At 73.0% G+C, this 56537-nt stretch carries 55 protein-coding genes and 2 tRNA genes (2 of these 57 cut by a window edge); 36 read left to right on the top strand and 21 right to left on the bottom strand.

The features are described from left to right. On the bottom strand, positions 1–1245 hold the 5' portion of the coding sequence (locus tag WBQ80_RS03760) for a zinc-dependent metalloprotease (protein ID WP_336571305.1). It extends 183 nt beyond the left edge of the window; the window shows 1245 of its 1428 coding nt (coding positions 1–1245); its start codon is at positions 1243–1245; its stop codon lies off the left edge, out of view. A 217-nt stretch (positions 1246–1462) separates the two neighbouring features. Between WBQ80_RS03760 and WBQ80_RS03755 the strand changes: the two genes are divergently transcribed. From WBQ80_RS03755 to WBQ80_RS03740, 4 genes are all read left to right on the top strand, one after another. Continuing rightward, a complete protein-coding gene (locus WBQ80_RS03755) occupies positions 1463–2599 on the top strand; it encodes a YlbL family protein (RefSeq protein WP_336571257.1) in 1137 nt (378 codons plus the stop codon). Between the two features lie 188 nt (positions 2600–2787). Next, positions 2788–5700 (top strand): UPF0182 family membrane protein, encoded by a 2913-nt coding sequence (locus WBQ80_RS03750; RefSeq protein ID WP_336571256.1) that lies wholly within the window; start codon positions 2788–2790, stop codon positions 5698–5700. Further along, on the top strand, positions 5697–6572 hold the full coding sequence (locus WBQ80_RS03745; protein ID WP_336571254.1) for a class I SAM-dependent methyltransferase: 876 nt from the start codon (positions 5697–5699) through the stop codon (positions 6570–6572). Before WBQ80_RS03750 ends, WBQ80_RS03745 begins: the two co-directional genes overlap by 4 nt. Positions 6573–6684: 112 nt before the next feature. Further along, positions 6685–6761: transfer RNA gene (locus tag WBQ80_RS03740), tRNA-Met, on the top strand. Between the two features lie 206 nt (positions 6762–6967). Here the strand turns inward: WBQ80_RS03740 and WBQ80_RS03735 are convergent. The 5 genes from WBQ80_RS03735 to WBQ80_RS03715 form a co-directional block, all read right to left on the bottom strand. Next, positions 6968–7246, bottom strand: a complete 279-nt coding sequence (locus WBQ80_RS03735) for a hypothetical protein (protein WP_337282462.1) — start codon at positions 7244–7246, stop codon at positions 6968–6970. Between the two features lie 90 nt (positions 7247–7336). Further along, positions 7337–9484: a hypothetical protein gene (locus WBQ80_RS03730; RefSeq protein WP_336571252.1), complete on the bottom strand. Its 2148-nt coding sequence runs from the start codon at positions 9482–9484 to the stop codon at positions 7337–7339. A gap of 166 nt (positions 9485–9650) precedes the next feature. Beyond that, complete coding sequence (locus WBQ80_RS03725; protein WP_336571251.1) at positions 9651–11516, bottom strand: glycoside hydrolase family 15 protein; 1866 nt, start codon at positions 11514–11516, stop codon at positions 9651–9653. A 6-nt stretch (positions 11517–11522) separates the two neighbouring features. Beyond that, complete coding sequence (locus WBQ80_RS03720) at positions 11523–12020, bottom strand: hypothetical protein (protein WP_336571250.1); 498 nt, start codon at positions 12018–12020, stop codon at positions 11523–11525. 21 nt (positions 12021–12041) lie between these two features. After that, on the bottom strand, positions 12042–12773 hold the full coding sequence (locus WBQ80_RS03715; protein ID WP_336571249.1) for a helix-turn-helix transcriptional regulator: 732 nt from the start codon (positions 12771–12773) through the stop codon (positions 12042–12044). 83 nt (positions 12774–12856) lie between these two features. Between WBQ80_RS03715 and WBQ80_RS03710 the strand changes: the two genes are divergently transcribed. Both WBQ80_RS03710 and WBQ80_RS03705 read left to right on the top strand, forming a co-directional pair. Beyond that, positions 12857–13489, top strand: a complete 633-nt coding sequence (locus WBQ80_RS03710) for a cyclodeaminase/cyclohydrolase family protein (RefSeq protein WP_336571248.1) — start codon at positions 12857–12859, stop codon at positions 13487–13489. A 52-nt stretch (positions 13490–13541) separates the two neighbouring features. Then, a complete protein-coding gene (locus WBQ80_RS03705) occupies positions 13542–14375 on the top strand; it encodes a carbon-nitrogen hydrolase family protein (protein WP_336571247.1) in 834 nt (277 codons plus the stop codon). Here the strand turns inward: WBQ80_RS03705 and WBQ80_RS03700 are convergent. After that, complete coding sequence (locus tag WBQ80_RS03700) at positions 14338–15576, bottom strand: aminotransferase class I/II-fold pyridoxal phosphate-dependent enzyme (protein WP_336571245.1); 1239 nt, start codon at positions 15574–15576, stop codon at positions 14338–14340. The two genes, WBQ80_RS03705 and WBQ80_RS03700, sit on opposite strands and share 38 nt — an antisense overlap. A 145-nt stretch (positions 15577–15721) precedes the next feature. Between WBQ80_RS03700 and WBQ80_RS03695 the strand changes: the two genes are divergently transcribed. From WBQ80_RS03695 to WBQ80_RS03675, 5 genes are all read left to right on the top strand, one after another. Beyond that, positions 15722–17395 (top strand): S1C family serine protease, encoded by a 1674-nt coding sequence (locus WBQ80_RS03695; RefSeq protein ID WP_336571243.1) that lies wholly within the window; start codon positions 15722–15724, stop codon positions 17393–17395. A gap of 122 nt (positions 17396–17517) precedes the next feature. After that, positions 17518–18573: a glycosyltransferase family 2 protein gene (locus tag WBQ80_RS03690; RefSeq protein ID WP_336571242.1), complete on the top strand. Its 1056-nt coding sequence runs from the start codon at positions 17518–17520 to the stop codon at positions 18571–18573. Between the two features lie 2 nt (positions 18574–18575). Beyond that, complete coding sequence (locus WBQ80_RS03685) at positions 18576–19388, top strand: CDP-alcohol phosphatidyltransferase family protein (protein ID WP_336571241.1); 813 nt, start codon at positions 18576–18578, stop codon at positions 19386–19388. Next, positions 19375–20277, top strand: a complete 903-nt coding sequence (locus WBQ80_RS03680) for a glycosyltransferase family 2 protein (protein ID WP_336571240.1) — start codon at positions 19375–19377, stop codon at positions 20275–20277. The genes WBQ80_RS03685 and WBQ80_RS03680 overlap by 14 nt, the downstream gene beginning before the upstream one ends. 29 nt (positions 20278–20306) lie before the next feature. Then, complete coding sequence (locus WBQ80_RS03675; protein ID WP_336571239.1) at positions 20307–21611, top strand: hypothetical protein; 1305 nt, start codon at positions 20307–20309, stop codon at positions 21609–21611. Between the two features lie 37 nt (positions 21612–21648). Here the strand turns inward: WBQ80_RS03675 and WBQ80_RS03670 are convergent, their stop codons facing one another. From WBQ80_RS03670 to WBQ80_RS03650, 5 genes are all read right to left on the bottom strand, one after another. Further along, positions 21649–22575 carry a hypothetical protein gene (locus WBQ80_RS03670; protein ID WP_336571238.1) on the bottom strand — a complete coding sequence of 309 codons (927 nt, stop codon included), beginning with the start codon at positions 22573–22575 and terminating at the stop codon, positions 21649–21651. Positions 22576–22640: 65 nt separating this feature from the next. Further along, entirely contained in the window at positions 22641–23381 is a 741-nt protein-coding gene (locus tag WBQ80_RS03665) for an ABC transporter ATP-binding protein (RefSeq protein WP_336571237.1), read from the bottom strand. Beyond that, positions 23381–24178 (bottom strand): ABC transporter permease, encoded by a 798-nt coding sequence (locus WBQ80_RS03660; protein ID WP_336571235.1) that lies wholly within the window; start codon positions 24176–24178, stop codon positions 23381–23383. Before WBQ80_RS03660 ends, WBQ80_RS03665 begins: the two co-directional genes overlap by 1 nt. A gap of 115 nt (positions 24179–24293) precedes the next feature. After that, positions 24294–24986 (bottom strand): phosphocholine cytidylyltransferase family protein, encoded by a 693-nt coding sequence (locus WBQ80_RS03655; RefSeq protein ID WP_336571234.1) that lies wholly within the window; start codon positions 24984–24986, stop codon positions 24294–24296. A gap of 104 nt (positions 24987–25090) precedes the next feature. Beyond that, positions 25091–25909 (bottom strand): hypothetical protein, encoded by an 819-nt coding sequence (locus WBQ80_RS03650; RefSeq protein WP_337282461.1) that lies wholly within the window; start codon positions 25907–25909, stop codon positions 25091–25093. A 391-nt stretch (positions 25910–26300) separates the two neighbouring features. Here WBQ80_RS03650 and WBQ80_RS03645 point away from each other — a divergent pair, with 391 nt between their 5' ends. From WBQ80_RS03645 to WBQ80_RS03635, 3 genes are read left to right on the top strand one after another with little or no spacing between them, the layout of a single operon-like run. After that, positions 26301–27362 (top strand): ABC transporter ATP-binding protein, encoded by a 1062-nt coding sequence (locus WBQ80_RS03645; RefSeq protein WP_336571304.1) that lies wholly within the window; start codon positions 26301–26303, stop codon positions 27360–27362. Further along, a complete protein-coding gene (locus WBQ80_RS03640) occupies positions 27338–28912 on the top strand; it encodes a hypothetical protein (RefSeq protein WP_336571230.1) in 1575 nt (524 codons plus the stop codon). Before WBQ80_RS03645 ends, WBQ80_RS03640 begins: the two co-directional genes overlap by 25 nt. A 21-nt stretch (positions 28913–28933) precedes the next feature. Next, on the top strand, positions 28934–29221 hold the full coding sequence (locus WBQ80_RS03635) for a DUF3039 domain-containing protein (protein WP_336571229.1): 288 nt from the start codon (positions 28934–28936) through the stop codon (positions 29219–29221). A gap of 37 nt (positions 29222–29258) precedes the next feature. Here the strand turns inward: WBQ80_RS03635 and WBQ80_RS03630 are convergent, their stop codons facing one another. Beyond that, positions 29259–30581, bottom strand: a complete 1323-nt coding sequence (locus tag WBQ80_RS03630) for a nicotinate phosphoribosyltransferase (RefSeq protein WP_336571228.1) — start codon at positions 30579–30581, stop codon at positions 29259–29261. Between the two features lie 108 nt (positions 30582–30689). Between WBQ80_RS03630 and murI the strand changes: the two genes are divergently transcribed. The 4 genes from murI to WBQ80_RS03610 all read left to right on the top strand — a co-directional run bounded on the left by murI (position 30690) and on the right by WBQ80_RS03610 (position 34086). Continuing rightward, on the top strand, positions 30690–31565 hold the full coding sequence (gene murI / locus WBQ80_RS03625; RefSeq protein WP_336571227.1) for a glutamate racemase: 876 nt from the start codon (positions 30690–30692) through the stop codon (positions 31563–31565). Continuing rightward, on the top strand, positions 31562–32356 hold the full coding sequence (gene rph, locus WBQ80_RS03620) for a ribonuclease PH (protein WP_336571226.1): 795 nt from the start codon (positions 31562–31564) through the stop codon (positions 32354–32356). Before murI ends, rph begins: the two co-directional genes overlap by 4 nt. Positions 32357–32370: 14 nt before the next feature. Further along, the gene (gene rdgB, locus WBQ80_RS03615; RefSeq protein WP_336571225.1) at positions 32371–33000 is read left to right on the top strand and encodes an RdgB/HAM1 family non-canonical purine NTP pyrophosphatase; all 630 of its coding nucleotides are present in this window, start codon (positions 32371–32373) and stop codon (positions 32998–33000) included. A gap of 156 nt (positions 33001–33156) precedes the next feature. Beyond that, positions 33157–34086 carry a cation diffusion facilitator family transporter gene (locus WBQ80_RS03610; RefSeq protein ID WP_336571224.1) on the top strand — a complete coding sequence of 310 codons (930 nt, stop codon included), beginning with the start codon at positions 33157–33159 and terminating at the stop codon, positions 34084–34086. A 14-nt stretch (positions 34087–34100) separates the two neighbouring features. Here the strand turns inward: WBQ80_RS03610 and WBQ80_RS03605 are convergent, their stop codons facing one another. Beyond that, on the bottom strand, positions 34101–34913 hold the full coding sequence (locus WBQ80_RS03605) for a DedA family protein (RefSeq protein ID WP_442892677.1): 813 nt from the start codon (positions 34911–34913) through the stop codon (positions 34101–34103). 243 nt (positions 34914–35156) lie between these two features. Here WBQ80_RS03605 and WBQ80_RS03600 point away from each other — a divergent pair, with 243 nt between their 5' ends. Together WBQ80_RS03600 and WBQ80_RS03595 are read left to right on the top strand one after the other, a co-directional pair. Then, positions 35157–35987, top strand: coding sequence for a M23 family metallopeptidase (locus WBQ80_RS03600; protein WP_336571222.1), 831 nt, complete (start codon positions 35157–35159; stop codon positions 35985–35987). A gap of 164 nt (positions 35988–36151) precedes the next feature. Then, on the top strand, positions 36152–36946 hold the full coding sequence (locus WBQ80_RS03595; protein ID WP_336571221.1) for a ZIP family metal transporter: 795 nt from the start codon (positions 36152–36154) through the stop codon (positions 36944–36946). 12 nt (positions 36947–36958) lie between these two features. On the opposite strand, the gene WBQ80_RS03590 is transcribed toward WBQ80_RS03595, so the two are convergent. From WBQ80_RS03590 to WBQ80_RS03580, 3 genes are all read right to left on the bottom strand, one after another. Next, positions 36959–37201, bottom strand: coding sequence for a DUF1653 domain-containing protein (locus WBQ80_RS03590; RefSeq protein ID WP_336571220.1), 243 nt, complete (start codon positions 37199–37201; stop codon positions 36959–36961). A 32-nt stretch (positions 37202–37233) separates the two neighbouring features. Next, the gene (locus WBQ80_RS03585; RefSeq protein ID WP_336571219.1) at positions 37234–37938 is read right to left on the bottom strand and encodes an RraA family protein; all 705 of its coding nucleotides are present in this window, start codon (positions 37936–37938) and stop codon (positions 37234–37236) included. A gap of 100 nt (positions 37939–38038) precedes the next feature. Continuing rightward, positions 38039–39697, bottom strand: coding sequence for a thiamine pyrophosphate-binding protein (locus WBQ80_RS03580; RefSeq protein WP_336571218.1), 1659 nt, complete (start codon positions 39695–39697; stop codon positions 38039–38041). A 199-nt stretch (positions 39698–39896) separates the two neighbouring features. Between WBQ80_RS03580 and merB the strand changes: the two genes are divergently transcribed. Then, positions 39897–40562, top strand: a complete 666-nt coding sequence (merB, locus tag WBQ80_RS03575; protein ID WP_336571216.1) for an organomercurial lyase — start codon at positions 39897–39899, stop codon at positions 40560–40562. A 50-nt stretch (positions 40563–40612) separates the two neighbouring features. Further along, positions 40613–40966 carry a hypothetical protein gene (locus tag WBQ80_RS03570; RefSeq protein ID WP_336571215.1) on the top strand — a complete coding sequence of 118 codons (354 nt, stop codon included), beginning with the start codon at positions 40613–40615 and terminating at the stop codon, positions 40964–40966. A gap of 46 nt (positions 40967–41012) precedes the next feature. Here the strand turns inward: WBQ80_RS03570 and WBQ80_RS03565 are convergent. After that, positions 41013–41094: transfer RNA gene (locus WBQ80_RS03565), tRNA-Leu, on the bottom strand. A gap of 46 nt (positions 41095–41140) precedes the next feature. On the opposite strand from WBQ80_RS03565, the gene WBQ80_RS03560 reads away from it, so the two are divergent. The 3 genes from WBQ80_RS03560 to WBQ80_RS03550 all read left to right on the top strand — a co-directional run bounded on the left by WBQ80_RS03560 (position 41141) and on the right by WBQ80_RS03550 (position 45485). Further along, the gene (locus tag WBQ80_RS03560) at positions 41141–41452 is read left to right on the top strand and encodes a hypothetical protein (RefSeq protein WP_336571214.1); all 312 of its coding nucleotides are present in this window, start codon (positions 41141–41143) and stop codon (positions 41450–41452) included. 99 nt (positions 41453–41551) lie between these two features. Beyond that, positions 41552–43819, top strand: coding sequence for a hybrid sensor histidine kinase/response regulator (locus tag WBQ80_RS03555; RefSeq protein ID WP_336571213.1), 2268 nt, complete (start codon positions 41552–41554; stop codon positions 43817–43819). 4 nt (positions 43820–43823) lie between these two features. Beyond that, complete coding sequence (locus tag WBQ80_RS03550) at positions 43824–45485, top strand: FAD-dependent oxidoreductase (protein WP_337282460.1); 1662 nt, start codon at positions 43824–43826, stop codon at positions 45483–45485. A 40-nt stretch (positions 45486–45525) separates the two neighbouring features. Here WBQ80_RS03550 and WBQ80_RS03545 read toward each other — a convergent pair whose 3' ends face one another. After that, positions 45526–46194 (bottom strand): hypothetical protein, encoded by a 669-nt coding sequence (locus WBQ80_RS03545; protein ID WP_336571211.1) that lies wholly within the window; start codon positions 46192–46194, stop codon positions 45526–45528. A 158-nt stretch (positions 46195–46352) separates the two neighbouring features. On the opposite strand from WBQ80_RS03545, the gene WBQ80_RS03540 reads away from it, so the two are divergent. Together WBQ80_RS03540 and WBQ80_RS03535 are read left to right on the top strand one after the other, a co-directional pair. Then, the gene (locus tag WBQ80_RS03540; RefSeq protein ID WP_336571209.1) at positions 46353–47306 is read left to right on the top strand and encodes a transposase; all 954 of its coding nucleotides are present in this window, start codon (positions 46353–46355) and stop codon (positions 47304–47306) included. A gap of 108 nt (positions 47307–47414) precedes the next feature. Beyond that, complete coding sequence (locus WBQ80_RS03535; protein ID WP_336571207.1) at positions 47415–47675, top strand: hypothetical protein; 261 nt, start codon at positions 47415–47417, stop codon at positions 47673–47675. A gap of 268 nt (positions 47676–47943) precedes the next feature. On the opposite strand, the gene WBQ80_RS03530 is transcribed toward WBQ80_RS03535, so the two are convergent. Further along, a complete protein-coding gene (locus WBQ80_RS03530) occupies positions 47944–49737 on the bottom strand; it encodes a serine/threonine-protein kinase (RefSeq protein WP_336571205.1) in 1794 nt (597 codons plus the stop codon). Between the two features lie 128 nt (positions 49738–49865). On the opposite strand from WBQ80_RS03530, the gene WBQ80_RS03525 reads away from it, so the two are divergent. The 9 genes from WBQ80_RS03525 (at position 49866) to WBQ80_RS03485 (ending at position 55589) form a co-directional block, all read left to right on the top strand. Then, positions 49866–50459, top strand: coding sequence for a hypothetical protein (locus WBQ80_RS03525; RefSeq protein WP_336571204.1), 594 nt, complete (start codon positions 49866–49868; stop codon positions 50457–50459). A 66-nt stretch (positions 50460–50525) separates the two neighbouring features. Continuing rightward, the gene (locus WBQ80_RS03520) at positions 50526–51770 is read left to right on the top strand and encodes a CpaF family protein (protein WP_442892676.1); all 1245 of its coding nucleotides are present in this window, start codon (positions 50526–50528) and stop codon (positions 51768–51770) included. Next, a complete protein-coding gene (locus WBQ80_RS03515; protein ID WP_336571202.1) occupies positions 51767–52627 on the top strand; it encodes a type II secretion system F family protein in 861 nt (286 codons plus the stop codon). The genes WBQ80_RS03520 and WBQ80_RS03515 overlap by 4 nt, the downstream gene beginning before the upstream one ends. Continuing rightward, positions 52615–53562 (top strand): type II secretion system F family protein, encoded by a 948-nt coding sequence (locus WBQ80_RS03510; protein WP_336571201.1) that lies wholly within the window; start codon positions 52615–52617, stop codon positions 53560–53562. The genes WBQ80_RS03515 and WBQ80_RS03510 overlap by 13 nt, the downstream gene beginning before the upstream one ends. Positions 53563–53607: 45 nt before the next feature. Next, entirely contained in the window at positions 53608–53775 is a 168-nt protein-coding gene (locus WBQ80_RS03505; RefSeq protein WP_336571200.1) for a hypothetical protein, read from the top strand. Positions 53776–53852: 77 nt separating this feature from the next. Further along, the gene (locus WBQ80_RS03500; protein WP_442892675.1) at positions 53853–54182 is read left to right on the top strand and encodes a TadE/TadG family type IV pilus assembly protein; all 330 of its coding nucleotides are present in this window, start codon (positions 53853–53855) and stop codon (positions 54180–54182) included. Next, a complete protein-coding gene (locus tag WBQ80_RS03495) occupies positions 54157–54675 on the top strand; it encodes a hypothetical protein (RefSeq protein WP_336571199.1) in 519 nt (172 codons plus the stop codon). The genes WBQ80_RS03500 and WBQ80_RS03495 overlap by 26 nt, the downstream gene beginning before the upstream one ends. Continuing rightward, positions 54672–55139, top strand: coding sequence for a pilus assembly protein TadG-related protein (locus tag WBQ80_RS03490; protein WP_336571198.1), 468 nt, complete (start codon positions 54672–54674; stop codon positions 55137–55139). Before WBQ80_RS03495 ends, WBQ80_RS03490 begins: the two co-directional genes overlap by 4 nt. 168 nt (positions 55140–55307) lie before the next feature. Then, positions 55308–55589: a hypothetical protein gene (locus WBQ80_RS03485; protein ID WP_336571197.1), complete on the top strand. Its 282-nt coding sequence runs from the start codon at positions 55308–55310 to the stop codon at positions 55587–55589. A 28-nt stretch (positions 55590–55617) separates the two neighbouring features. On the opposite strand, the gene WBQ80_RS03480 is transcribed toward WBQ80_RS03485, so the two are convergent. Continuing rightward, positions 55618–56537 carry the 3' portion of an MFS transporter gene (locus tag WBQ80_RS03480; RefSeq protein WP_336571196.1) on the bottom strand. It continues 391 nt past the right edge of the window, so only the last 920 of its 1311 coding nucleotides appear in the window; its start codon lies off the right edge, out of view; it ends in the stop codon at positions 55618–55620.

Below are 56537 nucleotides of genomic sequence, written 5' to 3'. Positions count from 1 at the left end.
ATCGAACTCCGCGTCCGCCTCGCCGGCGGCGTGCCCGCCCGCCGCGAGGCGAGCGGCCAGGGGCGCCGGATCGTCGAGGTCGGCGGCCGTTGGCAGCAGGTCGGGATGCGACCACAGCGCGTCGCGCTCGGCCACGCCGACGGCCTCCGTCACGGCGCGCCACATCGCGGCGGCGTCGCGGAGGCGGCGCGGGCGGAGCTCGAGGCCGACGAGCGTCGCGAGGGCCGACTCGGCCGGGCCACCCGTGGCGCGACGGCGCCGGATCGTCTCGGCCACGGCGTCCGACTTGGGCAGGCGCTCCGTGGCATCCGCCGTCACGACGTCGACCCAGCCCTCGACGAGGGCGAGCACGGTCTCGAGGCGGCCGAGCGCGGCCTCCTGCTCGGGGGACTTCGCACGCAGCAGCGCGCCGTTCGCGACGGCGTCGCGCAGCTCGTCGGTGTTCGACGGGTCGAAGCCCTCGGCGAGCTCCTCGAGTCGCTCGACGTCGACGTCGATGCCGCGGGCGAATGCGGTGATCGCCGTGATGAGGTGGAGGCGGAGCCATCGCGCGTGCCGGAAGAGGCGGGCATGGGCGAGCTCGCGCACGGCGAGGTACAGCTCGACCTGGTCGGCCCGAATGTCGAGGCCGGCGCCGAACTCCGCGATGTTCTGGGGAAGGAGCGCTGCGCGGTCCTCGAGCAACGGGACGCCGACATCGCCGCCGGACACGACCTCGGTCGAGAGCTGGCCCACGACCTGGCCGAGCTGCATCGCGAACATGGCGCCGCCGATGCCGCGCATCATGCGACTCGCGCCCTGCACCATGGCGCGCATCTCCTCGGGGGCCTGCTCGCTCATCACGCGCGTCAGCGAGTCGGCGATGCTCAGCGCGACCGGTTCGGCGAGCTGCGACCAGATCGGGAGGGTCGCCGCAGCCCAGGCGCGGCGCGTCAGCAGCTCGGGCCGGGTCGGGAGCGCCGAGACGTCGACGACCTCGTCGAGCCAGAGCGCGGCCACCTGCACGGCGCGGTCGAGCCGCTCGGTCTCGTCCGCGTCGACCTGGCGCTGCCCGGAGGATGCGCGCTGCTCGGCCTGCCGGAGCGCGAGCGACCAGTCGATGCCCTCGTCCTCCGAGCGCTGCATCGCCTGCTGGAGCTGGCTGAAGATCGCCGCGAGGCTCGCCGGATCGCTCGGGAGGCCGGCCGCGTTGGCGAGCTTCGACGGATCGATGCCGCCCGACCCGGACAGCAGCTCGCGCAGCATGTCGCGGAACTCGTCTTCCGGGTTCCGGTCGGGCTGGTCGTCGCGTTCGGCCACGGAGGCCACCTCCCTCGATCGGCTTTCCACGCTACCGCCGCGCTCGGTCTTCCTCCCCGGGAATTGGCCTAGGCTGACCTTCCGGGTGTCCGCCCGTCGCGAACAGCGCCGCACCAGCCGGCGCGGGGCGGTTCCGCGGTGCCCTGGGAAGGATGAACCGGGCATGGTGCTGTACGGACCCGAGGCGGATGCCGCGCCCACGGGGGGCCGCGACGCGCCCGTCGCGCCCGCCCGCCGCAGTCGCCGGGAGCGCATCGGCTGGGGCGCCGTCGCCGTGGCCGCCCTGCTCGGGCTCGTCGTCGCGCTGCTCCCGTCGCCGTACGTGATCCAGCAGCCCGGACCGGTGTTCGACACGCTCGGCACCACCCAGTCCGACGGCGAGGAGATCCCGCTGATCTCCATTCCCGACGAGGAGACGTTCCCGACCGAGGGATCGCTCGACCTCCTCACGGTCTCCGCGGTCGGTCGGCCCGGCAACACCCCGGGGTGGCTCGACGTCGCCGTCGCGTGGTTCGACACCCGGCGCGCCGTCGTGCCCGTCGAGGCGGTCTTCCCGCCCGGGATCAGCGAGGAGGACCGCGACTCGCAGAACGAGGCGCAGATGGTCGACTCGCAGCAGGACGCCATCGCGGCCGCCCTCGTCGAGCTCGGCTACGAGTTCCCGCGCGAGGTCGTCGTGCAGGGGGTCGGCGACGGCCTGCCCGCCGACGGCGTGATCGAGGCGGGGGATGTCATCACCGCGGTCGACGGGCAGCCCGTCCTGTCGGTCGGCGAGCTGCGCGACGCGCTCGCCGAGCACGGCACCGACTCGCCGGCGGTGCTCGAGGTCGTGCGCGACGACGAGACCGTGGAGGTCGAGGTCACGCCCGTCGAGCGGAACGGGCAGGTCGTGATCGGCGTAGGCGTGCGCATGCGCTACGAGTTCCCGATCGACGTCGAGATCCGCCTCGACGACGTCGGAGGTCCCAGCGCGGGCATGATGTTCGCCCTCGGGATCATCGACAAGCTCACGCCCGGCGCGATGACCGGCGGCGAGAACGTCGCCGGCACCGGCACCATCGACTCCGACGGCGAGGTCGGCGGCATCGGCGGCATCCGCCAGAAGCTGTGGGGCGCCGTCGACAGCGGGGCCGAGTGGTTCCTCGCGCCCGAGGCCAACTGCGGCGAGGTGGTCGGCCACATCCCCGACGGGCTCGAGGTCTTCGCCGTCGAGACGCTCGACGATGCGCGCGAGATCGTGGAGGCCGCCGGCGAGGGCGGCGACACCTCGTCATTCGCGCGGTGCGAGGCGACCGGCTGACCCTCGCCTCCGCCGCAGGGGGTTCGCGCGTCCGGCGGGCGCAACGGTATCGGTTCGTTACCGGGACCGCTCGGCACTGCGTCCGCCACCAGCCCTTTCCAAGACTGCCGACCATAGGATGGGAACCCGTCCCGTCCCGACCCGAATGAGGCCGAGAAGTGTCCACAGCACAGCCGCAGGAACCGAGGATGCCGCGCCGTCGCGCTCCGATCGCGATCACGATCGGCATCGTGGGCGCGCTCGTCGTCGCCTTCTTCGTCTTCGCCGGCATCTACGCCGACATCCTGTGGTACCAGCAGCTCGACTTCGTCGAGGTGCTCCTCACCGAGTGGGTCGCGCGCGTCGTGCTGTTCCTCATCGGCTTCGCCGCGATGGCGGTGCCGGTGTGGATCTCGATCCAGGTGGCCTACCGCACGCGGCCGGTCTACGCGAAGCTCAACTCGCAGCTCGACCGCTACCAGGAGGTGTTCGAGCCGCTGCGCCGGCTCGCCATGTTCGGCGTGCCGATCGTGCTCGGCATCTTCGCCGGCGTCTCGACCGCGAGTCGCTGGGATTCGGTGCTCACCTGGCTGAACCGGACCCCGTTCGGCACGATCGACCCGCAGTTCGGGCTCGACGTGGGGTTCTACGTCTTCGAGCTCCCCTTCTACCGCTCGGTCGTCGGCTTCGCCTCGGCGGTCGTGCTCCTGTCGGGCCTGCTCGTCATCGCGACGAACTACCTCTACGGCGCCATCCGGATCAGCGGCCGCGAGGTCGTCATCTCGAAGGCCGCGCGGATCCAGATCGCGATCACCGCCGGCCTCTACCTGCTGCTGCAGGCCGTCAGCATCTGGCTCGACCAGTACGCCACCGTGACCGAGGTCGGCTCCCTCATCACGGGTGCCTCGTACACCGACGTGAACGCCACCATCCCGGGCCGGCAGATCCTCGCGGTCATCGCCGCGGCGGTCGCCATCCTGTTCCTGATCACGGCGTTCCTCGGCCGGTGGCGGCTTCCCCTGGTCGGCGCCGTGCTGCTCGTGGTGTCGAGCCTGCTCATCGGTTCGCTCTACCCGTGGGTCGTGCAGCGCTTCCAGGTCGACCCCAGCGCCCGTTCGCTCGAGGCCGAGTACATCCAGCGGAACATCGACCTCACCCGCGACGCGTTCGGCGTGTCCGACATCGAGGAGATCCCGTACGAGGCGAAGACCGACGCCGAGCCGGGCGCCCTGCGCGAGGACGCCGAGACGACCGCGAGCATCCGCCTCATGGACCCGGCGATCATCAGCCCGGCGTTCCGCCAGCTCGAGCAGTTCCGCCAGTACTACCAGTTCCCCGAGTCCCTCGACGTCGACCGGTACGAGATCGACGGGCAGATGCAGGACACGATCGTCGCCATCCGCGACCTCAACCTCGAGGGCCTCGGCGATGCTCAGACGTGGTTCAACACGCACCTCGTCTACACGCACGGCTACGGCCTCGTGGCGGCGGCGGGCAACCAGCGCTCGAGCGACGGCCAGCCGGTGTTCCTGCAGTCCGGCATCCCCTCGACGGGAACCCTGCCGGAGTTCGAGCCGCGCGTGTACTTCGGCGAGAGCTCGCCCGAGTACTCGATCGTCGGCGCGCCCGAGGGTTCGCGCGAGATCGAGCTCGACTTCCCGGCCGGCGGCGACGGCGAGCCGCAGCAGACGACGTTCGACGGCGACGGCGGGCCGAAGCTCGACAACGTCTTCACCAAGCTCGTCTACGCGCTGAAGTTCCAGTCCGAGCAGATCTTCCTCTCCGACCAGGTGAACGACGAGTCGCAGATCCTCTACGACCGCAACCCGATCGAGCGCGTGCAGAAGGTGGCGCCGTACCTCACGCTCGACACCGACGCCTACCCGACCGTCGTCGACGGACGGATCGTCTGGATCGTCGACGGGTACACGCTCTCCGACCAGTACCCCTACTCGAACAAGGTGAGCTACAGCGAGGCGATCTCCGACAGCGACACCGTCTCGTCGCCGCTCGCGTTCGACGAGGTGAACTACATCCGCAACTCGGTCAAGGCGACCGTCGACGCCTACGACGGCAGCGTCACGCTGTACGCCTGGGACGAGGAGGACCCGATCCTCAAGACGTGGGACAAGATCTTCCCCACGAAGCTCCGCCCGATGAGCGAGATGTCGGGCGAGCTCATGAGCCACGTGCGCTACCCGGCCGACCTGTTCAAGATGCAGCGCGCCGTGCTGGGGCGCTACCACGTGACCGAGGCCGACGCGTTCTACTCGCGCGAGGATGCCTGGACCACCCCCCTCGACCCGACGCAGGGCCAGGCGAGCACGCTGCTCCAGCCGCCGTACTACCTCACGATGCAGATGCCGGGTCAGGAGGAGCCGACGTACTCGCTCTACTCGACCTTCATCCCCGAGGCTCGCGGGCAGGCGAGCCGCAACGTGCTCCGCGGATACCTCGCGGTGGACTCGAACGCGGGCTCGGAGGACGGCGAACGGGCCGAGGGCTACGGCAAGCTGCGGCTGCTGAACCTCCCCGAGGACGACAACGTCCCCGGACCCGGCCAGGTGCAGAACCGCTTCAACAGCGACACGTCGATCTCCGCCCAGCTGAACATCCTCCGCCAGGGCCAGTCCGACGTGATCAACGGCAACCTGCTGACGATCCCGGTCGGCGGCGGCCTGCTCTACGTGCAACCCGTGTACGTGCGGTCGACCGGTGAGACCAGCTACCCCGTGCTGCAGAAGGTGCTCGTCGCGTTCGGTGACGAGATCGCGTTCCAGGACACCCTCGACGAGGCGCTCAACGTCCTCTTCGGCGGCGACTCGGGGGCGGCGGCCGGTGACGAGGAGGTCGAGCCGACGCCGCCCGACGCGGAAGGCGAGGGCGAGGGCGAAGGCGAGGGCACCGAGACGCCGGTGACCGCCGACACCGAGCTGCAGAGCCTGCTCAATCGCGCCCGCCAGGCCATCGAGGACAAGCAGGCGGCGCTGCAGGCCGGCGACTGGGTCGAGTACGGACGGGCCGACGCGGAGCTCGCCGAGATCGTGTCCGAGCTCATCGTGCTCGCCGGCGACGACGCGGCCGAGGCGCCCGCCACCGAGCCTCCGGCGGAGGGCGAATGAGCGGAGCCGGCGTCGACCTCCGCGACGGCGACTGGCTCGACGACAACCGGGCGAACTGGGACGAGCGCGTGCATGTGCACGTGGCTTCGCCCTTCTACGACCGTGCGCGGCTTCGCGAGGGCGGGAGCCAGCTCGACCCGATCGCGCGCGCCGGCGTGGAGCGGCTGTTCCCGGACGGGCTCGACGGGGTGCGCGTGCTGCACCTGCAGTGCCACTTCGGCTCCGACACGCTCTCGCTCGTGAACGCCGGCGCCACCGCGGTGGGCCTCGACTTCTCCGAGCCCGCCGTCGTCGAGGCCCGACGGATGGCCGACGAACTCGGCGTCGCCGACCGCGCCCGCTTCGTGCAGGCCAACCTGTACGACGCGCGCCACGCCCTGCCCGAGCCCGGGTCGTTCGACCTGGTGTTCACGACCTGGGGCACGATCGGCTGGCTTCCGGATGTCGCGGAGTGGGCGCGCATCATCGAGTGGTTCCTCGCCCCGGGCGGCCGGCTGTTCTTCGCCGACGGCCACCCGTCGGCGTACGTGTTCGACGGCGACGGGGGCCCGGAAGGGCTGCCGCAGTTCACCTACCCCTACGTCGCCGACGGACCGGACGTCCTCGACGACCCGAGCGACTATGCCGACCCCGACGCCCGCCTCGAGCACGCGCGGACGTGGGAGTGGATGCATCCGCTGGACGAGGTCCTGGGCGCCCTCCGCGACGCGGGCCTGCACGTCGAGTCGTTCACCGAGCACTACGAGGTGCCGTGGCGGATCTTCCCCGTGACGGTTCCCAAGCGCGACGGCATGTTCGGGTGGCCCGACCGCCGGTGGCTGCCGCTCTCGTACGAGGTCGTCGCGTCCGCGCCGCGCCCGGTGGTCCAGTAGGACGCGACGCGCCCGTACCGAGACCGGAGCGCCCGTACCGGGACCCGAAACGCCCGGCCGGCGCCCTCGATTCGACCCCGCTCCGAGCCCGTGCTAGTGTTATCTCTCGTGCCGCGGGGTGGAGCAGTTCGGTAGCTCGCTGGGCTCATAACCCAGAGGTCGTAGGTTCAAATCCTGCCCCCGCAACCAAGAAGAGGCCGGTATCGGAGAATCCGATACCGGCCTCTCACCGTTGCGGCGCCTTCCGGCGGAAACGGCTGGGAGGCTGCCGGCAGGTCGACGTCGGGCCACGTGGAACGCACGCGCCGAGAGCGCAACCTTCACGTGCCTGCCGGTGCGGCGTCGCTCGGTCGACGCCGTTCCGACGCCGGTCCGGGCGTGCGTCCCGCCGGGTCTCAGGCCCTGGAGCGGTCGAGCGCTGCGACGAGGGCATCGAGCTGCGGCTTCTCGGGCTCCTCGACCGTCAGCGACATGAAGGAGGTCATGGCGAGCATGACCTCGTAACGGCCGGGCCGACCGCGCTTGCCCGGCCGGTGGGTGACTCTGATCTCGCGATACGTCGAGATCGGGTTCCGCGCCGCCTCGTCGAGGCCGTTGTGCCGGAACTTGGCGACGGTCGCGCCGTCGTACAGGAGTCGTTCGCCGTTGGCGCCCTTCACCTCGATGGTTTCCATAGCCCACCTTCTCAGATGCGCCGGCGGAACGGGCAGACCCCGGTCCGAGGAGGACCGGGGCCTGCCGAGAGGTTCGAGACGCGGACGGGATTATCCCTTCCTGCCCTTGCCGGTGTTCGTCACGTCGAGCGAGTAGCCCGCGTCGAGCGTGTCGAGGTCGCCGGTGGGCAGGTTCGACACGAGCGTGGCGAAGTCGCGGTTGGGGCCCTTCGCGCACGTGGTGTCGAGACCCGACATCGAGATGTCGTCGCCCTCGAGGCGGTACACGTGGTTGCCCGACTCATCGACGATCTCGAAGTCGGACTCCACTCCGGGCGTCAGGTCGCAGCTCGCGATGACCTGCAGCGTCCAGTTGTTGTCCTGGAGGCCGGTCGTCTCGGTCCACTCGCCCTCGGCCGACGACACCGCGGCCGCCTCGCCGTCGACCATCACGTCGTCGACGAACCAACCGGTGTCGAGGTAGGCGGCGTCGGTCGAGTACCGGAAGCGCACGTCCGTCGTGCCGGCGGGCAGGTCGGCCGACAGGTGCACGTACTCGGGCTCGTCGACGAAGTACTCGCCGCCGGAGGTGCCGGTCAGGCCGTTGCCCTCCTCGTTGTTCCCGTGCGGGTCGTCGTCGGTCGTGACCGTCGCGCCGGAGTCGTCCGTGAGCGGAACCGTCACCCACTCGTCACCGACGAGCGCCTCGACGAAGCCGTAGTCCCAGCCCTCCTCGATGAAGTGCCACGTCCAGAAGTCGAGCGTCGTGGCCGCGCCATCCGTCACGTCGACGTCGAGGATGTTGTCGGCCTGGCTCTCGTAGCCGGCGTACCAGTGGGTCTCGCCCGAGTGGGGCGCGATCTGCGTGGTGTCGTCGCCGTCGAGTCCGACGGTCACGGTCGGGCCCGGGTTGCGGAACCGCTCGACCTGGATGCCGTACGGCAGCGCCGTGTCGGCCTGGCCGTTCTTGCGCCGGTCCCACTTCGCCTCGGGCTGCGCGCCCTGGTTCGAGCCGCGGCCGTCCCAGAACTGGTCGTCGGCGATGTCGATCGTCCAGCTCGTCGAGGCCGGGTCGCCGAAGTCGACGGCCTTGACGTCGAAGCGCTCCGAGTCCTCGTCGTCGAGGTACACCGCGACGGCCCAGTCCTGGTAGAGCTCCTCGGCCGAGCGCAGCGACGCGCCCGTGGCCGCGTTGAACTCGTCGATCGCGGCCTGCACGCCCGCCATGCCGTCGGCCTGGTTCTCGAAGATGAGCTTGATCAGCAGGTCGCCGCCCGCGCCGTCGTACTCGAGGTCGGGCTCGTAGGTGCCGTCGCCGTTGCCGCCGGCCTGCTCCCACAGGTACTGCATGTAGGTGTAGGCGGCGCCGTAGTTCTCGAGGCCGCCCGCCCAGCGCGTGAGCGACGTCTCGGCGTAGAAGACCTGGTGGTAGGTCAGGTGCGACCCGCCAACGTCGTAGCCGTTGAGGAACACCGCGAAGTCCGCGAGGCCCTCGTCGACCCAGCTGAGCTCGCCCGGGTCGCTGTAGTTGTGCAGCAGGTGCTCGAGCTCGTGCGCGATCACCCCTTCGTAGAGGGTCGGCTGGTCGTTCTCGGGGTCGTCGTCGCGCCACTCGGCATCGTTCTCGCCGACGCGGTTCGCCCAGTCGTAGGCGTCGATGACGATCGTGTTCATGCCGGCCGACTCGATGAAGTCGGGGGCGAAGTACCCGGCGGTGTAACTCGTGACCGCGCAGTCGTAGTACTGCTCGTCCTGCACGTTGTACACCACCATCACGAGCGAGTCGCTCGCGGGCTCATCGGGGTCGGCCGCGTCCATGGGGCCGAAGTGCTCCTCGTCGACGGCGACGATCTGGTTCGCCAGCTGGCCGCCCATGTAGTCGATCTGCGCCTGCGTGATGGTGTAGTCGGCGACGTCGGCGTCGGCGCACGGCACGAACTCGTCATCCGGGGCGGTGTGGTCGAATGCGGGGTCGAGGCTGTCGACCCCGACCGGCGCGCTGCCGTCGAGCGGAGTGCCCGCCGGCACGTAGATGTACACCGGCGTGCCGTCGGGGGTGGTGTCCGAGTAGACGCGCGTGAAGTCCTGGTCGTAGGTGCCGCCGGCAGCGCTGTCGTTGATCGGCAGCGTGATGGTCGGTTCGCCGGGCAGGTTCTCGTGGTCGTCGGCCTGCGCCGGCGCTGCGGTCGCCGCGAGGAAGCTCGCGGCGAGGGCTCCGACGGCGAAGGCGCCGATGGAGCGTCGTGGTGCTCTGAGCACGGGGTTTCCCATCTGTCGTGGCCCCGCTGCGAGAGATGGTTCGTCCGTCGGCGTAGGGACCGATCGTGCGCCGCGACCGGGGCCGGTCGCGCGCCTGAACGAGCACAGTCCACCACGCGGTTGACGCGGATGACAGATCTTGCCTTCCGTCCGGTCATCGGGTTGACTACGCCTCCGCGTGCGGCAGGAGAGCGCTCGGCGCACGCACGGTCCGCAGGGCGCGGGCGGCGTCGATGAGCGCGGAGTGGGTGAGCGCCTGCGGGAAGTTCCCCAGATGGGCGCCAGTGGCCGGGTCCAGTTCCTCGGCGAAGAGGCCGAGCGGCGTGCCGAGCGCGAGCACGTCGGCGAACAGCGCAGACGCGTCATCCGCGCGACCGGTCTCGGCGAGGGCGCGCACCAGCCAGAAGGAGCACGGCAGGAACGCGTTCTCGCCGCCCGCGAGGCCGTCGTCGCCGGGCGGATACCGGTAGAGCAGCGGCCCGCCCGCCGAGAGGCCGCGCCGGATGGCATCGACCGTTCCGCGCGCCTGCGGCCCGAGCGCGTCGTCGAAGCCGAGCCACGAGACGGCGAGGAGCGCGGCATCCAGGTCGGCGCTGCCGTACGTGCGCGTGTAGGCCCCGATCGCCGGGTCGAACCCGCGGGATCGCACCTCATCGGCGATCGCGCCCCGCGCGGCTCGCCACCGGCGGCGCGTCCGCTCGCCGAGCGGATGCGACTCGGCGATGCGCAGCGCGCGGTCGAGGGCGAGCCATCCCATCAACTTCGAGTGCACGTGCTGCGCAGCGCCCGTCCGCACCTCCCAGATGCCCGCGTCGGGTTCCCCCCAGCGTCGGGCCACCAGGTCGGCGTAGCCGCGCATGGTCCGCCACGTCTCGCCGTGGAGCGGCCGGCCCCGGCGCACCATCTGCCACGCGGCGTCCAGCACCCAGCCGTAGCCGTCGAGCTGGTGCTGCCCGGCGGCTGCGTTGCCGACCCGCACGGGGACGCTTCCGGCGTAGCCCGGCCAGTCCGCGAGCACGCGCTCGCGCGGCGCCGGACGCCCGTCGAGCGTCACGAGCACCGGCAGGCGCGGCCGCTGCAGCCGGCTCGCGTGCAGCAGCCACCACAGGAACCGGTGCGCGTCGAGGTCCTCGCCGATGCCGAGGAACGCGCCCACGCCGATGCTCGCATCGCGCGGCCACGCGTACCGGTAGTCCCAGTTGCGGATGCCGCCGGGCTGCTCCGGAAGCGACGTGGTCGGCGCGGCCACCGGCGCGCCCGAGGGGGAGTAGGTGAGCAGGCGCAGCGTCAGCGCACTCCTGACCACCGCGGCGCGGAACGGGATCTCGTCGGCGATGCGGGACGACCACGCCCGCCAGCGTCGTTCGTCGTCGAGGAGCGCCGCCCACGCGGCATCCGGATCGACGCGGACCAGCGGCTCGTGATGCGCCATGCCGAGTGCCAGGGTCACCTGCTCGCCGGGCCTGAGCCGCAGCGTCCGCGTCACCCCGGGGCGCAGGGCGACGTCCGGCGAGGTGGTGAGCATCAGGGCGAGCGCGCCCCACGAGCACACCAGAGCGGCCCTGTCACGTCGTCCCCGCGGTTGCGCATGCGTCGCCCCGAGGCGAGGGTCGAAGCGGATGGCGACGTCGGCCGGTGCCCCCTCCACGGTGATCCGCCGCACGAGCAGCATCGAGGGCAGCAGGCGGCCGCCCGGCTCGGCCACCATCCCCTCGGTGAGCGTGAGGCGGGCGCCATCCACGTGCCAGGTGGTCTCGAGCGTCGCGGAGTCGTCTCGGTACCGGCGACCGACGCGGTGCGCCGGACCTCCCGGCCCGACGCGGAACGATCCGGCCTCGGCGCCGCCGACCAGCCTGCCGAAGACGGGGGCGCCGTCGAAGCGGGGCAGGCAGAGCCAGTCGATCGAGCCGTCTCCGGCGACGAGGGCGGCCGTGCGGGTGTCGCCGAGCAGACCGTACTCGGCGATCGGGGCGGGCGCGGGCGGCACCGCCGGCGGCGATGCCGGCGCGGGTCGCGGAGTGCGCTCCCGCATGGGCGCTCACCCCGCCCCCGCCTGCAGCAGGATGCCCAGCACGGAGCCGTACAGCACGTGCGCGGCGATCGCGACTGCGGGGGTCTGGTAGCCGTAGTTCAGCCCGAGCAGGCCCGGCGGTTCGAGGACGGCGGTCGTGCTCGGTCCCGCGCGCTCGGACGCCATCCGGGGGTGGATGCCGGGCAGCAGCGGGAGGATGACGAGCAGCGCGACCGCGACGTGCAGCAGGCCGAGCAGCGCGCCGAGCCACCATGTCGCGATGCCGACCAGGGCGAAGGTGGCGGCGTATCCGAGGGCGAACACCTGACCCGCGACGAGGTGCAGGAGGAAGCCGGCCACCCGGGCGCGGTCCGGGTCCTCGGTGACCAGGGTGCCCAGCACGAGCGGCAGGTCCAGCCGCGTGAGACCGGCGAGTTGCGCGCCGATCATGACGGCCGTCAGCGCGGAGGTCGCGAGCAGCCCGCAGAGGAGCCAACCCGTCCAGTCCACCCCCTGCAGCAGCACGGTCGCCTCATCCGGTCCGGCTCACCGGGGTCCGCCGTCGGGCACGGTCGGGTCGACGGTGTCCTGCCGCCGTTCGCCGGCGGCACCGGGCAGCCGGATGCAGCACCGGCCGGCCCCGGGTTCGGCGACCACGCCGACGGCTCCGGGGACGACCTCGGCCATGCCCTCGACGAGAGCGCGGTTCAGGCCGCACACGAGGTCGGTGTGCCGCTGGGCGAGCGCGTGGAACGGGCAGTTGCCGAACACCACGTCATCGCCGTCGTCGAGGGGTTCGAAGCCCTGGCCCTCGAGGGCCGCGAGCAGGGTCGCGCTGCCATCGGCGATCCCGCGACCCTCGTGCCGGGCCAGCTCGTGCAGCGTCGCCTGCACGTCGGCGCCGGCGGCCGAGGCCTCCTCGATGGCGCTCGCGAGCAGGTCGCCGAGCAGGTCGTACCGCCGTTCGGGGAGGGACACGCTCACCTCGCCCTCGGCGCGGCCGTACAGCTTCGACGGACGGCCGGCCCCCGGACCGCTGCGTCCGCTCAGGCGGCGGTAGCGCACCTCGACGAGGCCTTCGTCGGCGAGGCGGTCCAGGTGGAACGCCACCGTGCTCCGCGAGAGCCCGACCGCGGCGGATGCCGCGTCGCGGCTGATCGGGTCGGCGCTGCGCGAGACGAGCTCGTAGAGCGCCATCCTCGCCGGATCCGAGAGCGCGGTGACCGCGCTGATCCGCCGCCGACGTGACGCTTCGCCCGAGCTCTGCTCCGTGTGCACGCCACCAGTCTAGTTCTAAAAGCGATGGACGTCGATGAAAGATGGGCCGCCGGATGACGCGTCGAGCGGCCTACCCTCGACTCATGGAGCGCAGACTGACGGCCGACGAGCCGATCTCGGAGTGGTTGCACGCCCTGGCGTCCACCGGCGCCAACCCGGGCGGCGGGGCCGCTGCCGCCCTGATGGCGGGGATGGCCGCTGCGCTCGTCGAGATGGTCGTCGCGCACCGGAGATCCCATGCGTCGCCCGAGGAGGAGATCCGGCGGCGATGCCTCGAGGCCTTCTCGGCGGCGATGCGCGAGACCGCCCCCGAGATGGCGGATCAGGACACCGTCGCCTCCTCGGGCTTCGCCGCCGCGAATCGACGCGACGACGCGGCGGACCGTTCGGCGGCCATGCGCGAGGCGGGCCTCGCGGCCGCCGAGTCGTCCGTGTCGGTCGGGCGGTTCGCCGCGACCCTGGTGCCGGTCCTCCGGGAACTCGTCGACGACACGAGCACCCTGCTGCTGGCCGACGTCGGCACGGCGGCCGCGACCCTGGCCGCGAGCACGCGGGCAGCCGCATTGAACGTCGGCACCGACCTGAGGATCGCGGGAGACGCGGGGTCGGAGCGCTCGGACCTCCTCCGCGCCCTCGACGAGCTGGAGACGACGACCGGCGAGCTCGAGGCGATCGTCGATCGAGTCCGCGACCGCGTCACCCCTCGCGGTGCCTGACGGCACGGGCGGCCGCTGACCCGCAGGACCCGCCCCGTCCTAGGCTGGGGGCATGCAGACGGATGCCGCGGGCTTCGCGCTCGCCGTGGCCCAGTTCGCCCCCGGGGACGACGCCGACGCGAACCTCGCCGAGATCGCCCGCCTCGCCGAGCTCGCCGTGCACCGCGGGGCGCGGCTCATCGTCTTCCCCGAGTACTCCAGCTGGTTCACGGCCACGCCGTCGGCCGAATGGCTCGACGCCGCGCAGCCCCTCGACGGCCCGTTCGCGACGGCGCTCGCCGAACTCGCCGACCGGTTGGACGCGCACCTCGTCGCCGGGATGATCGAGCGCCTCGACGGACAGCGCCGCGTCGCGAACACGGTGATCGCCGTCGCACCGGGCGCGGGCGTCGTCGCGCGCTATCGCAAGCTGCACCTGTACGACGCGTTCGGGCAGCGCGAATCGGAATGGGTCGCACCGGGCGAGGTCTCCCCACCCGAGCTGTTCGAGGCGGGCGGCCTCCGGTTCGGGCTGCAGACCTGCTACGACGCGAGATTCCCCGAGGTGTCCCGCCGCATCGTCGACGCGGGCGCGGACGTGATCTGCATGCCGGCCGAATGGGTGCGCGGCCCGCTCAAGGAGTCGCACTGGCGCACGCTCACCACCGCCCGGGCGCTCGAGAACACGATCTACGTTGCCGCTGCCGACCACGCCCCGCCCGTCGGCGCCGGCAACAGCATGGTCGTCGACCCGATGGGCGTCGAGGTCGCGACGATCGGCGAGCAGACGGATGTCGCCGTCGCCTGGCTCACGCGCGAGCGGATCGAGTCGGTGCGTCGGCTCAATCCGGCCCTCAGGCTGCGCCGGTTCACGGTCGCCGAGCGCCCCCGGCACGGCGGGGACTGAGCGCCGCGAGTCGGGCCGAGGCGTCCTCGAGGACCTCTCGGCGCTTGCAGAACGCGAAGCGCACGAGGGTCCGCACCGCGTCGCGGCGGTCGGGGTGCACGAACGCGGTGACGGGAACGCCGACGACGCCGGCGCGGTGCGGCAGTTCGCGGCAGAACGCCGCCGCGTCCGCCTCGCCGAGGGCCGCGGCATCCGCGACGACGAAGTAGCCGGACTGCGGCACCGACGTCGTGAACCCCGCGGCATCGAGCCCCGCGACGAGCACATCGCGCCGCGCGGCGAGGGACGCCGCGGCATCCGCGAAGAAGCGGTCGGGCAGGTCGAGTCCCGCGGCGATCGCGGGCTGGAACGGCGCGCCGTTGACGAAGGTGAGGTACTGCTTCACGGCGAGCGCCGCCGTGACGAGGTCGGCGGGCCCGGTGAGCCAGCCGATCTTCCACCCGGTGGTGTTGAAGGTCTTGCCGCCCGACGAGATGGTCACCGTGCGCTCCCATGCGCCGGGCAGCGTCGCGATCGGGAGGTGGACGCCGTCGAAGACGAGGTGCTCGTACACCTCGTCGGTCACGATCAGCGCGTCGTGCCGGTGCGCGAGCTCGACGACGAGCTCGAGGGTCGCGCGGTCGAGCACGGCGCCGGTCGGGTTGTGGGGCGAGTTGACCAGGATGACGCGGGTGCGGTCGGACACCGCGGCGCGGAGCTCGTCGTGGTCGGGACGCCAGTCCGGGAACCGCAGCGGGACGGTGCGGTGGACGCCGCCGGCGCGGGCGACGAGCGCCGCGTAGGCGTCGTACGAGGGCTCGAAGGAGACCACCTCGTCGCCGGTGTCGACGAACGCCAGGATCGTGGCCGCGAGCGCCTCGGTCGCGCCGGCGGTGACGAGCACCTCGCGGGCCGGGTCGACCCCGAGGTCGTACCAGCGCCGCTGGTGCCGCGCGATCGCCTCGCGTAGCACCGGCATGCCCGCTCCGGGCGGGTACTGGTTGAGGCCCGAGGCGATCGCGTCGCGCGCGGCCTCGAGCACCTCGCTCGGGCCGTCCTCGTCGGGGAAGCCCTGCCCCAGGTTCACGGCGCCGGTGGCGAGCGCGAGCGCGCTCATCTCGGCGAACACGGTCGGCGCGACGGTGCCGTCGGAGGCGAGGAGCCCCGCGCCGGCCGCCGTGCGCTGCCACGGCAGGAGGTGGGGGGCTCCGGTGTCGTCCACGCTCACACCGTACGTCACGGTGCGGCCGATACGCTTGCCGATGCGTCCGGGCGGTTCCCGGTGCCGGCACAGCCGAGTCATAGGAATCGCAGAAGCCCCGCACAGATCCACGGGCGATGCTGGCTTTCGCTGAAGGGAGCGACACATGACCGACACCACCCCCGGCGGGCACGAGCACCACCCCGAGCCCCGCCCCCAGGACGAGCCGCAGGCGCCCGCCGCGGGCACCCCGCAGGCGTCCGAAGCTCCTCGTGCGACGGCCCAGCCCGCCGAGCCCGCCGAGCCCGCCGAGCCCGCCGTGCCGACCGCGCCCGCCGCGATGGAGGCGGACTCCGCGCCGCGTCCGACCGGTACCGTCTACACGCCCGGTCAGGCACCGCAGCCGTACGTCGCGCCGCAGTACCGTCACGAACCGGCCACGGCGCCGGCTCCCGGCGCGACCGCCCCGACGACGCCGCTCACGGCCGCCGCCGCGGGAGCCGCTGCCGCGAGCGCCGCGCACCCTGCGCCGATCGCGGGGCGGACGGATGACGGCGGCGGATCGGTGCCCCCGGCCTTCGGCGGCCCCGCGCCCGCGGCATCCGCTTCGCCCCAAGGACCGCAGAAGCGTCGCGCCGGCTTCGGCGTGGCGGCCGCGGTCGTCGCGGCAGCCCTCATCGGCGGCGCCTCCGGCGCCGGGATCACCGCGCTCATGACGAACGACGGCGACGAGACGGTGCTCGAGTCCACCTCGGGCGAGCGGATCGTCATCAACGACACCGAGTCCGTCAACCAGATCTCGGCGGTCGCCGCCTCCGCGAGCCCGAGCGTCGTCACGATCGCCGTGTCCGGCGGACAGGGCCAGGGCACCGGATCCGGCGTCGTCCTCTCCGAGGACGGCTACGTGCTCACCAACACCCACGTGGTGACGCTCGACGGTGCGACGGGCGACCCGAGCATCCAGGTCCGGACCGACGACGGCCGCCTGTACTCGGCCGAGCTCATCGGGACCGATCCGCTGAGCGACCTCGCGGTCATCAAGCTCGTCGACGCCTCGGGCCTCCAGGCCATCGAGTTCGCGGACTCCGACGAGCTCAACGTGGGCGACACGGCGATCGCGATCGGCGCCCCGCTCGGGCTCTCCGGCACCGTGACGAACGGCATCGTGAGCGCGCTGAACCGCAGCATCGACGTGCAGTCCGCCGCGGCGCCCGAGACGCCCGACGACGGCAGCGGCGAGGACGGCGGCGAGGGCGAGGGCGAGGGCGAGAGCCCGTTCGACTTCTGGAACTTCGACGTCCCCGGCCAGGAGGGCGGCCAGTCGCAGGGCAGCGGCCTCATCTCGATCCCGGTCATCCAGACGGATGCCGCGATCAACCCGGGCAACTCCGGTGGCGCGCTCCTCGACTCCGAGGGCCGGCTCATCGGCGTCAACGTCGCGATCCTGTCGGCGGGCGGCGCATCGGGCGAGGCCGGCAACATCGGCGTCGGCTTCGCCGTGCCCGCCAACCTCGCGCAGCGCGTCGCGAACGAGATCATCGAGGACGGGGCGGCCACGCACGGCCTCCTCGGCGCGACGGTCACCTCCGCGCAGGCCGCCGGCGAGGGCTCGACGGTCGGTGCGCTGATCTCCGAGGTGAGCCCCGGCGGAGCCGCCGAGTCCGCGGGCCTGGAGTCCGGCGACGTGGTCACCGCGCTGAACGGCATCCCGATCACCGACCAGACCGACCTCACCGCTCAGGTGCGCGCACTGCCCGGCGGCGCCGAGGCCGAGGTGACCTACACGCGCGACGGCGAGTCCCGCACGGTCGACGTGACGCTCGGCACCTTCGAGGGCTGACCTCGGCGGCGTGTCGCCCTTCCCGACGGGGGCCGGACCGGCATGGTCCGGCCCCCGTCGCGTCGCGGTGGGCGGAGCCCCCTGCTGCTAGGCTCGATCGACCCTGTGCACGAGTGAGGACCATGCCCGAGCAGCACCATCCGGCGGAGCTGTCGCCGCCGATCGGCGTCTCCTATGTCATGCCCGTGTTGAACGACGCGTCCCACGTGCGCGCGGCCGTCTCGTCGATCCTCGCGCAGGAGTACGACGGTCCCGTCGAGGTGCTCATCGCGCTCGGGCCGTCGATCGACGGCACGAACGAGCTCGTCGCCGACCTCGCGGCGAGCGACGCGCGCGTGCGCGTGCTCGAGAACGCCGTCGGGTCGACTCCGGCGGGGCTGAACATCGGCATCCGCGCGGCGGTGCACCCCGTCGTCGTCCGCGTCGACTCGCATTCGATGCTGCCGACCGACTACACGCGCGTCGCGGTCGAGGCGCTCGTGCGCACCGGCGCCGACAACGTCGGAGGCGTGATGGACGCACGCGGCGAGACCGCCTTCGAGCGCGCGGTGGCGCTCGCCTACACGACCCCGGTCGGCCTCGGCGGCGGCGCCTTCCACGTCGGCGGCGAGGAGGGCCCGGCCGACACGGTCTACCTCGGCGTCTTCCGGCGCAGCGCGCTGGAGCGCGTGGGCCTCTTCGACGAGAGCATCAAGCGCGGGCAGGACTGGGAGCTCAACCGGCGGCTGCGCGACACGGGCGGCACCGTCTGGTTCACCCCGAAGCTCGCCGTCACGTACCGCCCGCGCTCGAGCGTCGAACGGCTCGCGCGCCAGATGCTCTCCACGGGCCTGTGGCGGGGCGAGCTCGCCCGCCGGTTCCCCGGCGACAACGGCATCCGCTACTTCGTGCCGCCCCTCATGGTCGTGGGCGTGGCGGTCGGCATCCTCCTCGGCGTCGTCGGGCTCGTGCAGCTCGCGATCGGCGCGACGCCGTGGCTGCTCGCCGGGTTCGCCGCACCGGCGGTGTACCTGCTCTTCGTCCTCGTCGCGGCGCTCGTGTACGCTCGCGGGCGCGGCTCGGCCGTGTTCGGCTGGTTCCTCGTGGTGCTGCCGTGCATCCACGTCGCGTGGGGGACCGGCTTCGTGCTCGGCTACCTCTCGCTCACGAGCAACATCGCGAGCCACACGGGAAGGTGAGCATGACGGAGACCACGCCCGGTCGCGGACGGCCGACGAGCATCGCCGAGCTCCGTGCTGTGACGCAGCCGCCCGAGGTGCGCAACCGCCGGAACGCCGAGCACTGGACCGCGTCGCTCTACCTGCGCGACCTCTCGCCGTACCTCACGTGGCTGCTGCTGCGCACGCGCATCTCCGCGAACGGGGTCACCGGGCTCATGATCCTCGTCGGGTGGTCGACCGCGGCGGCGCTGCTGATCCCCGGCGTGTGGGGGGCCCTCCTCGCGGTGGTCCTGGGGCAGTTGCAGATGCTCGTCGACTGCTGCGACGGCGAGGTCGCCCGCTGGCGCGGCACGCGGTCGCCCGCGGGCGTGTTCCTCGACAAGGTCGGCCACTACTCGACCGAGGCGCTCATCCCCATCGCGCTCGGCATCCGCGCCGCCGCGTACCCGCTCGAGTTCCCCGCCGATTTCCTGTGGACCACCGTCGGTGCGCTCCTCGCGCTCGTGATCGTGCTCAACAAGGCGCTCAACGACATGGTCCACGTCGCGCGCGCGCACGCGGGACTGCCCAAGCTCGCCGACACGCACGGCGAGACCGCCCCCCGCGGCGGGCTCATCGCCAAGCTCCGCCGAGTCGCCCGATTCCTCCCGTTCCACCGCCTGTACCACTCGGTCGAGCTGACGCTCATCGCGTTCGCCGCGGCCCTCGTCGGTCTCGTCGCGGGTCAGCCCGAGGTCGACCGCATCGTGGTGCTCGCGCTGCTGCCGCTCGCGACGCTGGCGCTCCTGGGGCATTTCGTCGCGATCATGGCGTCACGCCGTGTCCGGGCCTGACCGCACCACGCCGGTGACCCGCGTCGGCGTCGTCGTGCTCACCCAGGGCCGGCGGCCCGTCGAGCTCGCGCGCGGCATCCGGAGCGTGCTCGACCAGACCGACGTCGCGGTCGACGTGGTGTGCGTCGGCAACGGCTGGGATCCGGCCACCGCCGACCCGCCGCTGCCGCCCGAGGTGCGCACGCTGCACCTGCCCGAGAACCTCGGCATCCCGGCGGGACGCAACCGGGGGGTTCCGCAGGTCGAGGGCGAGGTCCTGTTCTTCCTGGACGACGACGCCTTCCTCCCGAGTCCGTCCTTCCTCGCCGACGGATGCCGCCTGCTCGCCTCGCAGCCCGACCTCGGTCTCGTGCAGCCGCGCGTGGTCGACCCCACCGGCCGGACCGCCCCGCGGCGCTGGATCCCGCGGATCCGCAAGGGCGATCCGGCGCACTCGAGCGAGGTCTTCTCGTGCTGGGAGGGCGCCGTGCTCATGCCGCGCGACGCCTTCGACGCGACGGGCGGGTGGGCCGACCCCTTCTTCTACGCGCACGAGGGCATCGAGCTCGCGTGGCGGGTCTGGGACTCCGGGCGACGGGCCTGGTATGCGGGCGACCTCGAGGCCGCGCATCCGGTCATCGATCCCGCTCGGCATGCCTACTACTACCGGCTGAACGCCCGCAACCGGGTGTGGCTCGCCCGCCGCAACCTGCCCGCGGTGCTCGTGCCCCTCTACGTCGCCTCGTGGACGGCGATCCAGGTGCTGCGCTGGGCGCGGGATCCGAAGGCCCTCACGGCATGGTTCGCCGGCTGGCGGGCGGGATGGCGCGAGGACCCGGGGGAGCGGCGACCGATGTCCTGGCAGACGGTGTGGCGGATGACTCGGGCCGGGCGGCCGCCGGTCGTCTGAGGGTCCGGCCCGGCGGCTACCCTTGGACGGTGGGTTTGAGGACTGATGCGCGCCGTGCCGTGAAGCTCGTCCAGAACGTGGTGCGCTCGCGCCGCGCACAGCGACGACTGAGCCGGGAGCTCGCCGCCCGCCCGCCGCTCGAACCGCACCGGTACCGCATCGGCGTCTACTTCGCCGATGGCAAGGTCAACCTCTACCAGCTCCGGCAGTGGTACCGGCCGCTCGCCCGGCTGGCCGAGGTCCACCCGGTGGTCATCCTCAGCCGCGCCTCGGGCGCCGCGCTGCAGCTGCTCGAGGAGTCGCCGCTCCCCGTCGCGTACGTGCGCCGGGTCGCCGACCTCGAGCAGGTCATCCACGACCAGGACCTGCACCTCGTGTTCTACGTCAACCAGAACGCGAAGAACTTCCAGATGATGCGCTACGGACGCCGCTGGCACGTGTTCATCAACCACGGCGAATCCGACAAGATGTACATGACGACGAACCAGTTCAAGGCGTACGACTACGCCCTGATCGCGGGCGACGCGGCCAGGGCCCGGCTCGAGAAGGTCCTCTGGGACTACGACTTCGACAAGCGCGCCATCCCGATCGGCCGCCCGCAGGCCGACCACTACCTCGACGGCTCGCCCCTCCCGTACACGCCCGACGACCGCGAGGTGGTGCTCTACGCACCGACGTGGGAGGGCGACCGCGGCGCGGCCGCGTACGGCTCGGTCGTCTCGCACGGCGTCGCGCTCGTGACGAGCCTGCTCGCGAGCGGTCGGCACCGCGTGATCTACCGGCCCCACCCGCGGTCCGGCGTGGTCGACCACGAGTACGGCGCCGCCAACCGGGCGATCATCGAGGCGATCGCGTCCGCGAACGCGGCCGATCCGTCCGCCCGGCACGTCTACGACGACGGGCCCTCCCTCGGCTGGCAGCTGGCGGCGGCGGAGGTCGCGATCGTCGACATCTCCGCAATGGTCTACGACCGGCTCGCCGCGGGCAGGCCCCTGCTCGTCACGCGCCCGGTGCATCCCGAGGCGCAGATCGACACCGGCGGCTACCTCTCGGCGTGCGAGTGGCTCGACGCGGCCGACGGCGCAGCGATGGCGGCGCGGGTCGACGAGGTCGCCCACGACGAGGCGGCCCTCGAGCGGCTGGGCTTCTGGGTCGAGCGGTACTTCGGCGACACCACGCCGGGCTCGACCACGGCGCGATTCCACGCGGCCGTCGACCACCTCATGGCCGAGTGGGAGCGCTTCGCGGCACTCCACGCCGACGACCCGGAGATCGAGGAGCACGACGCCGAGGGCGAGGTCGCCGACAATTCCGACGACATCGACGTCGACTAGCCCCTCCGGCGCGAGGCGAACCCGACCTTCGCCGGCGTCAGCGTCGTCGACGCGTGAGCGCCCGCCCGGCAGAGCGGATGCCGCGGCTCGTGGCTCCGGCGAGGACCGCGCCGATGGTGCCGCCGCGTCGCGCCGCGCGCGCGACCCCGGACTCGCCCGCGTCGCGCGGCTCGAGCTCGACCGGCAGCAGGGCGGGTGCGGCGCCGAATGCGAGGCGCGCCTGCTGGAGCACCCGGCGGCCGAGCACGTGGTTGCCCGCACCGCCGATCGCGGCGCCGATCCCGAACGGGATCGCGCGGCCGATGATGCCCGCACCGCCGCGCAGTGCGAACTGCTTGATGAACTTCCGGCGCAGTCCGTCGACGACCTGGCCGACGACGGCCTTGGGCAGGCTGCTCGTGATGATCTCGCCCCAGTACGCGTCGCGGCTCACGCCCTGGCCGGTGGCGCGCGCGGCGAACTGCTGCACGAGGTCCACGCCCTCGCGGCCCATCATGAGGGTCATCACGAGCGCGCGAGCGCGATCCGGGTTCTCGACGTGCAGCCCGTGCACCTCGGCGACCGACTGGGCGAACAGCGCGGTCGCCTCGAGGAACGCGGCGGTCTCGACGCCCGACAGCGCCAGCGTCACGCCCGTCCCGATGCCGGGGACCACGGCCGTCGCACCGACGGCCGCGCCGCCCGTGGTCACCGCGGTCAGGTAGCGACGCTCGAGGATGCGCACGATCTCGTCGGGGGTCGCATGGGGATGGTGACGGCGGACGGCCCGCAGGTGCGCGAGCACGACGGGACGCTGGATCGAGAGGAGCCGGTCGAGGCCGCGTTCGAGGCCCTCGGCGCGATTCGCGGCATCCGGCCCCGGTGCGCCCGCGGCGGCGGCGGGCGGCCCTTCGGGCGTGCCCGGCGCCGACTCGTGGGGTGCGCCGGAACCCATCGACGTGATGCGGTGCACTCGGTCGGACATGGCTGGAATCCTAGGACGCGCACGTGGGAAGCCGCCTGCAGGATCGCGGGGCTTGACGGAGTCGCTCAGCGTGTGCCGTAGTCGGCGTTGTACCGGTCGATGACCTCGTCGATGCCAGCGTCGAGCACCAGCCGGCCCTTGTCGAGGTAGAGCCCGCGCGTGCAGAAGCGGCGCAGATCGCGCTCGTTGTGCGAGACGAAGAAGAGGGTGCGCCCGCCCTCGAGCATCTCCTCGATGCGCCGGTAGCACTTCTCGCGGAACGCCTTGTCGCCGACGGCGAGCACCTCGTCGACCAGGAGGATCGGCTCGTCGAGCTGCGAGACCACCGCGAACGCCACGCGGACCTTCATGCCGCTCGACAGGTGCTTGTAGGGCGTGTCGAGGAAGTCGCCGATCTCGGCGAACCCGATGATCCCGTCGAACTTCGCGTCGATCTGAGCGCGGGTCATGCCGTGCAGCCCGGCGGTCAGGTAGACGTTGTCGCGGACCGTGAGGTCGTCGACGAAGCCGCCCGTGATCTCGATGAGCGGAGCGACGCCGCCGTTGACCGTCACCGCACCCTCGTCGGGGATCAGCACCCCCGCGACGAGCTTCAGGAGCGTCGACTTGCCCTGGCCGTTGCGGCCCACCACGCCGATCGCCTCGCCGGGCCGGACGTGGACGGTGACGTCGCGGAGGGCCCAGAACTCGTCCGGGCGGATGCGCCGGCGCGTGCGCGAGAAGAGGTCCTTGAACGTGCGGCGGCCCCGGCGATTGCGTCGGAAGCGGATGCCGAGGTCGTCGGTGCGGATGGCGGCCTCGGTCATCAGATCTCCTTCAGGACCTGGCGCTCGGCGCCGCGGAAGACCCAGAGGCCCACCGCGAGGAACCCTGCGGACATCGCTGCCGCCACCCCGACGGCGAACCAGTCGAGCTCGCCCGGGAAGAATCCGGCGCGGTACAGGCTGAAGATGCCGGTCAGCGGGTTGAAGGCGGCCCAGAAGTGGAGTTCCTCGGGGAGGTTCGTGGTGCCGTAGATGATGGGCGAGGCGTAGAAGAGGAACCGGAGCACGAGCTTCGCGGCGCGCTCGAGGTCGCGGAAGAAGACGACCAGCGGGGCGATGACGAGGCCGATGCCCGCGGTGAGCGCGGCCTGCAGGACCACCGCGAGCGGGAAGAAGACGAGCTCCGCGTTCACCTGCGCGCCCGCGAGTAGTGCGAACAGGGCCAGCACGGGCAGCGCGAGCACGAACTCGATGCCCTTGGAGAGCACGATGCGGTTCACCCAGATGGTCCGCGGAAGCTTGGTCGACCGCACGAGCTTGGCGTCCTTCAGGAACGCGCGCGTGGAGTCGGAGATCGCGCCGTTGAACCACATCCACGGCAGCAGCGCGACGAGCAGGAACACGATGTACGGGTCGGTTCCCAGCGGGCGCTGGAAGACCTGCGTGAACACGAACCAGTAGATCGCGGCCATCAGCAGCGGGTCGAGGATCGACCAGAGGTAGCCGAGCGCCGACGTCGTGTAGCGCACCTTCAGGTCGCGCGTGGTGAGCAGCCAGAGCGAGTGACGGTACTCCGACCAGCGCGTCCGCGAGAACGGATGCGAGTCGGCGTAGCTCATGGCTCTCATCGTAGATGCCCCGCGCACGGCTCCCGAACCGGCGTGGCCGGGCCCCGGCATGCGAGAAGCGGATGCCACGAGGCATCCGCTTCTCACGCTGTGGGTGGTGCGCAGGTCACACGAAGTGGTTGGCCCGCTCGAGGTCTTCGGCGAAGTCGATCTCGACCGCGTAGAGGTCGGAGACGTCCATCGGCTCGACGAGCATGCCGTTCTGCTCGATCGCGAGCTCGATGCCGCGCTCGAAGTAGTCCTGGGCGCCGACGCGCTGCAGGTGCGCGAGCAGGGTCGACTTGTCGCGGCTCGAGACGTAGTTGATCCCGACGGCCTCGCCGAGCCCGCCCTTGACCGTCTTCGAGAGCTCCTTGATGTAGCCCTCGGCGCTCGTGGTGTACTTGACCTCTTCGTCGGACACCTTGGCGGTGTTGACGGTCACGAACGACTGATCGCGCGCGATGAACGGCAGCGCGCGGTCGAGGATGCGCGGGTCGAAGACGACGTCGCCGTTCATCCAGAGGACGCCGCCCGCCTGCGACGCCTGCAGGGCGCGCATGAGCGACTTCGACGTGTTCGTCTGGTCGTACTCCTCGTTGTACACGAAGGACGCCTGCGGGAACGCCTCGATGATGTGCTCGAGCTTGTAGCCGACGACGATGGTGACCGCGGCATTGCGCCCGAAGGCGTGCTCGATGTTGTCGAACTGCTGGCGCATGATCGTGCGGCCGTCGCTGAGCTCGGTGAGCGGCTTGGGGAGGGTTCGCCCGAGCCGGCTCCCCATGCCGGCTGCGAGGATCACGATCTGGGTGGTCACTGCATCTCCTTCATCGGTCGGATGAGGCGACGCGCCCGTTCCACGACGAGTTCGCCGGGAGTTCATCCGGAAGTTGTTGGGTGGACACGCCGTTATGCCGACCTTCAGGATACCGGTTCGGGTTCGCCGAACCCTACCCCTCGCCCACGTCGTGAAGGTTTCGTGACCTGACCTCCAGCAGTCGCACAGTTTCCTGCCCCGCAACCCGGCGCGGCGTGCAGGGGATTCAGAGGACGGGCGGGAGCGAGTTGGTAGGTTGTCGTGGTGACTTCCGTTTCGCGATCAGGCCCTGACGACGAGACTCCCGAAGGCACCGGCACGGGGGTGTCCGCCGATCGGGGGTCGTCCGTCGCGTCCGGCGCCGGGGACCCCGGCGAGAGCCCGGCGCGGCCGGTGAAGGCGAAGCCCGCCGCAAAGCCCAGGTCGGCGTCCGCGCGTTCGGGCGCGACGCGAGCCGGGTCGGGGGCGGCGGCCGGGTCGTCTGCGCGATCGAAGGCGACCGCGTCGTCGAAGCGGGCCGATGCCGCGACGCCCGATGCGGCCGGGTCGTCGACGGATGCCGCGCCCGCGGCCGCGTCACCGAAGCCCGTGCGCAAGCCTGCCGCGAAGCGCCCCTCCACCGCGACGTCGCGCCCCGCGAAGGCCGCCCCCGCGAAGCCGGCGGCCCCCACGTCCGAGGCGCCGAGTCCCGAGGACTCGTCGGAGGCTCCGGCGGCGAAGCCCGCTGCCGCCCCGCGGAAGCCCGCCGCCCGGAAGCCGGCGGCGCGTGCGACGCCGGCCCGCGGGTCCTCCGCGGCGAGCACCGGCCGGGCCGGCCGACCCGACGAGGCATCCGACCCCGCCGGCGCCGAGACCGCCGAGCCGAGCACGGCGTCCAAGCGCAGCGCCGCGTCGCGCGCCGCTTCGTCCTCGACCGCGGCCAAGCGCACCGCCGCGGCGAAGAACGTGCGGACGCCGGCGGTCTCGCTCGCGCAGGCCAAGGAGCGGGCCGCCGACGCCCGGAAGAAGGCCGCGGCCCGACAGCGCGTCGCCGCCGCCATGACCACCGACACGACCGAGGCGGAGCGCCCGCCGCGGCGATCCGACGACCCCATCGCGCCGAGCACGGCCGAGCCGACCACGACGGCCGGGCCGGCCGCCGCGGTCGCCGCCGTCGCGGCGTCGGCATCGGTCGACACGACCGTGGCGGAGCCCGTCGAGCCCGCGGTGACCGCGCCCGTCGAGCCGGCGGCGAGCGGGCCCTCGGAGGCGTCGACCGCCGAGCCCGCGACGACGGCGGCGCCCGAGCCGGCGCCGGTGTCCGAGCCCGGCCCGGTGCCCGAACCGCAGTCGACGCCCGAACCGGAACCGGCACCGAAACCGGAGCCCGTCCCGGAACCGCAGGCGACGCCCGAGCCCGGACCGGGGTCCTCGCCGGAGCCGGTGGCCGGACCGGAACCAGCCCCGGAGCCGGGCCCCGCGACCGCGCGGGCCGACGAGCCGGTCGCCGACGGCGCCGTGCGTGCCGTGGGCGACGAGCTCGGGGTCGCCGTGATCCCGGTCGCCGCGCCGACGTCCTCGTCCCCGCAGCGGAAGAAGCGCACGCTCCGCGTCGCGCGCCCCGCACCCGGGACGGCGTCGCGCGTGCTCGCGATCGAGGGGCTCGTGAAGCGCTACGGCGACACGACCGCCGTCGACGCGATCAGCCTCGACGTGCGCGCGGGCTCCTTCTACGGCATCGTCGGGCCGAACGGCGCCGGCAAGACCACGACGCTCTCGATGGTCACCGGGCTGCTCCGTCCCGACGCGGGCACCGTGCGCATCAACGACATCGACGTGTGGAAGGATCCGCGGGCGGCCAAGCGGGCCACGGGCGTCCTCCCGGATCGCCTGCGCCTGTTCGACCGGCTCACGGGCTCCGAGCTGCTCTACTACTCCGGGTCGCTCCGCGGACTGGACCACAAGACGGTGCTCGACCGCAGCGCCGACCTCGCGGCCGCGTTCGGCCTCGAGGACGCACTCGATCGCCTCGTCGCCGACTACTCCGCGGGCATGACGAAGAAGATCGCCCTCGCGTGCGCGATGATCCACTCGCCGCGACTGCTGGTGCTCGACGAGCCGTTCGAATCGGTCGACCCCGTCTCCGCGGCGAACCTGACCGACATCCTCGAGCGCTACGTCGCTGGAGGCGGGACGGTGCTGCTCTCGAGCCACAGCATGGATCTCATCGAGCGGGTGTGCGACTCGGCCGCGATCATCGTCGGCGGCCGGGTCCTGGCATCCGGGACCCTCGACGAGGTGCGACAGGGGCAGACCCTCGAGGACCGGTTCGTCGAGCTCGCCGGCGGACGCAAGGCAGCGGAGGGGCTCGAATGGTTGCACAGTTTCTCCGACTGAAGCTGCGGCTGCTGCGGAACATCTTCCGCCGCAGCGCCTGGCAGGTCGTGGGGATCACGGTGGGCCTGGTCTACGGACTCGGCGCCGCCGTCGTGGTCTTCCTGCTGCTGGCAGGTCTCCGCGGCAGTGACGACGTGACGCTCGTGCGCGACGCGCTCGTCGTCGCCGGGTCCGCGGTCGTGGTCGGCTTCCTGCTCGTGCCGCTGATCTTCGGCGTGGACGACACCATGGACCCGCGGCGGTTCGCGCTCTTCGGGGTGCCCGACCGGACGCTCGCGCTCGGGCTCGCCGTCGCCGCCACGTTCGGCGTGCCGGCGCTCGCGCTCGCGATCGCGCTCGTCGGCACGGTCGTGACCTGGTCGCGCGGCGTGCCGGAGACCCTCCTCGCGCTCGTCTCGGCGGCGCTCGCCTTCGCGACGTGCCTGCTCGCCGCGCGGCTGACCGCGGGACTCGGCGGCCTCCTGCTCGAGACCCGGCGCGCGCGCGAAGTGGGCGGGGTGGTGGGCGTGCTGCTCGTCGTCATGGCCGCGCCCGTGCTCGTCGCGCTCTCCACCGTCGACTGGGCCGCGTCCGGGCGCCGGGCGCTCGGCGCGATCGCCGGCATCCTGTCGTGGACCCCATTGGGTGCGGCGTTCTCCGTCCCGGGCGACGCCGCGGCGGGGGAGTGGGGACCGGCCGTGCTCAAGCTCGCCGTCGCCGCCGCGACGGTGTGGCTCGCGTGGCGCGCGTGGGAGCGCCTGGTGGCCCGGATGCTCGTGACACCGGGCCGCGAGGCGGCGCCGCGGTCGTACCACGGGCTCGGATGGTTCGGCCGGATGCCGCAGGGCCCGACCGGCGCGATCGCCGCGCGCAGCATCACGTACTGGTTCCGCGACGCGCGCTACTGGGTGGCGCTGATCATGGTGCCGGTGACGCCGCTGCTCGTGGTCGTGCCGCTCGCGATCGCAGGCGTGCCGGCGACCTACCTCGGACTCATCCCGGTTCCGCTCGTCTGCCTGCTGCTCGGATGGAGCCTGCACAACGACACCGCGTACGACAGCACGGCCGTGTGGCTGCACGTCGCCTCGGGCGTGCGCGGCGTCGCGGACCGCGTGGGACGCCTCGTCCCGGTGCTGATCTCGGGCATCGTGGTGATCGGCCTCGGCAGTGCCGTGACGGTGTTCGTCCTCGACGACTGGCGCCTGCTCCCGTCGCTGCTCGGCGTGAGCACGGCACTCCTGCTGGCCGGACTGGGCATCGGGTCGATCACCTCCGCCGCCCTGCCCTATCCGGTCGTGAAGCCCGGCGACAGCCCCTTCCAGCAGCCGCAGTCGACCGGGACGGTGACGGCACTCGTGCAGTCGGTCACGATGCTCGGCACCCTGCTCGTCGCGGCGCCGGCGATGGTGTTCGCGGGTCTCGGCATCTTCCTCGACCCCGCCTGGCACGCCGCGTCGCTCGCAAGCGGCCTGGCGCTCGGCATCCTCGTGCTGGTCGTCGGCGTCCTCGTCGGCGGGCGCGTCTTCGCGCGTCGCGGCCCCGAGATCCTGCAGGCCGCCGTCCGCGCCTGAGCGCGGCGTAGAATCGAGCGCATGATCCGTCCCGTGCAGGCGAGCATCGCCGATCCCGACGCGCCCGGCGGGGGCACCACGGTGCTCGACCGCGAACTCGAGAAGCTCCTCGAAGAGGAGGCCGTCGAGCCCGGCGACCACGAGCGGTTCTCGCACTACGTGAAGAAGGACCAGATCCTCGAGTCCGCGCTCACGGGTAAGCCCGTCAAGGCGCTCTGCGGCAAGAAGTGGACTCCGGGGCGGGATCCCGAGAAGTTCCCCGTGTGCCCGACGTGCAAGGAGATCTACGAGCGGTTGAAGCAGGGCTGAGCCCTCGTGCCCCCGCCGCGGCGCACCGTGCGGTGCGTCAGCGGTACGTGGTCGGGATGACCGCCTCGCCGCGGCCGAGCCGGAACGCCTCGACGGGCAGTTCCTGCATGACCTCGTCGCGGTGCGCGCGCGCGGCCTCGACGCCTGCACGGCCGGTGTACGCGGCATCCGCCCGGCCCTCGCGCATGAGCTGCACCATGAGCGGCCGGAGCGAGTCGTCGTCATCGAACTCGGCCTCGCCCTCGGGGCCGTCGCCGATGAAGACGAGCTCCTCGCGCGCCGTCCGGGTCCGGTCGAGACGCCGGGCGGCGTTCTTGCGCCCGCCGATGCTGAGCTTGTTCGTCGATGCCTTCGCGACGTCGACCCACGCGCCGTCGTCCCCGCGTCGTGCGACGAGCTTGAACACCATGCCGGCCGCCGGCACGCCGGAGCCGGTCACGACCGACGTGCCGACGCCGTAGGCGTCGACCGGCGCGCCCGACAGCGCTGCGATCGTGTACTCGTCGAGGTCGCTCGTGACGGTGATGCGCGTTCGGACGGCTCCGAGCGCGTCGAGCTGCTCCCGCACGGCCGCGACGACCGTGGGCAGGTCGCCCGAGTCGATGCGGACCGCGCCGAGCTCGGTGCCGGCCACGCGGATCGCCGTCTCGACGCCGCGCTCGATGTCGTAGGTGTCGACGAGCAACGTGGTGCCGGGGCCCATGGCCTCGACCTGGGCGCGGAAGGCGGCCTCCTCGCTGTCGTGCAGCAGCGTGAACGCGTGCGCCGCGGTGCCCATGGTCGGGATGCCCCAGCTCCGCCCGGCCTCGAGGTTGCTCGTCGCGTCGAACCCGGCGATGTACGCGGCGCGCGCCGCGGCGATGGCGGCGCCCTCGTTCGTCCGTCGCGACCCCATCTCGGCGATCGGCCGGCCGAGGGCGACCGAGACCATGCGCGCGGCGGCACTCGCCACCGAGGAGTCGTAGTTGAGCACCGAGAGGACGACCGTCTCGAGCATGACGGCCTCGGCGAACGACGCCCGGATGGTCAGCAGCGGCGACCCCGGGAAGTACGCCTCGCCCTCGCGGTAGCCCCAGATGTCGCCGCGGAACCGGTAGTCGGCGAGCCAGTCGAGCGTCTCGTCGCGCACCACCCGCTGCTCGCGGAGGAACTCGAGCTCGTCGTCGCCGAACCGGAAGCGCTCGACGAGCTCGAGCAGCCGGCCGGTGCCGGCGACCACGCCGTAGCGGCGGCCCTCCGGCAGGCGGCGCGCGAAGGCCTCGAAGAGGCTCTCGCGGTGGGCGGTGCCGTCGAGCAGCGCGGCATCCACCATCGTGAGCTCGTAGCGGTCGGTGAACAGCGCAGCAGACCCGGTCGTCACGGGGCCAGCCTATCCGTGGGGCGAGCGGATGCCGCGGGGCGCGGTGCCGCGCGTCACGCGGGCCGACCGGGGCCGCCCGCGGCATCCGCTGATCTAGGCTGGGTACCCGTGACGGACGCACCCATCGGGATCTTCGACTCGGGCGTCGGTGGACTCACCGTGGCCCGCGCCGTTCGCGACCAGCTCCCGAACGAGGCGATCCTCTACGTCGGCGACCTCGAGCACTCGCCCTACGGGCCGAAGCCCATCGCCGACGTGCGCCGCTACGCGCTCGCGGTGCTCGACGACCTCGTCGCCCAGGGCGTCAAGATGCTGGTGATCGCGTGCAACACCGCGTCGTCGGCGATGCTGCGCGACGCGCGCGAACGCTACGACGTGCCCGTCGTCGAGGTGATCCAGCCCGCGGTGCGTCGCGCGGTCGCGGCGACCCGCACGGGTCGCGTCGGCGTCATCGGCACGGCCGGCACCATCCAGTCCCGCGCCTACGACGACGCGTTCGCCGCAGCGCCGCACCTCGAGCTGTCGTCCGCGGCGTGCCCGCGGTTCGTCGAGTTCGTCGAGGCGGGCCTCACGACCGGACCCGAGGTGCTCGCGGTCGCCGAGGAGTACCTCGCGCCGCTTCGCGCGGCGGACGTCGACACCCTGGTGCTCGGGTGCACGCACTACCCGTTCCTCAAGGGCGCGATCTCGTACGTCATGGGCGAGGGCGTGTCCCTCGTGTCGAGCGACGTCGAGACCGCCAACGACGTCTACCGCGTGCTCGTCTCGATGGGGCTCGAGCGCCGCGACGCGACCCCGCCGGTGCACCGCTTCGAGGCCACCGGCGGCTCGAGCGCCGCGTTCCTCGACCTCGCGCACCGCCTCATCGGCCCCGACATCTCGAGCGTCGAGCTCGTGCAGACGGGCGCCCTCGCCCTTCCCGGCCTCCGCGCGCGCGGCACGGCCGGCCACGCCGCATCCGCCGCCGACAGGAGACCACAGTGACCGAGCACGCCCACCCCGACCTCGTCCGCGCCGACGGGCGCACCCCCGACGCGCTCCGCGACGTCGTCATCGAGCGCGGCTGGAGCGCGCACGCCGAGGGCAGCGCCCTCATCTCGTTCGGCAAGACCAAGGTGCTCTGCACCGCCAGCTTCACCAACGGCGTGCCGCGGTGGATGACGGGCAAGGGCACCGGCTGGGTCACGGCCGAGTACGCGATGCTGCCCAGGTCGACGAACACGCGCAACGACCGCGAGTCGGTCAAGGGCCGTATCGGCGGGCGCACGCACGAGATCAGCCGGCTCATCGGGCGGAGCCTCCGCGCGGTGGTCGACATGAAGGCGCTCGGCGAGAACACGATCCAGATCGACTGCGACGTGCTGCAGGCCGACGGCGGCACGCGCACCGCGGCGATCACGGGCGCGTACGTCGCCCTCGCCGATGCGATCGAGTGGGCGCGGGGCAAGCGGTTCATCGCGCAGAAGGCGACGCCGCTCATCGACACGGTCGCCGCCGTCTCGGTCGGCATCATCGACGGCACCCCGATGCTCGACCTCGCCTACGTCGAGGACGTGCGCGCCGAGACCGACATGAACGTCGTCGCGACGGGCAGGGGGCTCTTCGTCGAGGTGCAGGGCACGGCCGAGGGCGCGCCCTTCGATCGCCGCGAGCTCGACGCGCTGCTCGACCTCGCCCTCGCGGGCACGACCGACCTCGCGGCCGCCCAGCGGCACGCCCTCGGCCGGCCGCTCGACGGCGACGCCACGGGCGCGGCCGTCGCGACGGGCGCGTGAGCGGGGGCGAACGGATGCCGCAGCCGCTCGAGATCGTCCTCGCGACCCACAACGCCCACAAGGTCGCCGAGTTCCAGCACATCCTCGGCGAGCACGTTCCCGGCGTGACGGTGCTCGCGTACGACGGGCCGGAGCCGGTGGAGGACGGCACGTCGTTCGACGACAACGCCTTCATCAAGGCCCGCGCCGCGGCATCCCGCACCGGGCGGATCGCGCTCGCCGACGACTCGGGCATCGCGGTCGACGTGATGGGCGGCGCACCCGGCATCTTCTCGGCGCGGTGGGCCGGACCCGGTCGCGGCGCCGAGGCGAACCTGGAACTGCTCCTCGCGCAGCTCTCCGACATCCGCGACCCGCACCGCACGGCGCACTTCCATTGCACGATCGCGCTCGTGGTGCCGGATGCCGCGGGCGCGGCGCCGTACGAGTTCGCGGCCGTCGGCGCGTGGCCGGGCCGGATCGCGACCGAGCGCGCGGGCGTGAACGGGTTCGGGTACGACCCGATCTTCCTCCCCGACGGCTTCGAGGTCTCGGCCGCGGAGCTCGCACCCGAGGTCAAGAACGCGCACAGCCACCGGGCGAGGGCGTTCGCCGCGCTGCTGCCCGAGCTGGAGCGCATCGCCGCGGGGCTCGACGCGCGCTGATCGCCACCCCGGACCGGGACCTCCGCGAAGCCGAGGTGCTCACCGCGATCGCGCGGCGCATGAGCAACGCGGCCCGGGTGGCCCGAACGCCGCTGAGAACGCGACTCATTCCCGTCAGCGCCGGGGCCCGCCGTCCGCGCCTACGCTGGAATGACCATGGCGCACCCGCACGACCACTCGGACGCCGCGAACGCCGCGAACCGCACCCGGCTCGGCGCCGCGATCGCGATCATCGGCGTGTTCCTCGTCGTGCAGGTCGCGGGCGGACTGGTCAGCGGGTCGCTCGCCCTGCTCGCCGATGCCGGGCACATGGCCGGCGACCTGCTCGGGCTCGTCGTCGCGCTCGGTGCGGCGATCGTCGCCGCACGCCCGGCGACCGACAGGCAGACGTACGGGTTCCGCCGCTTCGAGGTGTTCGGTGCGCTCGTGAACGGGCTGATCCTCGTCGTCGTCGCGGTCACGGTGTCGGTGGGCGCGATCGGGCGACTCCTCGCCGGGGCCGAGGGCGAGGCGCACGAGGTTGCCGGCGGGCCCATGCTCGCCGTCGCGATCGCCGGCCTCGTCGCGAACGTGGTCGCGCTGCTGGTGCTCCGCGGCGGGGCCCGGGATTCCATCAACCTGCGCGGGGCCTACCTGGAGGTGCTCGGAGACACGCTCGGGTCGGCGCTCGTCATCGCCGCCGCGGCGGTCATCGTGGCGACCGGGTGGGATGCCGCCGACCCGATCGCGTCGCTCGTGATCGCCGCCCTGATCGTGCCGCGAGCGCTCGTGCTGCTCCGCGACGTCACGCGCGTGCTCAGCCAGTCGGCGCCCGCCGACACGGATGTCGCGGAGATCCGGGACCACCTTCTCGGAACGCCGGGCGTGGTCGCCGTCCACGACGTGCACGTCTGGGCGATCACGACGGGCGCGCACGTCTTCAGCGCCCATGTCGAGGTCGAGCCGGCCGTGTTCGCCGAGGGCCGGGTCGGCTCACTGCTCGACGAACTGGGCGGATGCCTCAGCGAGCACTTCGACGTCGCGCACTCCACGTTCCAGCTCGAGCCCCGGGGTCGCGCCGGGCACGAGCACGCGACGCACCCCTGAGCGCGGCGCCGCGGCTACGGTTCGCGGGTGCCGCCCTCGCCACGCCCGTGGTCGCCGTGACCGTGGTCGCCGTCGAGGTGCGGGGGGCGGTCGAAGACGTCGGGATCGAGGACGAGCTCCTCGGCCTCCTCCTCGTCGGTCACCACGTCCTCGCCGGCCTGCTCGGCACGGCGGGCCTTCGCGCGCTCGCTGAAGTAGTGCCACGCGGTGACTAGGGCGGTGCCGCCGACGGCGACGAGCAGGATGACGTCGATGTACTCGCGCACGAGGTAGGCGACGGGCGGGATGAACCCGATGAGGTAGCCGAACATCGTGAGGCCGAATCCCCAGACGACCGCGCCGATGAAGTTGTAGAGCGAGTACCGCCCGCGTTGCATGTGGCCCACGCCCGCGGCCACCGGCGCGAAGGTGCGCACGATGGGCACGAAGCGCGCGAGGATGATGGTGAGCCCGCCGAAGCGCTCGAAGAACGCGTTGGTGCGCTCGACGTTCTTGACGCTGAAGACCCCGCTCTCGCGTCGCTCGAACACCCTCGGCCCGCCGCGATGGCCGATCTCGTAGCCGACCTCGCCGCCGACGAAGGCCGAGAGTCCGATCAGCAGCGCGACGATCCATGCGGGAACGCCGAAGACGCCGTTCGGCAACGCGGGCGTCGAGTGCGACAGCAGGCCCGAGATGATGAGCAGGGTGTCGCCCGGGAGCAGGAACCCGACGAGCAGGCCGGTCTCGGCGAAGACGATGAAGCACACGACGAGCAGGGCCCACGGGCCGGCCGCGCCGATGATCGTCTCGGGATCCAGCCAGGGGATCAGCGCGGTGTGGATCACGGACGGCTCCTGTCGACGGACGCGGCGGAGGGCCGGTCGCTGGGGCGGGGTGTCCGTGAAGTCTACCGAGCGGATGTCGCACCCGGACGTGGGGCTGGCCCTGAATCCGCCGAGCGGATGAGGCCTCCGGCGAGGATCGCGGCGGAAACCCCCTCTCCGAGGGACACGAGAACCTGAGGATCGCTCTAGTCTGGTCCTGCTCCCGACGGGGGGTCGGGAGCGCTCGCGAACGGGGGTATCGCGATGGCCGAGTGGCAGGACTTCTACCGCACGCGGGGCAACGCGTTCGGCATCCTCCCGAACTCGCAGTTCTACGGCCCGCAGGGGCATCGCGGCAAGGACTTCGTGCACGGCGCGGGCACGGCGATCCCCGCGTACGCGTCGGGGCGCGTCGTCGCGATCACCGGCTCCAACGTGCTCGGTCGCTGCGTGGTCGTGCGGCTCGACGGAGACGTCGGGTTCGCGGGATGGGCCCACGTGAAGAACGTCAGGGTCGACGTCGGCGACCAGGTGGAGCCGGGCGACACGCTCGCGCACGTGGCCGGCGCGAACGACTCGCCGGGAACCGCATGGAACGGCGCGCACGCGCACACGACCCTGGGTCCGAACCAGGACTCGATCTTCTCGGGACGCGTGAAGGACCCGATGAAGCTGATCGGCCCGGCGATCGCCGGTGCCACGGCGGCGATGATCGCCGGTGGAGTGGAGGACGACATGTTCGGCGACGCGGACCGCAACCGCATGAACAACATCTGGGCGGGCCTGTTCAGGGGCGCCTCGGTCGAGGTCGACCCGGGAGTGGTGAAGAAGTTCAACTACGGCATCCTGCCCATCGTGGCCCACAACCAGGACCTCATCGCCGCGCAGTCGGCGCGCATCGCCGCGCTCGAGGAGGCCGTGGCGCAGCTCGCGAGCGGCACCGGCGTCTCGCTCGACCAGTCGCGGATCGACGACGTCGTGGACGCGACCAACAACGCGCGCCGCAACGACAACCGGCTGCCCGTGTCGGACGAGCTCGACAACATCGACGGCGTCGACGTGATCCGGCCGGGCGAGGAGCTCCCCGACCAGTGACGCCGCGCGGTCAGCGACCGCGGGACTCGACCTCGGAGCGCCCCGGGGTGCCGTAGCGGTTCGCCCGCTCCACGGCCCCGGTGTCGTCGCGGCGTTCGGAGCGGACTTCGGTGCGGCAGTCAACCGCCTTCCGGCAGGCGCCGGAGCGGCTCGATACTGAGCCCATGGGCACGGCGCTCCTGTTCGGTGCGGTCGCGTCCAGCGCACTGCTGCTGGGCGCGGTGCTCGGGGTGCGCTTCCGCTTCCCGAAGCGCCTGCTCGCGATCCTCCTCTCGTTCGCGGCGGGTGCGCTCATCACCGCGCTGGCGTTCGAGCTGTTCGAGGACGCCTACGAGCAGGGCGGCATCGTGCGCGCAGCAGTCGGGCTCTTCGCCGGCGCGGTCGTCTTCGCGGGCCTGAGCGCCCTGCTCGACCGATGGGCGCAGCCGACCCGACGCCCGAAACCGGCCGACGAGGTGGAGGGCAGCGTCAAGCTCGATACGGATGCCGCGGCATCCGACCGGCCCGCGACCTCGGCGTCGACGCGCGGGACCGCCGGGATCGCGCTGCTCGCCGCGGTCACGCTCGACGGCGTGCCGGAGAACCTCGCGCTCGGGGTCTCGCTCGGAGCAGCGGGTTCGGGAGGGCTCGCGCTGCTCGCGGCGATCTTCGTGTCGAACCTCCCGGAGGCGCTCGTCGGCGCGTCGTCGATGCGGGCGCAGGGCCGGTCGAGCGGGTCGATCATCGCCCTCTGGACGGGGTGCGCGGCGCTCCTCGTCGTCGCCGTGCTCGTCGGGGCCGGACCGCTCGCGAACAGCGACCCCGAGACGATCTCGCTGCCGCTCGCGTTCGCCGCGGGCGCGGTCATCGCCTCGCTCGCCGACACGCTCATGCCCGAGGCGTACGAGCACGGCGGCCCTGCGGTCGCGCTGAGCACCGCCGCGGGGTTCGTGCTGTCGTTCGTGCTCTCGCTCGCCTGACGCCGGTCCCGCTCAGCCGTCGGGTTCGACCAGGCGACGGAACCTCGGCACCGACCGGCCCTCGTGCACGACCGTCTCGGCGAACATCGCGGCGGGTCGCACCCAGGCGGCGTGGTCGCCGTAGAGCTGGCGGTACACCACGAGCCACTCCCCGGTCTCGCTGTGGCGGGCAGTGGTCAGCACCTCGTAGCGCGCACCCTTGTAGTGCTCATACGGGCCGGGCTCGACGGCGGGCGGCGGTTCGGCTGCGGTCACCCGGTCCATGGTACGGATGCCACTGGCGCTCCTCACTCCTCGATCGCCCCGCCGATGGCGCGCAGGTGCTGCCGGAAGGTCGTGCCGTCGCGGTCGCGCGCGGCGAGGTACTCGGCGAACCGGAGCTGTTCGCGCAGCGTCGTCCCCTGTCGCACCAGGGCGGCCTGCTCGCCCTCGGTGTCGCGGATCCGCCGGGCGGCCACGGCGATCTCGTCGGCGGCGTCGAGCGGCAGGAAGAGCACGCCGTCGTCGTCGCCGAACACGACGTCGTCCCGCGTGACGACGTGATCGCCGAACCGGGCGGCGGTGAGCGCGTCGGGCTCCTGCGCGTCGAGGCGCTGCGGACCGCCCGCGAGCGCGCCGCGGCTGAAGACGGGGAGGCGGATCCCGTGCAGCTCGACGGTGTCGCGATGGAGTCCCCAGACGGCGATCCCCGCGAGCCCCGCCCGCGCGACCTCGAGGGCGACGAGGTCGCCGACGCAGGCCTCGTCGTCGCGGCCGCCGTTGTCGACGACGAGCACGTCACCGGGGACGGCCGTCTCGAGCGCCTCGAGGAAGACGTCGACGCTGCCCGAGTGGCGGGCCGGTGCCGCGCGCCCGACCACGCGGAAGCCCGGGCGGAGCGGCCGGACGTCGGCCGGCGCCTGGCGGAGCGCGAGTCCGAGCCGGAGGACGGCATCGGCGACGTGCGGCGTCGTCAGCGCCTCGAAGGTGCGGCTCAGGTCCGTCGCGTCCATCGTGCCTCCTCGGTCGGTGCGGTCGGGCGGTCGCGGGCGCGCGCCCGTCGACCTGCCCATCCTCCCGCTCGACGCCCCCGTCGGGAACCTCGCGCGCCGATCAGCGGTTCGCGTGCAGGATCTCGCGCTGGTACGGCGCGACGACGCGGTCCGAGACGCGGCAGTCGAGCAGCAGGAAGCGCCGTTCGGCCGCGGGCTCGGCCGCCCACTGCGCGAGCCGGTCGAGGTCGGCGAGCTCGCGCACGACGACGGACTCGGCGCCGACTGCGGTGGCGAGGCCCGCGAAGTCGACCTGCGGGATCCGCATCGGCTCGGGGGCGAGTCCCTTCGCTCCGTAGACGTGCACCTCGGCGCCGTACACCGCGTCGTTCCAGACCACGGCGATGCCGCGTCCGCCGGCCGTGCGCACCGCCGACTCCAGGTCGGCCAGCGCCATCAGTCCGCCGCCATCGCCCGTCGTCAGCACGATCGTCGCGTCCGGGCGCGCCGCCGCGGCGCCGGGCACGCTCGGGAACCCGAGCCCGATGGATTGGAAGGCGGTGCCGACCATGATCATCCGGTCGGGCGAGGCGACCGGCCAGTACATGTTCGCCCAGCCGATGAAGTGCCCGCCGTCGGAGACCACGACCCGGTCCTCGGGCAGGAGCTCGGCGAGCCGGGCCGCGACCGAGCGAGGGTCGAGCCGGCCGTCGCCGGCGTACCCCGTGCCCGGGTCGCGGCGCAGGGATGCCGCGACGTCGATGCGTTCGCGCCATCCGCGGGCCGGTCGCGACGTACCCGAGGCGGCGAGCTCGGCGACGAGGCGCTGCGCCACGACGGCGGCGTCGCCGCGCACGTACGACCCGACGTGGGCGTGCGTCGCGGTGGGTGCGATGTCGACCTGGGCGACGTGGGCGCCGGGTGCGAAGAGCGCGCCGAACCGCATCGTGAACTGGTTGAGCGACGCGCCGAACACCATGGCGACGTCGGCCCGCCGCACGAGCTCCATCGCGCCCTCGGCGCCGAAGCCCCCGGCGACCCCGAGGTCGTACCGGGGGTCGGGGAACACGCCGCGGCCCAGCGCCGTGGTCGCGGTCAGGGCGCCGGTCGCCTCGGCGAGCTCGCCGAGCGCCCGCCCGGCACCGGCCAGCCAGGCGCCGCGGCCGGCGAGCAGCAGCGGGCGCTCGGCGCGGGCGAGCCGCGCGGCCAGGTCCCGGATGGCGCGCGTCCCGAAGTCGGCACTCGGCGCGAGCGGCGCGGGCAGGCGGAGCGGCACCGTCGGCGGCACCTCCCCGGCCTCGAACGACGCGACGTCGTACGGGATCGCGAGCACGGTCGGCACCCGGTACGCGAGCGCGTGCTCGATGGCGATGACCGTCGTGGCCGCGGCATCCGTTCGGCCGACCGTGTACGTGCGCGCGCCGACCGCCGACGCGAGCGCGACCTGGTCGACGCCCCAGGGGCGCGGGCCGGAGGTCGGCTCGTCGCCGACGACGAGGACGAGCGGCACTCCGGCCTGGACCGCCTCGGCGAGTCCCGTGAGCGTGTTCGTGAACCCGGCGCCGTAGGTCGCGGTCGCGGCGGCGAGCCGGCCCGAGGCGCGGAAGTGGGCGTCGGCGGCGACGACGCCGCCGACCTCGTGGCGGACGGCGACGAACGCGGCATCCGTCTCGCGCTCGAGCGCGTCGAGGAAGTAGGCGTTGCCGTTGCCCATCACGCCGAAGACGTGGTCGACGTGGGCGGCGAGCGTGCGGGCGACGTGCGCGGAGACGGTGGGCATGGCGGTGCCTTTCGAGGCATGACGGACGGATGCGGTTCCGTATGTGCCTCGCGCGGGGCCCGGCGGCCGCGTCGCTTCGTGCCCCTTTTCCGAGCACCGGCGCATGGAGCGCCTCGACGGGGGCGATTCTACCGGGCCCCGCGCGGCCGGTGACGCGCCGCACTGGCGGGCGCAGGGGGCGCGGGAGCAGACTCGAGGCATGGACGATCGCGATGAGGCGGTCCGCCTCGCTGTCTACCGGGGGCTCGCCGCGAGCGGGCGGATGCCGGCCGTCGACGCCCTCGCGTCGCGCACCTCGCTCAGCGAGGCGGAGGTCGCCGATGCGCTCGACCGCCTCGCGGCAGCGCGCCACGTGGTGTTCGACGACGAGCACCGGATCGTGCTCGCGCACCCCTTCGCCACCCGGAGCTTCGGGTTCTCGGTCATGGGCGGACGCACGATCTGGTGGGGCGGCTGCGCGTGGGACGCGTTCGCCATCCCGCACCTCGTGCCCGAGGAGCCCCACGCGCTCGTCGCGACGACCTGCCCCGCCTGCGGGCGCCCGCACGCCTGGACGATCAGCCGCACCGAGGAGCCCGCTGCGCCGCAGGTCGCGCACTTCCTGGTGCCCGTCGCGCACGTCTGGGACGACGTCGTGCGCACGTGCTCGCACCAGCGCATCTTCTGCTCGGAGGACTGCGTCGACGCGTGGCTCTCGCGCACCGGCAACGAGCGCGGGTACGTCATGGACCTGCCCACGCTGTGGCGGCTCGCCGCCCACTGGTACGAGGGGCGCCTCGATTCGCCGTACCGTCGTCGCGAGCCCGCCGAGGCGAAGGAGTACTTCGCGAGCGTGGGGCTGACCGGGCCGTTCTGGGGGAACTGAGGGGCCGGCCGGTCCGCCGGCGCGTGGTGCGCGCTCGCTACGCTCGTCGGATGGAGCCGAACTGGATCGAGCACCGGCGAGCGACGGACGGCGAGCGGGTGGGATGGATCGAGCCCGTCGACCACGGGTTCGTCGCCATCGACCTGCTGGGCCGTCGGCGGACCGGGGTCGTGGACTGGGGCGTCGCCGAGGAGGCGCTCGACGAGCTCGGGCTCGGCTACCTCGCCGAGCCGTACGAGCTGCGACTCGACGACGGCGCCTGGCTCCGGGTGCGGATCGCCGAGGTCTCACCCCGCGGCATCCGCGTCAAGCAGGAGGACTGGGGCGACATGCGCGCACCGCAGGTGTTCCACCCCGTCGAGTTCCCGGTGGCGGAGGACCGACTGCGGCCGCTGGTGCGCTGACGGCCCGCCCCGAGGCGTCGCCGCGCGCTCGTCGACCTGGTACCGGTGCGGAAGGTGGGACTTGAACCCACACGCCCGAAGGCACAGGAACCTAAATCCTGCGTGTCTGCCGATTTCACCACTCCCGCGAGTGCCCGTTCAGTCTAGGCGTCGCGATGCGGTTGACTTGGGCGCATGGTGCAACGACCGGATGGCGGCGGCGAAGCCGGCGGACCCGCCCGCGGCGGCGCCCTGCGGTGGTTCGGCACGGTGTCGCCCGCGGCCGTGATCGGGCTGTTGCTCGCCCTCCTGTCGCTCGCGCTTCCCGCGCTCTGGGCACTCGGCGTGTCCGGCATCGCGGTCGCGCTCGGCGTGCAGGGGCGACGTCGATTCCGGGCCGACCCGGCGGCCGGTCCCGGTTGGATCTCGCTCACGGCGATGATCCTGGGCGGATTCGTCTTCCTGACCCAGGGCGCGCTGATCCTCGCCGCGACGCTCGGCAGCTGACCCCTGTTCGGGGCCTCCCTCGCTGCTGGCCCCTCCGGAGCCGCGTCGCTACTCTGGCCCTGAGCCGTCCGGCGCGACGCAGCGGGGGAGGTGGGGCTCGTGGGCGACCGCGGAGTGATCCTCGTCGTGTCCGACGACGCCCGCGCGGTGGGCGACCTTCGCGACATCCTCGACGTCGACGAGTACGAGGTGATGCACGCCGAGGGCGATCTCGAGCACTCCACCGCGGCGCTCACCGCCACGCCCGACCTCATCGTGGTCGACGTCGATCTCCGGCACGCCGACCCCTTCGACCTCGCCGCCGACCTGCACCACGCCGGGCGGGCCCGCGACCTGCCGCTCGTGTTCCTCGTGGCGGAGGCCGACGTCGAGCGCCGGGTGCGCGGGCTGCAGGTGGGCGACGACCTCATCTCCACGCCGCTGGACCCGCACGAGGCCCTCGCGCGCGTGCAGCGCCAGGTGACCATCTCGCGATCGCGCGCGGCGCTCCGGGAGTCTGAGGCGAAGTTCCGCTCCGTCATGGAGTCCGCGATCGACGCCATCATCTCGACCGACGCCGACGGCGTGATCCGCAGCTGGAACAGCGCCGCCGCCGACCTGTTCGGCCATCCCGAGGCGGAGGCCGTCGGCCGGACGCTCGACCTCATCATCCCGGAGCGGTTCCGCGAACGGCATCGCGACGCGATCGAACGGGTCAGCCGCGGCGGGCCGACGAACCTGATCGGGAGGACGGTCGAGTTCGCGGGACTCCGCAGCGACGGCACCGAGTTCCCCATCGAACTCGCGCTCAGCACCTGGTTCCTCGACGCCGACCGGTACTACACCGGCATCATCCGGGACATCAGCGACCGGGTGCGGGCGGAGGAGCGGTTCCGGTCGGTGACCGATTCCGCCGTCGACGCGATCATCTCGGCCGACCACGCCGGCAGGATCGTCTCGTGGAACCCGGCGGCCGCCCGGATCCTGGGCCACAGCGAGGCCGACGCGGTGGGGCGGTCGCTCGAGCTCGTGATCCCCGAGCGGTACCGCGACCAGCACCGGGCCGGCATGGCGCGGTACGCCGCCACCGGCGAGGCCCACGTCATCGGCACCACCGTCGAGCTGTCGGCCCTCACGGCGTCGGGCACCGAGATCCCCGTGGAGCTCTCGCTGTCGACGTGGACGGTGGGCGGCGACCGCTACTACACCGGCATCATCCGCGACCTCGCCGAGCGCCGGGCCGCCGAGGATGCGCTCCGGCGCAGCGAGGAGGAGTTCCGCGAGCGGGAGGCCGTGTTCCGGGCGCGGAACGCCGCCCTCGAGGACACGATCCAGCGCATCAACACGATGCAGGACCAACTGCTCCTGCAGGAGAAGATGGCCTCGCTCGGACGCCTGAGCGCCGGGATGGCGCACGAGATGAACAACCCGGCCTCCGCGGCCCAGCGCGGGGCGTCGCAGGCGATCGACGTGTTCGCGCGGCTGCAGGAGGCCCAGATCGAGCTCGGCCGGCTCGGCCTCTACGGCACGCGGCTCGAGAAGCTCCGGGAGCTCGACGCGCTCGCCGCCGCGCGGGCGCGCGAACCCGTCGAGCTCGGCGCAGTGGAGCGCAGCGATCGCGAGGCCGACGTCGAGGAGTGGCTGGACGCGCGCAGCGTGCCATCCGGCGGCGACCTCGCGGCGTCGATCGTGAGCCTCGGCATCGTGCGCGACGACCTCGAGGCGCTCGGCGAGGTGTTCGGCGCCGAGGGGCTGCCGGTGGTGGTCGAGTGGCTGGGGCTCAAGTCCTCGATCTACGCCCTCCTGTCGGAGATCGTGGTCGGCACCGACCGCATCGTCGAGCTCGTGAGGGCGCTGAAGATGTACACCTACATGGACCAGGCACCCGTGCAGGACGTCGACGTGCGGGCGGGACTCGACGACACCCTCGTCATCCTCCACAACAAGCTCAAGCAGGGCGTGCGCGTGGTGCGCGAGTTCGAGCCCGACCTCCCGCTGATCCAGGCGTACGCGAGCGAGCTCAACCAGGTGTGGACGAACCTCATCGACAACGCGATCGACGCGATGCACGGCGAGGGCACGCTCACGCTGCGCGCCCGGCGTGCGGGGGACCAGGTCGAGGTGCAGGTCGAGGACGACGGTCCGGGCGTGCCCGACGACATCCGCTCGAAGCTCTTCGACCTGTTCTTCACCACCAAGGCGCCGGGACAGGGCACGGGCCTCGGCCTCGCGATCTCGCGGAACATCATCGTGAAGAAGCACCGCGGCGAGTTCGAGCTCGACTCGCGCGACGGCTGCACGCGGTTCACCGTGCGCCTGCCGATCGACGTCGCACCGGACCACGACACCGGCACGCCGCCCGAGGCGCGGCAGCCCGGGGAGGGGTGATCGGATGGCCAAGCCCGTCATCATGACCGTGGACGACGAGCCGCAGGTGCTCAACGCGGTCGCTCGCGACCTGCAGTCGCGCTACCGCGAGGACTACCGCGTCGTGAAGGCGGGGTCGGGCCACGAGGCACTCGAGGCCATCGCCGAGTTCGAGCGGCGCGGCACGCCCATCGCGCTCTTCGTCGTCGACCAGCGGATGCCCGGCATGTCGGGCACCGAGTTCCTGACCGAGGCGATCACGCACTACCCCGACGCCAAGCGCGTGCTCCTCACGGCGTACGCCGACACCGATGCCGCGATCACGAGCATCAACAAGATCGACCTCGACTACTACCTCCTGAAGCCGTGGGACCCGCCCGAGGAGCGGTTCTTCCCCGTGCTGAACGACCTGCTCGAGGACTGGCAGGCGAACACGCCGCCGGTGTACGAGGGCATCCGCGTCGCCGGCGCGCTGTGGTCGCCGACGACCCACGCCGTGAAGGACTTCCTGGCCCGCAGCCAGATCCCGTACCAGTGGCTCGACATCGAGCGGAACGAGGGCGCCCGGGTGCTCGTCGAGGCGACCCAGCCGGGCAGCACGCGGCTGCCGGTGGTGTTCCTCCCGGACGGCACGGTGCTCTCGTGCCCCGACCTGCACGAGCTGGCCGAGCGCATCGGCCTGCGCGCGCCGCCGCAGGCGCCCTTCTACGACCTCATCGTCATCGGCGCCGGTCCTGCGGGACTCGCGGCGGCGGTGTACGGCGCGTCGGAGGGCCTGCGCACCGCGGTGATCGAACGCGAGGTGCCGGGCGGCCAGGCGGGCACGAGCTCGCGGATCGAGAACTACCTCGGCTTCCCGCACGGCATCAGCGGCGCCGACCTCGCCCGGCGCGCGGTCACGCAGGCGAAGCGCCTCGGCGCCGAGATCCTGAACCCGCAGGCGGTCACCGGGATCCGCGTCGAGGACTCGTACAAGATCATCACGCTCGACGACGGCGGCGAGCTGCGCTCGCGCGCGGTCGTGCTCTCGACGGGCGTCGAGGCGCGCACGCTCGGGATCCCCGGCGAGGAGCGGCTGAGCGGGGCATCCGTCTACTACGGCGCGGCGGCGAGCGAGGCCGTGAGCTACAGCGGATGCGACGTGGTCGTCGTGGGCGGCGCGAACTCGGCCGGTCAGGGCGCCATGTTCCTGTCGCGGTACGCGGAGCACGTGACGATCCTCGTGCGCGGCGACTCGCTCGCGAAGAGCATGTCGCAGTACCTCATCGACCAGATCGAGGCGACGAGGAACATCACGGTGCGCCCGCACGCCCAGGTGACCGAGCTCGAGGGCGAGGACCGGCTGACCTCGATGACCGTCCGCGACACCGTCTCCGGCGCCGAGGAGACCTTTCCCGCCGACGCGATGTTCATCTTCATCGGCGCGGTGCCGGGCTCGGACCTCGTGCGCGGACTGCTCGAGCTCGACGACCACGGCTTCGTGCTCACCGGACCGGACCTGATCCGCGACGGGCGGCGTCCGCGCGGCTGGCCGCTGCAGCGCGACCCGTACCTCCTCGAGACGAGCATCCCCGGGGTGTTCGCGGCGGGCGACGTGCGCCACGACGTCATGCGGCGCGTGGCATCCGCGGTCGGCCAGGGTGCGCTCGCGGTGAGCCTCGTGCACCAGTACCTCGAGACCGTCTGACGGATGCCGCGCCGTTGCGGCCCCATGGCGGCGCGACGGGTCAGACCGCCGGCGGCTGCGCGGTGCCGAGCCGCGCGAGCAGGCGCATCCGCCGCCCGATCGCCTCGGCGTCGCCGGGCAGGTCCCAGAGGTGCACGGGGTCGGGCGGCGCGTAGCGGACCGCGCGCGCCGAGGTCATGACCTCGATCTCGTCGCGCTCGACGCCGAACAGGTCGGCGCCCGTGAGCGCCGTGACCCGGATGATCGTGCCGAGCGACTCGCCCGTCTCGGTCGCGAGGACGCGGCCGGCGTGGCGGGATCCGAGCCCCCGCGCGGTGAGGCGCTTCAGCGGTCGGGCCTCGGCGCCCGTGATGTTCGGCCAGCACACCCGGCAGCCGTGTGTGCCCGCCATTCCGAGGGCGCGCTCGCGCGTGAGCAGTTCGGGGAGCGCCAGCCGGTACGCGGGGTCCCGTGCGAGCCTGCGGCGGTGCTCGTCGGTCCAGCGTGCGGCCCGGTCGAGGTGCGGTTCGAGGGCCGGGCACTCCAGGCGGTGGAGCGTCTCGTCGCGGCGCCCGGCCCGGGTGAGGGCGAACTCGGCACCGTCGCCGAACGCCTGCCGCAGCGCGCGGAGTTCCTCGGCGATGACGGCGTCGGCGAGGTTCCCGGGGTCGCCCGGGGGCGCCGCCGCCCGACCGATCGTCCCGGGTTCCGCTGTTCCGGATGCCGCCATCCGTCCTCCGTTCCGTCGGCCCCCCGAGCGCACGTGCTCGAGCCCGAATGTACCGGGCCGGCGGGCCGGTTCCGCGCAACGCCGCGACCGACTCCGGCATGTCGCGCCATGCGGGCGGGCCCGTCGCCGCGCGACATCCGTTCGGCCATGATGGGGCGATGGCCATCGATGGGCTCACCGCTGCGGCCGAGGCGCTCTACGCGCTCGTGCCCGAGGAGTTCACGGCCGCGCGCAACGCTCGCGCCGCCGACGCGAAGACGTCGGACCGGGCTCTCGCCGGGCGGATCGCGTCGCTGAAGCGGCCCTCGCCGGCGGCCTGGGTCGTGAACCGCCTCGCTCGGGAGCACGGCGACGAGGTCGGCGACCTCGTCGGGCTCGGCGGTGAGCTCGCCGACGCCCAGTCCTCCGGCGACGGGCGCGCGCTGACGACGCTCGTGGCCGAGCGGCGGCGCGCGGTCGCAGGCCTGCTGCGCTCGGCGTCGGCGCTCGCGGAGGCGGCCGACCGCGGCCTGTCGCGAGCGGTGCTCGACGAGGTCGAGCAGACGCTCGTGGCGGCGACCGTGTCCGCAGAGGCGGGGGCGGCGGTGCGGTCGGGCAGGCTCGTGCGGGCCCTGCAGGCCGTGGGGTCCGAGGTCGACGTCTCGGGTGCGGTCGCGGGGGAGCTGCCGGAGGACTCGGATGCCCGGAGCCGCGCGCGCCGGGGTGCCGCCGCCGGGGCCACGGCCGGCGGCGGCGAGCGACGTGCCGACGCGACCGCGGCGGCGAGCGAGCGCGACGACGTCGCCGCGCAGCAGCGCGCCGAGGCGGCGTCGGCCGCGGCACGAGCGCGCGCCGAGGCCGAGGTCGCCGCCGCCCGTGAGGCGGCGCAGGCCGCGGAGCGCGGCCTCGCCGAGGCCGACACGGCGGTCGCCGCAGCCGACGAACGTGTCGCGGCCCTGCGTGCCGAACGCGACGAGCTCGAGGAACGCCTGGATCGGCTCCGCGACGAGCTGACCGACGCCGAGCGCGAAGCGCGCGCGGCGACGCGAGCCCGCGAGTCCGCCGCCCACGCCGCGGATCGAGCGGGCGCGGACCTCGAGGCGGCGGAGGCGACCGCGGCGCGAGCGCGCTGAGGGGGCCCGGCTTCGCCCTCGAGCTCGGCCGCGCCATCCGCCGTCGCTGTCAAGCCCCGGGACCGCTGGACGCCGCCGGGCTAGCCTCCCGTGGAGGGAGGGTCGCCGATGACCGAGCACATGCAGGTGGGGGACACGCTCGAGCGGGAGTGGCCGCCGGGCGTGAAGGCCGCCGTCCTCGTCGTGGCGAGCGTGTCCGCGCTCGTGCACGTGACGGGCATCTGGTTCACCCTGCCGGTCTCGATGGCGGCCCTCGTGCTCGCCGAGATCGCCGCGCCGGAGCTCGGCCGTCGCACGCGCGCCTGGCTGACCGCGCTCGCGCTCCTCGGCCTGCTGCTCGCGACCGGCCGGATCCTCACCACGCTCTAGCGTGGTCGGGCGAGCCGGCCCGGCAGGTCGGCGATCGAGCCCGGCACGGCGTCGGGCCGGATGTCGCCCGCGAGACCGGCCGGCGCGACCTTGCCGGTGCGCACGACCACTCCGGCGAGTCCCGGTGGTGTTCGTCAGAGACCGGCAGGGCACGCCCTCGGCGTCGAGCCGGGCCACGGCGTCGGCCGCACCCGGCCCGGCGTGCTCGCCCACGTCGACGGCGCCGTAGACATCGGGCGGACGCCCAGCACGGCTTCGCCCTGCCCGGTCAGAGCTGGGTGCTGCTCAGCACCTCGCTCGCCGCGATCTTCATCGTGCCGCCCTCGTCGACGAGGCGGTACGCCGTCACCTCGCGCACGACGCGGCCGTCGGCGAAGGTGTACGTGAGCGTGGCCTGCGCCTGGTCGGGGGACGTCGCCTGCACCTCGGAGATCTGCACGTCGGTGATCTCGCCCCAGAACGCCTCGTAGGCGTCGCGACCGCCGACGTGGTTCACCTGGTAGTCCTCGGTCATGAGATTCCACGCGGTGTCCCGGTCGGACACGACCACCGCGTAGTAGTCCTGCAGCATCTCGACGGCGCGCTGCTCGCCGCTCGCGGGCGGCGGCGTGGTCTCGGCCGGTGGCGGCGGCGGCTCGGAGGTCGGCGCCGGCTCCGGCGACTCGGCGGCGGGGGGCTCCGACGTGGTCGGCTCGGAGGTGGGCGCCGCCTCGGTCTCGGGACCCGCGGCGGTCCCGTCGTCCTGCCGGAGGCCGTTGAACAGGAGCACGGCGCCGACGAGGAGCAGCGCCGCCGTGAGCAGCCCGCCCACCAGCATCGCGGTGCGTCCCGGGCGGCGCCGCCCCGTCCCGTCGCCGGGCGGCGTCGCAGGCGGCGTCGGCTCGGGGGCGGTCGGCGTCTCGGCCATCCACGGGAAGAGGGGTTCCGCGAGGCGCTCGGGGCGGGTCGCCGCGGGCTCCGCGACGGGCGTCGGCTGCACGTCGACGTCGGCGAGCGCCTCGGTCGCGGCGGTGTCGCCGATGACGCGGGTCTCCGCGGGGACCGTGGGCGGGAAGGGGTCGGCACCGGGCGGGGTGGCCGGAGCGGCGGCCGCCGGCTGGGCCGCCGCCGGAGCGACGGCGCCCGCGGCGGCGGCGGCGACCGCGCCTCCGACCGGCACGGTCGGCGCCGGGGCGTCGTCGCGCTCGGTCGGCGCCGGGGCGTCGTCGCGGCCGGGCGGCGCAGCGGCATCCGTCGTCGCCAGCTGTTCGGCCAGCTCGGCCAGTCGCCGCGTGACGGTCGCCATGTCGGGTCGGCGCTTGGGCTCGGGCGCGAGCATCTCGCGCAGCACGGGCTCGAGCGGCCCCGCGCGCTCGGCCACGGGAACCTCGCCCTGCGCGACCCGGTGCAGCAGCGCGATCGCGTTCGCGTCCGTGCCGAACGGGGGCGCACCCTCGAGCATCGCGTAGAGGGTCGACCCGAGCGAGAACACGTCGGAGGCGAAGCTCGACGGCTCGCCCCGCGCCACCTCGGGGGCGAGGTAGGCGGGCGTGCCGTGCACGAGCCCCGTCGCCGTGATGGTCGTGTCGCCGAGGGCCTGCGCGATGCCGAAGTCGCTGATCATGGCCGAGCCGTCCTCGCGGATGAGGACGTTGCCCGGCTTCACGTCGCGGTGCACGATGCGCCGGCGGTGGGCGGCCGCGAGCGCCGACCCGATCTCCGCGCCGACGCGCGCGGTCTGCTGCGGGGTGAACGTGCCGTGCTCCTGCAGCAGCGCCGACAGCGGCGTGGACTCGATGAGCTGCATGACGATGCACGGCTGGCCCTCGTGCTCGACCACGTCGAACACCGGCACGGCGTGCGGATGGTGCAGGCCGGCGCTGATCCGCGCCTCGCGCATCGCGCGCTTCGTGGTGACCTCGCGCTCGTCGTCCGTCAGGTCGGACTGCGTGCGGAGGAGCTTCAGCGCGACCGTGCGCTCGAGGCGCTCGTCGTACGCCTGCCAGACGACGCCCATGCCTCCGCTGCCGATCAGCTGCACGAGGCGATAGCGGTCGGCGACGAGAGCGGGTGGCGTGTTCATCGAGGCATTCCTTGGCGGCACCACCCCGACGGTACCGCCGTGGCGGTTCCCGTCTCGCGGGCTTGCGGCGGCGGACCGGGTGTGCGAGGGTCCGCACGCTGGGCGGTGCCGGGCGGTAGCCTCGCGGCATGACGAGCCGTGCGTCGCGGGTGCGCGACATCCGGATGCCGAAGGCACTGCACGACGTGTTCGGCGAGGCGCAGTCGCCCGTGGAGCTCGTGCTCGTGGTGGTCGGTGGGCTGGGTCTGGCCGCGATCGCGTGCGTCGCCGGCGCCGAGTCGCTCACCGCCGTCGCGTGGTGGCGTGCGGGTCTCGCGGTGCTGCTCGTCGCCGACATCTGCTGCGGAGTGGTCGCGAACTTCACGCGCGGAACCGATCGGTACTACGCCGAGCGGCCGCGGAACCGGTGGGTGTTCATCGTGGTGCACTGGCACCTGGTGGTGATCGCGCTCGCGCTCGGGGAGGGGCTCCGGTTCGCGGTGGGCGTCACGGTCTACACGCTCCTCGGCGCGGCCGCCGTGAACCTGCTGCACGGGTCGCGGTTGCAGTCGCCGGTCGGCGGCCTGGTGCTCGCGGTCGGTCTCGTCGGCGTGGTGCTCGCAGTCGCGGCGGATGCGGCGCCGCTGCTGCTCGTCGCCGCCGCTGCGTTGTTCGTGCTCAAGGTCGCGTTCGCGTTCGCGGTGACGCACCATCCGGCCGAACCCGAACCGCCGCCCCGCTGAGCCCTGGCGTCCGACGGTGTGGATAACTTCCGCGGTCCGCGGCCGCGGCTCTCCAAGATGGAGTCCATGTCCGATCCCGTGCGCACCATCGCCGAGCGGGTGCGCGGTCGGGTGCTCCGCGAGGGCGTCGACCTCGCTCGCGACGAGGCGCTCGCGTCGCGGTACGTCGCCGAGGAGGTGCGGCGCTACTCCGAGCGGGCGCTCGCCGGCGCGCACGCGCCGTTGGCCGATGAGGGCGACGCGGCACGCGAGGTCGCGGCATCCATCACCGGGTACGGGCCGCTGCAGCCGTTCTTCGACGACCCGACGGTCGAGGAGATCTGGATCAACTCGCCGACTCGGGTGTTCGTCGCCCGGGCGGGCGTCCCCGAGCTGACGACGGTCGTGCTGTCCGACCGCGAGGTGCGCGACCTCGTCGAGCGGATGCTGCAGCATTCCGGTCGTCGCGTCGACCTCTCGTCGCCGTTCGTCGACGCGTCCCTGCCCGACGGGTCGCGACTGCACGTCGCGATCCCGGACGTGACCCGCGCGCACTGGGCGGTCAACATCCGCAAGTTCCAGCAGCGCATCCGGTCGCTCGGTCGACTCGTCGAGCTCGGATCGCTCACACGACCGGCCGCGGAGTTCCTGCGAATGAGCGTGCTCGCCGGGTCGAACATCCTCATCTCGGGGGCGACGCACACGGGCAAGACGACGATGGTGAACGCGCTGATGTCCGGCGCCCGTCCGGCCGAGCGGGTGGTGACGGTCGAGGAGACGTTCGAGCTCGACCTCGACGTCCGCGACGTCGTGTCGATGCAGTGCCGGCAGCCGAACCTCGAGGGCGCAGGTGAGATCACGCTGCGACGCCTCATCAAGGAGGCGCTGCGCATGCGCCCCGATCGCCTCATCGTCGGAGAGGTCCGCGAGGCGGAGAGCCTCGACCTGCTCATCGCACTGAACTCCGGGCTGCCGGGCCTGTGCACCATCCACGCGAACTCCGCCCCCGACGCGCTCGCCAAGCTCTGCACGCTGCCGCTGCTCGCCGGGCGGAACATCGACTCCGCCTTCGTCGTGCCCACCGTGGCGGCGTGCATCGACCTGGTCGTGCACCTGTCGATCGATCGTCGCGGCCGGAGAAGGGTGACCGCGATCGAGGCGCCGACCGGCACGTTCAGCGGCGCGTCGATCGACGCCGATGCGATCTTCCGCCTCGAGCCGAACACCGACGCGCTCGTGGCCACCGGAGCCCGTCCCGCTCGGCTCGCGAAGTACGCCGCCGCCGGCTTCGACCCGGGAATCGTGCTCGACCCCGAGGGGGTCGCCGCATGAGCGTCATCCTCGGCGCCGGACTCGGCGTCGGGCTCCTCCTCGTGGCCGCCCCCCTGCTCTGGCCCGTGCGTGGCGCCGACGACCGGCCGAAGCGACGACGGTCGGCGTTCGCCGACGAGCTCGCCCTCGCCGGAATCCCGGAGGCGCCCGTGCCGGCGGTGGTGGCCGTCGCGGGCGTGCTCGGGGCGATCGGTGCCGCGGTCGCGCAGGCCGTCTTCGGCGTGCCCGTGCTCACCGCCGTCGGCGGTGTCATCGGCGGCCTCATCGTCCCCGTCGTCATCCGCAGCCGGGCGAACCGACGTCGATCGGCGAACCGGGCGATCTGGCCCGACGTCGTCGATCACCTGGTCTCGAGCGTCCGAGCGGGGATGTCGCTGCCGGACAGCATCGGCGCGCTGGCCGACCTCGGCCCGGCGACGACCCGTCCCGCATTCGCGTCGTTCGACGATGCGTTCCGGCGAACGGGCGACTTCGGCTCCGCCGTCGACGAGCTGAAGGCCAGACTCGCCGATCCCACCGCCGATCGCATTCTCGAGACGCTGCGCATGGCGCGCGAGGTGGGCGGCACCGACCTCACCGCCGTGCTCCGCGGCCTCGCGACCTACCTGCGCGAGGATGCGACGCTGCGGGCCGAGGTGAGCGCTCGGCAGTCGTGGATCCGCAACGCCGCCCGGCTCGGCGTGGCTGCCCCGTGGCTATTGCTGGTCGTGCTCGCGAGCCGCCCGGAGACGCTGTCGGCGTACGACTCCGCCGCGGGCTCGGCGCTCATCCTGACCGGCGTGGGCGTCTCGTTCGTGGCGTACCGCCTCATGATCGGCCTCGGCCGGCTCCCCGAGGAGCGCCGATGGTTCACCTGAGCGCCGCGCCGGCGGTCGCGGTGGCACTCGGCGCGGTCCTCGGCCTCGGGCTGTGGCTCGCGGTCGCCGCGGTCCCTCGCCTGGGCCGCGCCCGGCTCGTCGATCGCGTGGCGCCGTATGTGACGGATGTCTCGGCCGAAGCCCGCGCCATGCGCGCCCGTCCCGACGGCGACCCCGGCACGGTCATCGGCATGCTGGTCCAGCCCGGTGCCCGACGGTTGCGCGGCATCCTCTCGACCCTGCTCGGCGGCAACGCCGCCATCGCCAGGCGACTCCGGCAAGCCGGATCGACCGCCACGGTCGAGCGCTTCCGAGGCGAGCAACTCGCCTGGGCGGGCGGCGCGTTCGCGGTCGGTTCGACGCTCGCGCTGCTCGCGCCGTCCTTCGCCGGCATCCCTCCGGTCCTCCGCGTCCTCCTTCCGGTCGCGTTCGCGGCGGCCGGAGCGGTCGGGCGGGACTGGGTGCTGCAGCGCGCCGCGCGCCGGCGGATGGCCCGGATCTCGTCCGAGCTGCCCACGATGCTCGAGTTCCTCACGCTCAGCCTCACCGCGGGCGAGGGCATGCTCGACGCGCTCCGGCGCGTCGCCCGGGCGGGGTCCGGTGAACTCCCGACCGAGTTCTCCGGCGTCGTCTCCGCGGTCAGTGCGGGCGTGTCGCTGCCGGTCGCGCTCGCCGAGCTCCGCGACGGGCTCGAGCACCCGGGACTCTCGCGGGCCCTCGACCAGGTGCTCGGCGCACTCGATCGCGGTGCGCCGCTCGCGACCGTGCTCAGGGCGCAGGCGGGCGACGCCCGCGCCGAGGCGAAGCGCACCCTCATCGAACTGGCGGGGCGGAAGGAGATCGCCATGCTCGTGCCCCTGGTGTTCCTCATCCTCCCGGTCACGATCGCCTTCGCCCTGTTCCCGGGCTATCTCGTCCTCCAGGCGGGATTCTGATGCTCCGCCATCCTCATCGAACCGACCCCCGCGAAAGGACCCCGCATGCTCCGACACCTCCGACGCCGCTTGGAAGACGACCGAGGCGACGTGCCGGGCTGGGTCCTGATCACGCTGATGACCGCCGGACTCGTCATCCTCATCTGGGGTCTCGCCGGACCCGCGCTGAGCGGGGTCTTCGACCAGGCGATCGGGCGCGTCACCGGATTCTGATCGCACGAGCCGGCCGGTCGATCCGACGGCTGAACGACGAGCGCGGCTCGGCCGTTGCCGAGTTCTCGCTCGTCGGCGTGCTGCTCACCGCGCTGCTGCTCGCGGTCGTCCAGCTCGCGCTCGCCCTGCACGTCAGGAACACCGTGCTCGACGCCGCCGCCGAGGGGGCCCGGTACGCGGCACTCGCCGGGTCCTCCCCGGCAGCGGGCGCCGAGCGCGCCCGTGCCCTCATCGACGCGGCGATCGCCTCGGAGTATGCGGGCGACGTGAGTGCCACGACGACGACCGTGGCCGGCGCCCCGGCCATCGCCGTGACGGTTCGCACGACCCTCCCCGTCCTGGGGCTCCTCGGTCCCGAGCGCGCGATGGAGGTGGTCGGGCATGCTGCGGTCGAAACGATCGACTGATCACGCTGTCCCGGCCGGGCCGAGCGAGCGACCGGCGTCCGGATTCGTCCGGCGGCTGCGGCTCCGGCTCACCGCCGAGGCGGGCTCGGCGTCGCTCGAGTTCCTCACGGTTGGCATGATCCTCCTCGTGCCGCTGGTCTATCTCGTGCTCGCGGTCGCGTCGATCCAGGCCGCCGCGCTGGGCGTCGAGGGTGCGGCGCGGCAGGCGGCTCGCATCGCGGTGCTCCAGGCGGATGACGCAGCATCGGCGTCATCGATCGAGCGCACCGTGCGCGTGGTGCTCGCCGACTACGGCGTCGACTCAGGGGCGGCCGCCGTCGCCGTCGACTGCACGGCGGCGTGCGACGAGCCCGGCACGCGGATCACCGTCCGGGTCAGCGCGTCCGTCGCGCTCCCGCTCGTGCCGCAGGCGCTCGCCGCGACCTCGATCGGTACGGTGCGACTGGACGGGATCGCGACCCACACCGTCTCGCGCTTCGCGGGAGCATCGTGATCCGCACCGCCTCGCCGCTGCGTCGCCGCATCGCGGAGGCGGCTCAGGACGAGTCCGGGTCGACCATGCTGCTCACGATCTTCTACGGCGTCCTGGCGCTCGCGCTCGTCCTCGTGGTCGTCTCCGCGACGTCGCTCTACCTCGAGCGCAAGCGCCTCTTCACGCTCGCCGACGCGGCGGCACTCGCCGCCGCAGAGTCGTGGCGGCTCGAGGACGTGCGCGTCGACGGTGACGCCCTCGTGTACGCGCTCGACGACGCGGAGGTGCGAGCGGTGGCATCCGCCTACCTCGCGGATTCGGTGCACTCGCTGCGAGGCGTCGAGCTCGTTCGCGCGGAGTCCGCCGACGCACGGAGCGTGACCGTCACCCTCCGGTCCACGTGGCACGCCCCCGTCCACTCCGAGTTCCTTCCGCTCACGGTGCCGATCGAGGTCACCGCCGACGCCCGGTCGATCTTCCACTGAGTGCTCGGCGGGTGTCTGATGGGACTCCCTCTCGCCGTCGAGAGGGGCTCCGAGTATGGAGTGATCCGAACAAATGGGGGGGGAGAGAACCGTGCTACCACAGGGCGGTTACACCTGGGGAATGATCGGCGATCAACTGATCTGTCGAAAGGGGGAAGAACGCAGGCCGTGGTGGGTTTCGCGCGTGTGGCTCGGCCGACCGAGCATCACGACGAGGAATTGCAGGACCTGACCGACCGCATCAACGAGCTGGTCGAGGGACACGCCGCCGGGCGCCGTCGCAGCGACGGTCGGGAGCTGAGCATGATCCTGACGCCGGACGGCTGGATGCTGGCCTACACCTTGAACGAGCACGACAAGGACTGGTCGGCGGAGCGCGCTTCGGGGGAAGTGCTCGACCTCGATAACGGCGACGAGGGCGTGATCCGGGAGAAGCTCGGGTTGGCCTGAGGCCGGGCGGACGCCCGCGGCCGGTCGCTCAGGTGTCGGCGGCGGGCGTCCAGCCCTCGTCCCGCTCCTCGTCGGCGGGTGACGGATGCCGCGGCCGGGGCGGCACGTACCGCGGAATCCACCGCCACAGCATCACGGCGCCGATGAGGCCGACCACGCCCATAACCGCGCTCGCGGCCATGATCGACACCGCCGAGGTGATCGCCGCGACGGCGAGCGGCGCCGCTGCCCCGCCGGCGTCGGCGATGGTGCGGTAGGCGCCGAGGAACGGCGCCGGGTTCGCCTTCGGCGCGAGGTCGGCGCCGACGGTGAGGATCACGCCCGACGACAGCCCGTTCGCGACGCCGAGCAGGATCGCCGCGGCGGCGAACCAGGCCACGGCGCCCGGCAGGTCGTGCGTCACGGCGAGCGCGAAGTGCCCGGCGGCGAGTCCGACGAGGCCCGGGATGGCGCTCCAGAGCCGGCCGTGCCGGTCCATGACGTGGCCGCTGACGTAGAAGAGGGCGAAGTCGACGGTCGCGGCGATGCCGATCACGAGCGCGGCGGCATCCGGTCGCATGCCGATCGACACGGCCCAGAGCGGCACGATGACGGTGCGACTCGCTCGGATCGCCGCGAGCAGGCCGACGCCCGTGCCGATGCGGGCGAGCACGCCGCGGTGCGTGACGATCGCGCGCCACACGCCGTGCGCGGCATCCGCCCCGCCGTCGGGGCCATGGGCGACGGATGCCGCACGCGCCCGGATCGCGGCACCGAACACCCGCTCGGGGTCGGGCAGCACGAGCAGCACGACCACGACGGCGGCGCACGCCGCGACCAGCACCCAGAACACCGCGGCGGACGACCCCGTCCATGCGATGATGCCCGCCGCCAGGAACGGGCCGACCGCCCATCCGCCGCGGAACACGCCCGCGAGCGTCGACAGCGCCCGGGCGCGCACGCGCGCGG

This window comes from Agromyces sp. CCNWLW213 (genome assembly GCF_037199545.1).
Classification (GTDB): Bacteria; Actinomycetota; Actinomycetes; order Actinomycetales; family Microbacteriaceae; genus Agromyces.
Note: the sequence above shows the minus strand (reverse complement) of the source record. Positions and strands in the feature narration are given on the sequence as shown.

Coding starts and splice junctions, on each gene's coding strand:
- WBQ80_RS03755 (WP_336571257.1), top strand. CDS start 1,463: ATGGTGCTGTACGGACCCGAGGCGGATGCCGCGCCCACGGGGGGCCGC.
- WBQ80_RS03750 (WP_336571256.1), top strand. CDS start 2,788: ATGCCGCGCCGTCGCGCTCCGATCGCGATCACGATCGGCATCGTGGGC.
- WBQ80_RS03745 (WP_336571254.1), top strand. CDS start 5,697: ATGAGCGGAGCCGGCGTCGACCTCCGCGACGGCGACTGGCTCGACGAC.
- WBQ80_RS03735 (WP_337282462.1), bottom strand. CDS start 7,246: ATGGAAACCATCGAGGTGAAGGGCGCCAACGGCGAACGACTCCTGTAC.
- WBQ80_RS03725 (WP_336571251.1), bottom strand. CDS start 11,516: ATGCGGGAGCGCACTCCGCGACCCGCGCCGGCATCGCCGCCGGCGGTG.
- WBQ80_RS03710 (WP_336571248.1), top strand. CDS start 12,857: ATGGAGCGCAGACTGACGGCCGACGAGCCGATCTCGGAGTGGTTGCAC.
- WBQ80_RS03705 (WP_336571247.1), top strand. CDS start 13,542: ATGCAGACGGATGCCGCGGGCTTCGCGCTCGCCGTGGCCCAGTTCGCC.
- WBQ80_RS03695 (WP_336571243.1), top strand. CDS start 15,722: ATGACCGACACCACCCCCGGCGGGCACGAGCACCACCCCGAGCCCCGC.
- WBQ80_RS03690 (WP_336571242.1), top strand. CDS start 17,518: ATGCCCGAGCAGCACCATCCGGCGGAGCTGTCGCCGCCGATCGGCGTC.
- WBQ80_RS03685 (WP_336571241.1), top strand. CDS start 18,576: ATGACGGAGACCACGCCCGGTCGCGGACGGCCGACGAGCATCGCCGAG.
- WBQ80_RS03670 (WP_336571238.1), bottom strand. CDS start 22,575: ATGTCCGACCGAGTGCACCGCATCACGTCGATGGGTTCCGGCGCACCC.
- WBQ80_RS03665 (WP_336571237.1), bottom strand. CDS start 23,381: ATGACCGAGGCCGCCATCCGCACCGACGACCTCGGCATCCGCTTCCGA.
- WBQ80_RS03660 (WP_336571235.1), bottom strand. CDS start 24,178: ATGAGCTACGCCGACTCGCATCCGTTCTCGCGGACGCGCTGGTCGGAG.
- WBQ80_RS03640 (WP_336571230.1), top strand. CDS start 27,338: ATGGTTGCACAGTTTCTCCGACTGAAGCTGCGGCTGCTGCGGAACATC.
- WBQ80_RS03635 (WP_336571229.1), top strand. CDS start 28,934: ATGATCCGTCCCGTGCAGGCGAGCATCGCCGATCCCGACGCGCCCGGC.
- rdgB (WP_336571225.1), top strand. CDS start 32,371: ATGCCGCAGCCGCTCGAGATCGTCCTCGCGACCCACAACGCCCACAAG.
- WBQ80_RS03610 (WP_336571224.1), top strand. CDS start 33,157: ATGGCGCACCCGCACGACCACTCGGACGCCGCGAACGCCGCGAACCGC.
- WBQ80_RS03600 (WP_336571222.1), top strand. CDS start 35,157: ATGGCCGAGTGGCAGGACTTCTACCGCACGCGGGGCAACGCGTTCGGC.
- WBQ80_RS03595 (WP_336571221.1), top strand. CDS start 36,152: ATGGGCACGGCGCTCCTGTTCGGTGCGGTCGCGTCCAGCGCACTGCTG.
- WBQ80_RS03585 (WP_336571219.1), bottom strand. CDS start 37,938: ATGGACGCGACGGACCTGAGCCGCACCTTCGAGGCGCTGACGACGCCG.
- WBQ80_RS03580 (WP_336571218.1), bottom strand. CDS start 39,697: ATGCCCACCGTCTCCGCGCACGTCGCCCGCACGCTCGCCGCCCACGTC.
- merB (WP_336571216.1), top strand. CDS start 39,897: ATGGACGATCGCGATGAGGCGGTCCGCCTCGCTGTCTACCGGGGGCTC.
- WBQ80_RS03570 (WP_336571215.1), top strand. CDS start 40,613: ATGGAGCCGAACTGGATCGAGCACCGGCGAGCGACGGACGGCGAGCGG.
- WBQ80_RS03560 (WP_336571214.1), top strand. CDS start 41,141: ATGGTGCAACGACCGGATGGCGGCGGCGAAGCCGGCGGACCCGCCCGC.
- WBQ80_RS03550 (WP_337282460.1), top strand. CDS start 43,824: ATGGCCAAGCCCGTCATCATGACCGTGGACGACGAGCCGCAGGTGCTC.
- WBQ80_RS03545 (WP_336571211.1), bottom strand. CDS start 46,194: ATGGCGGCATCCGGAACAGCGGAACCCGGGACGATCGGTCGGGCGGCG.
- WBQ80_RS03540 (WP_336571209.1), top strand. CDS start 46,353: ATGGCCATCGATGGGCTCACCGCTGCGGCCGAGGCGCTCTACGCGCTC.
- WBQ80_RS03535 (WP_336571207.1), top strand. CDS start 47,415: ATGACCGAGCACATGCAGGTGGGGGACACGCTCGAGCGGGAGTGGCCG.
- WBQ80_RS03530 (WP_336571205.1), bottom strand. CDS start 49,737: ATGAACACGCCACCCGCTCTCGTCGCCGACCGCTATCGCCTCGTGCAG.
- WBQ80_RS03525 (WP_336571204.1), top strand. CDS start 49,866: ATGACGAGCCGTGCGTCGCGGGTGCGCGACATCCGGATGCCGAAGGCA.
- WBQ80_RS03520 (WP_442892676.1), top strand. CDS start 50,526: ATGTCCGATCCCGTGCGCACCATCGCCGAGCGGGTGCGCGGTCGGGTG.
- WBQ80_RS03515 (WP_336571202.1), top strand. CDS start 51,767: ATGAGCGTCATCCTCGGCGCCGGACTCGGCGTCGGGCTCCTCCTCGTG.
- WBQ80_RS03510 (WP_336571201.1), top strand. CDS start 52,615: ATGGTTCACCTGAGCGCCGCGCCGGCGGTCGCGGTGGCACTCGGCGCG.
- WBQ80_RS03505 (WP_336571200.1), top strand. CDS start 53,608: ATGCTCCGACACCTCCGACGCCGCTTGGAAGACGACCGAGGCGACGTG.
- WBQ80_RS03495 (WP_336571199.1), top strand. CDS start 54,157: ATGCTGCGGTCGAAACGATCGACTGATCACGCTGTCCCGGCCGGGCCG.